A 55477-nucleotide genomic window follows, 5' to 3' on the forward strand; every position below is an offset into this window, starting at 1 on the left:
CTGGGCGTGGACGGCGCGACCAGAACGATTGCGGGCGGCTGCACCGGCTGCGGCTTCCCCACGACGGCGTTCGTGATCGCGGCGACGCACAGGGCTGCCGCAACGGACGTGACGACCTGGCCGGACGCCGTGCGAACAAAGGATGCGGTGGCGGCGAGCAGGTGCTTGGAATCGATCATCGGGGCGGCCTCATTCAGCGACTGCCTGAATAAGACGTTGCGTTGCGGCGCAAGCTGGACCGGATCCCGGCCGCAAAAAGGCGACCGGATCGGGAAGCTGGCCTGCTCAGGCCAAGCTGGCCTGCTCAGGCCAGGCAGGTTTGCTCCAGCAGGATAAAGGCCCGCGCCCGGTGCGACAGGCCCAACCCGTGCGGCGGCAGGCCATGCTTCTCCTCGGCCGACATCTCGCCGAAGGTGCGGTTATGGCCGTCGGGCAGAAACATCGGATCGTAGCCGAACCCGGCCGTACCGCGCGGCGGCCAGACCAGCGTGCCGTCCACCCGGCCCTCGAACTCTTCCACATGGCCGTCCGGCCAGGCGATGCAGAGCGCAGAAATGAACCAGGCGTGGCGCTGGTCCGGCTCGAACGCGTCGCGCTCGCGCAAACCCGCCTCGACCTTCTGCATGGCGGCGCCGAAATCCTTCTCGGGTCCGCCCCACCGCGCCGAGTAGATTCCTGGCGCGCCCTCCAGGGCCGCGACGCAGATGCCGCTGTCGTCCGCCACGGCCGGCAAATTGGAGGCCCTGGCGGCCGCCTGGGCCTTGATCCTGGCGTTCTCCGCAAAGGTCGAGCCAGTTTCGTCAGGCTCGGGCAGGTTCATCTCCCCGGCCGACACGGCCGTCAGGCCATGCGGCGCCAGAAGCTCCTGCATTTCCTTCAGCTTGCCCCTGTTATGGGTGGCGATCACCACCGTGCCGGACAGCATACGGGCCATGGCGGCCTCCCTACATCACGGCGAGCTTCTGGAGCTCGACCAGCTGCGCGACGCCCTGCTTGGCGAGCCGCATGAGCGTCAGAAATTCTTCCTCCGAGAACGGCTTGCCCTCGGCCGTTCCCTGGATCTCGACGAGGCCGCCGGTTCCGGTCATCACGAAATTGGCGTCCGTCTCGGCGCCGTTGTCCTCGGCGTAATCGAGGTCGAGCACCGGCGCGCCCTTGGTGATGCCGCACGACACCGCCGCGACGTGATCCTTCAGCGGGTTGCCGGTCAGCATGGAGCGGCCCCGCATCCATTGTATGCAGTCGTGCAGCGCCACCCAGCCGCCCGTGATCGCGGCCGTGCGGGTGCCCCCGTCGGCCTGGATCACGTCGCAATCAATCACGATCTGCTTTTCGCCGATCGACGTCAGGTCGACGACGGAGCGAAGCGAACGCCCGATCAGGCGCTGGATTTCCTGCGTGCGGCCGGAAGGCTTGCCGGACGTCACCTCACGGCGGGTGCGCTCATGCGTGGCGCGCGGCAGCATCGAGTACTCGGCCGTCACCCAGCCCTTGCCGGTGTTGCGCAGCCATGGCGGCGCGCGCTCTTCCAGCGAGGCCGTGCACAGCACGTGCGTTTCGCCGAATTTCACCAGGCAGGATCCTTCGGCGTAGCGGGCCACGCCGCGCTCCAGGCTCACTTTGCGCAGCTCGTCGGGCGCGCGGCGGGAGGGTCGCATGAGGGCATCCTGTTTGTTGAAACAAAGGTTGCGGCGTTCTAGGCCCCGGCGGGCGGGAGGGCAAGGCGGCGTCTTGAGGCGTCTTTCCCGCACAAAGCGCCGCTCTGGCTCTGCCAAGACGTCGCGGAGCCTTGATCGCGCCTTGCCGAACGCCCAACAATAAGGGGAACCGCGGCCCGATCGGGCCACGGGCGGAACCGGAGCAACAAGCACAGTGGCGCAACCGACCAGCCGGGCGCTCTTGGACCTGAACGAACGCTCGCGGGAGATCTTCCGGCGCATCGTGGAGAGCTACCTGGCCACCGGCGAACCGGTGGGCTCGCGAAACCTGTCGCGCATCCTTCCCATGGCGCTGTCGCCGGCCTCGATCCGCAACGTCATGTCCGACCTCGAGATGGCGGGCCTCCTGTTCGCGCCGCACACCAGCGCCGGGCGGCTGCCCACCGAGGCGGGGCTGCGCTTCTTCGTGGACGCGCTGCTGCAGGTCGGCGACGTCACCACCGAGGACCGCTCGCGCATCGAGGCGGAGGTGCGCGCCTCCGGCCAGCAAAAGAACACCGACGCCATCCTGGCCGAAGCCTCGTCGCTCCTGTCCGGCCTGTCGCGCGGCGCCGGCGTCGTGGCGACCAGCAAGGCGGCCGCGCGGCTGAAGCATCTCGAATTCGTGCGCCTCGATCCGGCCCGCGCCCTGGTGGTGCTGGTCAGCGACGACGGCGCGGTGGAGAACCGCATCGTCGACCTGCCGCCCGGCCTGCCGGCCAGCGCGCTCGTGGAGGCCTCCAACTACCTGTCCGCCCGCATCCGCGACCGCACGCTCGGCGAGCTCGTCAGCGAAGTCGAGAGCGAGCGCACGCGCGCCGAATCGGAGCTCGATTCGCTCACCGCCCGCCTGGTGGAAAGCGGCCTCGCCAGCTGGGGCGGGCGCGGCGACGACCGCCAGCTGATCGTGCGCGGCCAGGCCAACCTGCTGGAAGACCTCCGCGCCATGGAGGACCTCGAGCGCATCCGCCTCCTGTTCGAGGACCTCGAGACCAAAAAGGACGTGATCGAGCTCCTGGCCCGCGCCGAACAGGGGGAGGGCGTGCGCATCTTCATCGGCTCGGAGAACAAGCTCTTCTCGCTCTCCGGCTCGTCCCTGATCGCCGCCCCTTTCCGCGACGCCTCGCAGAAAATCGTCGGCGTCGTCGGCGTGATCGGTCCGACGCGGCTGAATTACGGGCGGATCGTCCCGATGGTGGACTACACGGCCCGGGTGGTGAGCAGGCTGCTGGAGGGCCGGTAGCCCCGTGGAGATCGTTGCGGTCTCGGCAAGCCTTAACAGCGCTACCCCAGCCGGATCACCGCCACGCCGGCCAGCGCCACCATGGCGGCGGTCCAGCGCAGCCAGCCGACCGGCTCCCTGAGACCGACGGCGGCGATCAGCACGCCAAAGAAAATCGACAGCTCCCGCAGCGCCGCCACGGCCCCGACCGGGCCGTGCGTGAAGCCATAGAGCACCAGCAGGTAGGAGCCGTTCGACATCAGGCACAGCAGCATGCTGAAGCCCAGATTGCCCTTGAAGGCGCGCCGCACGCCCGGCCCCTCCACGGTGAGCAGCAGCGCCATCGTGATCGCGTTGGCGACCGACACCGCGCAGCCATACTGGATGGGGTCGCCGGCGATCCGCACCCCCTGCGCGTCCGTGACCACGAACAGCGCGTTGGCGAGACCGGCCAGCATCGCGAGCCCGATCCCGACCTTGTCGAGCCGCTCGCCGCGCCGGGCCGACAGGGCCAGCAGCAGCACGCCCAGCGAGATCGAGACGATGCCCAGGAAGGTCACGGCCGTGACCCGCTCGCCGAACGCGGCCCAGCCAATCAGCGTGACGCCGAGCGGCGCGACGCCGCGCACCAGCGGGTAGCCGAGCGCAAAGGGGAGGCGCCGGAATGTCGCCATCATGGCCCGCATGGTGACGAGGTTGAACGCCGTGCCGAGCCCGAGCCACAGCAAGGCGCGCGGCGGCGGCAGGCCGAGCCAGAGCACGCCCGGCAGCAGCGCGACCCCGGCCGTGATCACCACGGCGGCGAGCGCCAGCCCGGGCTCGGGCCGGCTCCGCGCCGCCGCGTTCCAGGCCGCATGCAGAAAAGCGCTCAGGAGGGCTGCGGCGAAGACGATGGGGGTCAAGGCGGAGGTTCCGCGCGGGGAGGCGGCGGACGCCGCCGACCCGCACCTTGCCCAAGCCGCCAAGCCCGCGCCAGACCCGCCGGCGCATGGCAGCCGAGACCCGTGGCTCAGTCCAGCATCTTCTGCAGCAGCACGAGGTCGAGCCAGCGGTCGAATTTCCAGCCGACCTCCCGCATGCGCCCGGCCTCCACGAAGCCGAAACGCTGGTGGAACTGCAGCGAGGACGTGTTGGCGGCGTCCACGCCGGCCACCATCACGTGCTTGCCGAGCGCCCGCGCGGCCGCGATCAGCGGCGGCATCATGGCCTTTCCGACGCCTTTGCCGTGATGGTGCTGGTGCACGTAGATCGAGTGCTCCACCGTGTGCCCATAGCCGTCCCACGGCCGGAAGTCGCCGAAGCTCGCATAGCCGAGCAGCATGTCGCCCAGCGTGGCGACCAGCACCGGGTAGCCCTTGGCCTTGCGCTCGCGCATCAGCGCGCGGCGGTTCTCGAGGTCGGCCGTGTGGATGGTCCACACCGCCGTCGTGTTCAGCACGGCGTCGTTGTAGATCTCCAGCATGGCCGGCAGGTCGTCTTCAGTCGCGTCGCGGATCGTGACCTGCATGTGCCCCTCACAGGCGCTTGAAGAAAACCGTCGTGGAGCACAGGCCCCCGTCCGGCCATAGCGCGTAGTCCGGAATGTCGCCCACGGCCGTCCAGCCGGCCTTCGCGTACAAGGAAGAGGCGGCCGAGCCCGTCACGGTGTCAAGGGTGAGCAGGGTCAGCGCCCGCCGCCTCGCCTCCGCGTCGATCGCCGCCATCAGGGCCTCGGCGACCCCGCGCCGCCGCGCATCCGGGTGCACCAGCACCTTGGCGACGTCGCCCCGGTGCGGCTGGTTCGGCTTGGCGCAGGGATGCAGCTGCGCGGTTCCGACAACTTTGCCGTCTGTCTCGGCCGCCACGAGCGCGAGGCGCCCCGCCGCGAGATCCTCGACCACGCCGCCCCACCAGGCGCGCGCATCCTCGGGCCCGAACGGGTTCATGAAGCCCACCGAGGCGCCGCCGTTCACGCAGCGGACCAGGATGTCGGCCAGCGCCGGCAGGGCGTCGCGGGCGGCGGCGGGATCGAGAACGCGGGTCGTGACCGTCATGATGGCTCCGGGAGGCGGGACCCGCGCAGGTTCGCCGATACCGGCAGCCGGAATCAAGGACCCCGCGCCGCCGTGTCGCTTGGAAATCCAACGCCCGGCTGCTATTCCGGCGCGATGAGCGAGCACCCCATCTCCAACATCCGCAACTTCTCGATCGTGGCCCACATCGACCACGGCAAGTCGACCCTGGCCGACCGGCTGATCCAGTCCACGGGCGGGTTGCAGGAACGCGAGATGGTCGAGCAGGTGCTCGACAGCATGGACATCGAGCGCGAGCGCGGCATCACCATCAAGGCCCAGACGGTGCGGCTCGACTACAAGGCCAAGGATGGCAAGACCTACATCCTGAACCTTATGGACACGCCCGGCCACGTCGACTTCGCGTACGAGGTCAGCCGCTCGCTCGCGGCCTGCGAGGGCTCTCTCCTGGTGGTGGACGCCTCCCAGGGCGTCGAGGCGCAGACGCTCGCCAACGTCTACCATGCGCTGGACGCCAACCACGAGATCGTGCCCGTCCTCAACAAGATCGACCTGCCCGCCGCCGAGCCCGACCGCATCAAGGCGCAGATCGAGGAGGTGATCGGCCTCGACGCCTCCGACGCGGTGCCGATCTCGGCCAAGACCGGCCTTGGCATCGACCTCGTGCTCGAGGCCATCGTCACCAAGCTGCCGCCCCCCAAGGGCGACGAGACGGCGCCCCTGAAGGCCCTGCTGGTCGACAGCTGGTACGACGCCTATTTGGGCGTGGTCGTGCTCGTGCGCGTCATCGACGGCGTGCTCAAGAAGGGCGCGGACATCACCATGATGGGCGCGGCCGCCCGTTACTCGGTGGACCGCATCGGCGTGTTCAAGCCCAAGATGACCGACCAGGCCGAGCTCGGACCCGGCGAGATCGGCTTCATCACGGCGCAGATCAAGCAGGTGGCCGACACCCGCGTGGGCGACACCATCACGGAAACGCGCCGACAGACCGCCTCGGCCCTGCCGGGCTTCAAGCCCGCCCAGCCGGTGGTGTTCTGCGGCCTGTTCCCGGTGGACGCGGCCGACTTCGAGGATCTGCGCGCCGCCATGGGCCGCCTGCGGCTCAACGACGCCAGCTTCTCCTATGAAATGGAGAGCTCGGCCGCGCTCGGCTTCGGCTTCCGCTGCGGCTTCCTCGGCCTCCTGCATCTGGAGATCATCCAGGAGCGGCTGGAGCGCGAGTTCAACCTCGACCTGATCGCGACCGCCCCCTCGGTGATCTACAAGCTCGCCCTGCGCGACGGCGAGCACATCGAGCTGCACAACCCGGCCGACATGCCGGACATCATGAAGATCGAGGAGATCCAGGAGCCCTGGATCCGCGCCACCATCCTGACGCCGGACGAGTATCTCGGCAGCATTCTCAAGCTGTGCCAGGATCGCCGCGGCACCCAGGTCGATCTCAACTATGTCGGCAAGCGCGCCATGGTGGTCTACGACCTGCCGCTCAACGAGGTGGTGTTCGACTTCTACGACCGGCTGAAGTCGATTTCGAAGGGCTATGCGTCCTTCGACTACAACATCACCGACTACAAGGCCGGCGACCTCGTGAAGATGTCGATCCTCGTCAACGCCGAGCCGGTGGACGCCCTTTCCATGCTGGTGCACCGCACCCGCGCCGAAATGCGCGGCCGGGCTATGTGCGAGAAGCTCAAGGAGCTGATCCCGCAGCACCTGTTCCAGATCCCGATCCAGGCCGCCATTGGCGGCAAGATCATCGCCCGCGAGACCATCTCGGCCCTGCGCAAGGATGTCACCGCCAAGTGCTATGGCGGCGACGTCTCCCGCAAGCGCAAGCTCCTCGACAAGCAGAAGGAGGGCAAGAAGCGCATGCGCCAGTTCGGCCGCGTCGAGATCCCGCAGGAAGCCTTCATCGCCGCCCTGAAGATGGATAGCTGAGGCTAGACGGTCCGACATCGCGGCGACCGGCTCGTTTCCGGACGTCGCCGCTCGGGGGAGGGCGCTGGCAACGCCGACGCGTTCTCCGACGCCTCGCGGGCGTGACGCTCCTGCGCCAGTAGGATGCCGGTACGCAGGCTGTCCATGAACGCCGCCATGCTGTCGGCCGTCACGCGCCTGCGCGGCGCCCGGCAGGCCAATGCGCGCCTGCAGCGACGCGGTCGGCGGCAGGCGCCGCGCCCACAGCCCCGCCACGCGCCGTCGCACGTGTTGAGTTCGCCCAGGCGCTGCTCGAACTCCGCCCGGCCGTCATCCGGATCGTCGTCGGCGAAGAGCACAGAGCTGAGGCCGCCTTCTGGCGCGAGGCGGGAGCGCGGTCGTTCGGCGGGCATGGTCGTGTCTCCCGATGAGCGAAAAAATCTCGCGGCGACAGGCGCGCCTCCGCGTTCTCCGCTTCCGCGGAGTTGGGGCAAGCTGGGTGGAGGGGCGCCGCGAGGCGCCGGCCCATCTAGGGTTTTACGCGTAGGGTTCGGACGGGCCGACGCCTCGCGACCGGCGATTTTGAACCTTTCCGACCCGCGCTCCGTCCTCGTGGCCGCGCCTTTCGGGCCGCGACCGCGAGGGTGTTAAGGTGGCCGCGTCCACGGCCCCACCGTAGTGTGGGGCGGGCGGGCTGACTGCCGGACGTTGGGTCGGCCGAGGCTGTTACCCCTCGAACCCGCCGTCCGGCCGCTCTGGAAAGGCCTCCCGGGAGGGTGGGTCCGGTATCCCCACCCGCGCAGGCGCCGCGCTCCGACCCCGCAACGGACCGCTCCGGAAGCGCCCCCTCCCTGGGTCGAGAGTGGCGCAAGAGTGCGCGAAATCCTACCGATTGTCAAGGACTATTTTCTTATAGTGAGATCAGCCGCCGATTACTCGGACGCCGGTCGGCGTCGAGCAGGCGCTGCGCGGCGGGGATCACCGCAGCGTCGCGCCGGTCTTTTTCTGCGCCTCGGCGACGATCTTGTTGGCCACGGCCTCGATCTCGACGTCCGTGAGCGTCTTTTCGGTCGGCTGCAGCGTTACCGCGATCGCGACCGACTTCTTGCCGTCCGGCACGCCCGGCCCTTCATAGACGTCGAACACGTCCACGGCCGAGACCAGCTGCCGCTCGGCCGCCTGCGCGGCCTTCACGAGGTCGCCGGCCGCGACCGAGCGATCCACCACGAAGGCGAAGTCGCGCGCGATCGGCTGGAAGTCCGACAGCGTCAGCTTCGGCTTTACCTTGGTGGGCTTCGCCTTGGGCGGCGGCAGCATGTCGAGGATCAACTCGAAGCCGACCGCCGGGCCCTTGACGTCCAGCGCCTCCAGGGCGCGCGGGTGCAGCTCGCCGAACCAGCCGACCACCATCTTGGGGCCGAACTGCAGCGTGCCGGAACGGCCGGGGTGGAACCACGCGGGGCCGCCCGCCACGACCTGCAGCCCGCCGGTGGGCACGCCCAGCGTCTCCAGCACCGCCATGGCGTCCGCCTTGGCGTCGAACAGGTCGGCCGCCTTGGCGCCCGTCCAGTGCCGCCCGACCGCCTCGGCCCGGGCCAAGCCTCTGCGCACGCCGGACGCCGCGATCTTCTGGTCCTCGGGCTTGTCGCCCCGGAACACCTGTCCGACCTCGAACAGCGCCGTATCCGTGAAGCCCCGGTCGGCGTTGCGCTGGCTGGCCTTGAGCAGGCCCGGCAGCAGGCTCGGGCGCATGTCGGAGAGTTCGGCCGCGATCGGGTTGGCGAGCGCCAGCTCGGGCTGGCCGCCGCCGAAGCGCTCGGCCTCGGCCTTGCCGATGAACGACCAGGTCACGGCCTCCACCATGCCGCGCGCCGCAAGCGCGCGCTTGGCCGTGCGCGTGCGCTTCTGGATCAGCGTCAGCACCGGCTTGGCGACGATCGCCTCCTCGCGTGGGAACGGCGTCGACAAAACGCGGTCAAGCCCGGCGATGCGGACGATCTCCTCGACGATGTCGGCCTTGCCCTCCACGTCCGGCCGCCAGGACGGCACCGCCACCTTGACGTAGCGATCCGAGCCCGAGACCCAGAAGCCGAGCTCGCGCAGGATCACCTTCATCTCGGGAACCGGCAGGTCGAGCCCGGTGAGGCGTTCCACTTCCGCGTACGGGAAGTCGATCAACTTATCCGAAGCCGGGATCTCGCCCGCGAGCTCGATCCCGGAGGCTTCGCCGCCGCACAGGTCCAGCACCATCCGGGTCGCCATCTCGAGGCCCGGCAGGCAGAACGCGGGATCGACGCCGCGCTCGAAGCGGTAGCGCGCATCCGTGTTGACGCCGAGCTTGCGGCCCGTGGTGGCGATGTTGAGCGGGTCCCACAGCGCCGACTCGATCAGCACGTCCGTGGTGTTTTCGTCGCAGCCGGAGTGCTCGCCGCCCATCACGCCCGCGATGCTCTCGACGCCGTTGTCGTCCGTGATCACCACCATGCCGGCGTCGAGCCGATAGGTGCGGCCGTCAAGCGCCAGCACCTCCTCGCCGTCACGGGCGCGGCGCACAACGAGGTCGCCCTTCACCTTGGCGAGGTCGAACACGTGCAGCGGCCGGTTCTGGTCGAAGGTCATGTAGTTGGTGATGTCGACCAGCGCGTTGATGGGCCGCAGCCCGATCGCCTTCAGGCGGCGCTGCATCCACTCCGGGCTGGGCCCGTTCTTCACCCCGCGCACGAGGCGCAGCGCGAAGGCCGGGCAGAGCCTGGCGTCATCCGCCGCGAAGTCGAGCCGCACGCGCGTCGGGCACGGGAAGGCGCCCGGCACGGCCGCGACCGGCTTGTCGATGAAGCGGCCGAGATTGGCCGCCGCGAGGTCGCGCGCCACGCCGTGCACGCCGAGCGCATCCGGACGGTTCGGCGTCACCGCGAAGTCGATCACCGGGTCGTCGAGATGGGCCCATTCGGCGTAAGCGACGCCCACCGGCGCATCGGCCGGCAGGTCGATGATGCCGTCATGGTCCTCGCCGAGCCCGAGCTCCATGGCCGAGCACAGCATGCCGCGGCTCTCGACGCCCCGGATAGTGCCGACGCCGAGCGTGATGCCCTTGCCGGGAATGAACGTGCCGGGCGGCGAGAACACCGACTTCATGCCCGTGCGGGCGTTCGGCGCGCCGCACACTACCTGCACGGGCTCGCCCGCGCCGGTGTCCACCATGCACACCCGCAGCCGGTCGGCGTTGGGGTGCTGCTCGGCCGAGACCACGTACGCGATCGTGTAGGGGGCCAGCACCTTGGCCTGGTCCTCCACGGCCTCGACCTCGAGCCCCACCTTGGTGAGCGTCTCGGCCACCGTCTCGACGCTCGCGCCCGTGTCGAGGTGCTCCTTGAGCCAGGAGAGTGTGAGCTTCATCGATCTCTCCTCAAACGCTCAGGCCGGCCGTCAGCGACGGCATGTCGAGCGGGCGGAAGCCGTAGTGGCTGAGCCAGCGCACGTCGGCGTCGAAAAAGGCGCGCAGGTCCGGCATGCCATATTTCAGCATCGCGATGCGGTCGATGCCCATGCCCCAGGCGAAGCCCTGGTACTCGTCCGGGTCCAGCCCGCAATTGCGGATGACGTTGGGGTGCACCATGCCGCAGCCCAGGATCTCGAGCCAGTCGTCGCCCTCGCCGAAGCGGATCTCGCCGCCCTTGCGGGAGCACTGAATATCGACCTCGGCGGAGGGCTCCGTGAACGGGAAGAACGACGGCCGGAACCGCATCTTGACGTTGTCGACCTCGAAGAAGCTCCGGCAGAACTCCTCCAGGATCCACTTGAGGTGGCCCATGTGCGAGCCCTTGTCGATCACCAGGCCCTCGACCTGGTGGAACATGGGCGTATGCGTCTGGTCGCTGTCGCACCGGTAGGTGCGCCCCGGGATGATCACCCGGATCGGCGGCTTCTGCGACATCATGGTGCGCACCTGCACGGGGCTGGTGTGGGTGCGCAGCAGCTTGCGCTCGCCATTCGCGTCCGGGTTGAAGAAGAACGTGTCGTGCATCTCCCGGGCCGGGTGGCCGACCGGGAAGTTCAACGCCGTGAAGTTCAGGAAGTCGGCCTCGATGTCCGGCCCCTCGGCGACCGCGAAGCCCATGTCGCCGAAGATGGTGGTGAGCTCGTCGATGACCTGGCTGATCGGGTGCACCCGGCCGCGGCCGAGCGCGCTTTCGGGCGACGGCAGCGTCACGTCCACGCGCTCGGCCGCCAGGCGCGCATCCAGCGCCGCATCCTTCAGCGCCGTGCGGCGCTCGGCCAGGAGCCCGGTGACGCGGTCGCGAAGCCCATTGATGAGCGGCCCCTTTTCCTTGCGTTCGTCGGAGCTCATGGAGCCCAGCGTCTTCAGGAGATCGGACACCGAGCCCTTCTTGCCGAGCGCGCCGACGCGAACGACCTCCAGCGCGGCTTCGTCGCCGGCCTGGGCCACGGCGGCCGCGATCTCGGATTCAAGGGCGGAAAGATCGGACATGGGCAAACACCTCGGGCGCCGGAGAGGGCCCCGGCGCGGACGCGGGTGTTTGCCACGGGAGGGCGCGCGTTGTCGAGAGAGGGCGGGGGTTTCAGGCCGAAGGACGCAATCGCGCGAATTGCACCCTCGGGTCGGTGGACGACCTTCAGGCCGGGTGTTTGGCTGGCGTCATGTCGCTGCTGAAAATCTTTATGCTGCTCAATGCTGTTTTGGTGGCGATCATCCCATACGGCGCGTATCGCCGTGGGCTGTCGCCGTTCCGTTGGTTCCTGATCTCGGTGCTCTTCACGCCCATGATCGCGCTTCCGGTTCTGGCGTGGCGCGACTTCAAACGGCAACGTGCGATGGTGGTGGCGGCCCCGAATGAGCTGATCCCGCCTCGCTCTTGAACCGCCCGCCTATCCCCCACATATTCCGGATGCGGCCTCGGCCGCCCGGGTGCTGCATGAGCGGGCCCGGAACCGGAGCGCCTTCGCTAAAGGGCTTCATGTCACGCGTACCGTCCTTGTCTTCTCCGTTCCTGCTCGGCTTCGACGAGGTGGAACGGGCTCTCAGCAGGGTGGCCAAGGCCGCCTCGGAGGGATACCCGCCCTACAACATCGAGCGCATCCACCGCGACGGCGACATGCCCGAGCGGCTGCGGATCACGCTCGCGGTGGCGGGGTTCACCCGGGACGATCTGGAGATCACCTTGGAGGAGAACCAGCTGGTCATCCGTGGCCGGCAGGCCGACGACAAGGACAGGATGTTCCTGCACCGCGGCATCGCGGCGCGGCAGTTCCAGCGGGCCTTTCTGCTGGCCGACGGATTGGAAGTTCGCGGCGCCGACCTCGCCAACGGCTTGCTCTCCATCGATCTGGTTCGCCCCGAATGCGAGCGCATCGTCCGGCGGATCGACATCCTCAGCCGCGACTGACGGCCAAGTCCGCGAACAACGCTTCTCCCCCACTCGCTCCGCTCAAAGGAGGGTGCGATGCCTGACGCCAACAAGACTTTCGACCTCACCGTGACCCCGCAGATCCTGGCCGCCATGGGCGGTGGAGAGATCGCGTATGTGCGGGCCATCAAGTCGGATGATCTCAACCGCCTGTTTCCGCAGGCGCCCGAGATTCAGCCCGGCCTCGACCTCTTCGCGCTGCTCGGCGCGGACGGCACCCCCATCATGGTGACGGACAGCCGCAACACCGCCATCGCGAATGCGTGGGAAAACAACCTCACGCCCGTGAGCGTGCACTAGGGCGGAGCTCCGCTTCAGGCGGAAAGGCCGCAGCCCGAACCCTCTCCCGCGACGCGGGGGAGGGCAGGGAGGGGGCGGTGAAGCGCCTCACACCCATACGCGGTCGCGCGCCACGACCTCCTCTGTCGGCCGTCGCCGAACTCTCCCCCGCTGGGCGGGAGAGAGTTGCGCGTCCTTGTCAAAGCCTGGTCACGCGATCCCCTCGATGGCGCTCACCAGCCTGGCCAGGTCCTCGGGCCGGGACAGGCGGTGGTCGCCGTCCTTGATCAGCGTCGTCACAACGTCGTCGCCCGGCATGTGCTCCACGAGCCGCATGGCGTGCTTCCACGGCACGTCGGGGTCGCGCATGCCCTGCAGGATGTGCACCGGGCAGCCGGTCACGATGGGCGGGCCGTCCAGCATGAGATGCCGCCGTCCGTCCTCGATCAGCGCCCGCGTGATCGGGTAGGGCTCGGGCGCGTAGTCCGACTGGCGCATCCAGACGCCCTTGTCGGTGATCTCGCGCTTCACCTTGGCGGGGAAACGGTCCCACATCAGCGTCTGGGTGAAGTCCACGGCGGGCGCGATCAACACGAGCCCGGACAGGCCGAGGCTGTCCGCCTTCAGCGCGCGGGCGGCCAGAAGCGCCAGCCAGCCGCCCATGGAGGAGCCGACCAGCACGGGCCTGGGCCCTGCTTTCTGGCGGATCACCGCGAGGCTCTCGTTGAGCCATCGCGAGATGGTGGCGTCCTCGAAGCGGCCGTCGGATTCGCCGTGGCCCGAATAGTCGAAGCGCAGGAAGCTGCGGGCTTTCTTGGCCGCCCATGCGTCCAGCGTGGCCGCCTTGGTGGCCAGCATGTCGGACCGGAAGCCGCCCATCCACACCACGGTTGGTCCTGCGCCGGGCCGCAGCCGATACGCGATCCGGCGGGGGCCGTCGTCCACGTCCAACTGCAGGAATTCCGGAGGGGCAAATTGCGTGTTGACTGCGCTCACCGTAAACCTCTTGGCATGCAACGCGTCGCGGCGAATCGCCTGAGCTTTTCGACATCTGGCCGGTTTGCCGGCGCCCGCGATCATTACCGGAGGCGCGTCTGATGCGACAGGGTCCCACCACGGCCTTTGTGGGCCGCGGCCTGTCCGACCTGGCCGGACGCACCATCCTGCAGGTCGTTCCGGACCTGGAAGCCGGCGGCGTGGAGCGCACCACCGTGGATGTCGCCGAGGGGTTGGCCGCCGCGGGCGCGCGCGCGCTGGTGGCGACCGAGGGCGGCCGCCTGGTGGCCGAGCTGCAGGCCAAGGGCGGGATCTGGATCCCGTTTCCGGCCAAGACCAAGAACCCGCTGGCGATGCTCGCCAATGTTCGACGTCTCAGGGCCATCTGCCTCGACGAGGGCGTCGACATCGTCCATGCCCGCTCGCGGGCCCCGGCCTGGAGCGCGATGGCGGCCAGCCGGGCGCTGCGCCTGCCGTTTGTGACCACCTATGCGGGCAGCTACTCGGGCAAGTCGGCCGTGAAGGTGCTCTACAATTCCGTGATGGCGCGCGGCGACGCCGTGATCGCGAACTCGCACTACACCGCCGACCTGATCGGGCGCATGCACCCCTTCGCGCGCGAGAAGGTGCGGGTGATCCACCGCGGCACGGACCTCCGGGCCTTCGCGCCCCATGCGGTGGAGCCCGAGCGCGTGGAGGCGCTGCGCAAGCAGTGGGGCGTGGAGCCGCACCAGCGCGTGGTGCTGCTGGCCGCCCGCCTGACCGGCTGGAAAGGCCAGAAGGTGCTGATCGAGGCCGCCAAGATGCTGGTGGACCGCGGCGTGCGCGATCTCGCGATTGTGCTGGCGGGCGATCCGCAAGGGCGGGATGGCTACGTCAAGGAGCTCGACGGACTCACGGCGAAACTCGGCCTCAAGGACGTCGTCTACCGGGCCGGGCATTGCGCCGACATGCCGGCCGCCTTCATGGCCGCCTCGGTGGTGACGGTGCCGTCCACCGAGCCGGAGGCGTTCGGGCGCTCGGCCGTGGAGGCGCAGGCCATGGGCGCGCCCGTGGTCGTGTCGGACCTGGGCGCGGTGCCCGAAACCGTGCTCGCGCCCCCGCAGGCGCCGCCTTCGGCCCGCACGGGCTGGCGCGTGCCGGCCGGCGACGCCGCCGCGCTCGCGGATGCGGTCGGGCAGGCGCTGCACTTGGGAGCGAGCGCACGGGACGCGCTGGCGTCGCGCGCCAGGGCGCATGTGGAGGCCCACTTCTCCCTCAGTCGCATGGTCAAGGAGACGCTGGATCTTTATTCAGCGCTGCTGGCCAAGGATCGATAAACGAATTCGCCAGCCGTGAGTTGACTTCGCGGAGCTTTCTGCGAATTTCCCACGTTGCCGTCAACAACGCCCGCCGCCGACCCCTATGGCCGATCGGTTCTGCCCGGAAGGGGCGGGCCCAGAGGAGACTAAAGCCATTCGCAGACCTATGAGAGCCGCTCCGGTCCCGCAGAAGGATGGGCCCCGCGCCAATCGCGACATCCGCGGCGTTCGCGAAGTGCAGCTGATCGACGAGACCGGCGCCAACCAGGGCATCGTCCAGTTTCTGGACGCCCTGAAGATGGCCGAAGACGCAGGCCTGGACCTCGTCGAGATCGCGCCGAACTCGGCCCCGCCCGTCTGCAAGATCCTCGACCACGGCAAATACAAGTTCAACGAGCAGAAAAAAGCCGCCGAGGCCCGCAAGAAGCAGAAGACCGTCGAGGTCAAGGAGATCAAGCTCCGCCCCGGCATCGACGACCACGACTACGGGGTCAAGATGAAGGCCGTGCGCCGCTTCTTCGAGGAAGGCGACAAGGTCAAGGTCACGCTGCGCTTCCGCGGCCGCGAAATGGCCCACCAGGACCTCGGCATCAAGCTGCTCGAGCGCGTCAAGGCCGAGATGCTGGACGTCTCCAAGGTCGAGTCCGAGCCGATGCTCGAAGGCCGCCAGATGGTGATGATCATGGCGCCGCGCTAAGCGCAGCCCCACTCTTTCAGCAAAAAGCCGCCGCGAACCCCGCGGCGGCTTTTTTGTTTTTGGACGCTTTCGATGCGCCGGGAATGCAGGCTAAACATCCCGGAGCCTCGCCGTCATTGCGAGCGACAGCGAAGCAATCCAGTCTAACGCTTGGCCTTTTAGACTGGATTGCTTCGCCTCCGGCTCGCAATGACGGGAGGTTGGCGAGCGTCCTACACGGCCCGCAGCCGGTCCCGCGCTTCGTCGCGGCTGTCCTTCAGGGCGCTGGCCTGCAGGGACACGAGCTGCTCGATCTGCGCCTGGAGCCGGTCGACCTTGTCGTGCAGCTCCGCGATGGCGGTCTCGGACTTGACGTTGACCTCGTAGTCGAGCGCCGCCGCCAGCCGGTCCTTCGCGGCCTGCCGGTTCTGCGACATCATGATCACGGGCGCCTGAAGGGCCGCCACCATGGAGAGCAGCAGGTTCAGGAACACGAACGGGTAGGGATCGAAGGCGTTCTTCGCCAGGATGGCGGCGTTCACGACGGCCCAGACGCCCAGAAAGGCGACGCAGCCGATAATGAAGCCCCAGGAGCCGCCCACCGCCGCGACCTTGTCGGCGATGCGCTCGCTCCAGGTCAGGCGGTCGTCGAAGACCTGGTTGACGTCGCGGGCGACGTGCATGCGGCGGGCGACGCGCGCGATGACGCGCCGGTCACGCTCGCACAGGGGGGATACGCCTGCGTGAAGCAGGTGCTGGGCGAGATAACGGATCTCGTTGCTCATGGCTCACTCTCTTTCCGACCGGCCGCTGGCGGCGGATCGGGAGCGAGCGGATCCTCAGGATCAGCGTACCCGAACGGCCGTCAACGGCGCGGTCAATCGACTGGGACTGTCGCTGGGCATTGTGGTTCGGTGTCCTGATGGGGCCGGACGGGCAGAACTCGCGCGGCTGGTTCGGAAAATGCGTCAGCGAGCGGATTTGTCAACCCCGTGAGCCGCTTGCCGGCCGCCGAAAAGCCGCGCTGTCGCGTCCCGGGCTGATGCGCCGCGGCCACGCCCGGCGGCTTCTTGCGAATCCAGTTCTCTTGCGCGCCCTGACCGTCTAAACACCGTGCTGAGAACTGCGGCATGCTCGGCATGGCCGCGAGAGTGATTCGCGAGGCGCGACCGCGCCGCGGCTTCGGCGGAACCATGGCCCAGGACGGAAGCAGGAAGGTCTACGTCAAATCCTACGGCTGCCAGATGAACGTCTATGACGCCCAGCGGATGGCGGATGTTCTGGCCCCGGAAGGCTTTTCCGAGACGACCGAGATGGCGGACGCCGATCTCGTGGTCCTGAACACCTGCCATATCCGCGAGAAAGCGGCCGAGAAGGTTTATTCGGAGCTGGGCCGCGTCCGCGAGATGCGGCGCGACCGCGAAGCCGCCGGCGGCGCCATGCAGGTCGTCGTGGCCGGCTGCGTCGCGCAGGCCGAGGGCGGCGAGATCCTGCGTCGGGCCAAGGGCGTCGACCTCGTGGTCGGCCCGCAGAGCTACCATCGCCTGCCCGCCTTGCTGGACGCCGCCCGCGTGCGCCCTGTCGTCGACACCGACTTTCCGGCCGACAGCAAGTTCGACGCGCTGCCGCAGCCGCGCCCGGAGCGCACGCGCCAGCGCGGCGTGTCGGCCTTCGTCACCGTGCAGGAAGGCTGCGACAAGTTCTGCACCTTCTGCGTGGTGCCTTACACGCGCGGAGCCGAAGTGTCGCGTCCGGTCACCGCCATCCTGGCGGAGGTCGAGCGTCTCGTCGCCGCCGGCGTGCGCGAGGTGTCGCTGCTGGGCCAGAACGTCAACGCCTACCATGGCGAAGGGCCGGACGGCGCCGCCTGGACGCTGCCGCGCCTGATGCGGCGTCTCGCCGAGACGCCCGGCCTCGCCCGCATCCGCTACACCACGAGCCACCCGGGCGACATGGACGACGACCTGATCGCGCTGCATGGCGATCTGCCGGCCGCGATGCCGTATCTCCACCTGCCCGTGCAGTCCGGCTCGGACGCCATTCTGGCGGCCATGAACCGCCGGCATGGACGCGATGAATACCTGCGCATCATCGAGCGCGTGCGCGCCGTGCGGCCCGACATCGCGCTGTCGTCCGACTTCATCGTCGGCTTTCCGGGCGAAACCGACGCCGATTTCCGCGACACCATGGCGCTGATCGCCGAGGTCGGCTTCGCGGCCGCCTATTCGTTCAAGTACAGCCCGCGACCCGGCACGCCCGCCGCCGACAACGTCGCGCAGATCCCCGAGGACGTGAAGACCGCGCGCCTGCATGAGTTGCAGGCCCTGCTGGATCGCCAGCTGCGGGCCTTCAACGCCGCCACGGTTGGCCGCACCGTGGACGTGCTGGTCGAGAAGCCCGGCAAGCATCCGGGCCAGATGGTCGGCAAGTCGCCCTACCTGCAGGCCGTCGCCTTCGAGGGACGCGGAGCCCAGGCGGGCGACATCGTTCCGGTGCGCATCGGCGGCCTTGGCAATTTCAGCCTGCTCGGCGAGCGGGCCGACATCGAACCGGATCGGGAATCCGCGTGAAAGAGCAGGATGCTCGGCAGCGCAAAGCCGGTCTCGCGCGTTCAACGGACGACCATGAGAGAAAAGAGGCTTCCTTGAGATCAGCCGAGGGCGTCAATCGTTTCACCGTCAAGCCGCGCGGCGGCATCGCCGAGGCCGCCGAGATCAAGCTGACATTCGAGGACAACCGGCTGGCCAGCCTGGTGTTCGGCCAATACGACCAGAACCTCGCTCATCTGGAGCGCCGGCTCGGCGTGGTCGCCAACGCCAACGGCAACAACGTGATCCTGAAAGGGACGCCGGACAACACCGAGCAGGCCCGGGTGGTGCTGGAGCGGCTCTACGCCCGCGTGCAGCTGAACGAGGCGCTGAGCCCCGGGGACGTGGACGGCGTGATCCAGGAAACCGCCATGCAGGGCGTGCTGTTTCCCGCGGTCGCCGAAGCCGGATCTTCCTCCTTCGAAGAGATCGGAACGCGCCGCCGGCGCGTACGGGCCCGCAACGCCGCCCAGCATTCCTATCTGCGGCTGCTGAAGCGCCAGGAGCTCGTGTTCGCCGAAGGTCCGGCCGGCACCGGCAAGACCTGGCTGGCGGTGGGCTACGCGGTGCAACTTCTCGAGCAGGGCGTGGTCGAAAAGCTGATCCTGTCGCGGCCGGCCGTGGAGGCGGGCGAGCGGCTCGGCTTCCTGCCGGGCGACATGAAGGAGAAGGTCGACCCCTATCTCCGCCCGATCTACGACGCGCTCTATGACTTCATGGAGGCCCGCCATGTCGAGCGCGGCATGCAGACCGGCATGATCGAGATCGCGCCGCTCGCCTTCATGCGCGGCCGCACGCTCACCAACGCGATCGTGCTGCTGGACGAGGCCCAGAACACCACCACGATGCAGATGAAGATGTTCCTCACCCGCCTGGGCGAGGGCTCGCGCATGATCATCACGGGCGACCCGAGCCAGATCGACCTCCCGCCGGGCCAGAAGTCCGGCCTCGTGGAGGCGGTTCGCATCCTGGACGGCGTCGAGGGCATCGGCCGCGTGACCTTCAAGGAAGGCGACGTGGTGCGCCACGATCTCGTGCGCCGCATCGTCGGGGCATACGAGGCGGACTTCCGCGGCGAGACGCCCCAGCGCACGCCATGAGGGCCGTCTGACATGACGGGACCGACCGTCGACACCCAGGAGGAAAGCCCGCTCTGGCGGGCGCTGCCGCAAGCCGAGGCGCTGGCTAAAAAAGCCGTCGCGGCCGCGGCGGCGGGCGCGGGCGTGCGGCTCCTGCCGGGCGCGGAAGTCAGCCTGCTGCTCACCGACGACGCCCACATGCGTGAGATCAACCAGCAGTGGCGCGACAAGGACAAGCCCACCAACGTGCTGTCGTTTCCGGCCGTCGAGGGCCCGAAAGTGTCGAAGTCGCCGTTCCTGGGCGACATCGCTGTCGCGTTCGAAACGCTCCAGCGCGAGGCCGAGGACGACGGCAAGAGCGTCGCCGACCATTTCACGCATCTGGTGGTGCACGGCTTCCTGCATCTGCTCGGCCATGATCACATCGTGGCCGAGGACGCCGAGCGCATGGAAGCGCTCGAGGTCGCCATTCTGGCCACGCTTGGGGTCGCCGACCCTTACGCGGACCGCCCCCTTGACGAGGAGACGCCGTCCGTCAGGATGGCTTGAGCACCATGACGTCCGAAGACACATCCAGCGGCTCGACCAACGGCTCCACACGCGGATCCGGTCAGGCTGAAGCGCGCGACACGCCCGGCGAAAGTTTTATCGACCGGTTCCTGTCGCGCCTTGGGATCAGGCACGCCCAGAGCTTCCGCGACGATCTCGAGGAGGCGCTCGCCGAAAGCGGCGCGGATTTCGCCCCGCTCGAGCGCGCGATGCTGAAGAATGTGCTCGGCCTGCGCACCCACCGGGTCGACGACGTGATGGTGCCGCGCGCCGACATCGTCGCGGTTCCGATCGAGATCACGCTGGGCGAGCTTCTGCGCGTGTTCCGCACGGCCGGCCATTCGCGCCTGCCGGTCTACGCCGAGACGCTGGATGACCCCCGCGGCATGGTGCACATCCGCGACTTCCTGGACTACATGGCCACCCGCGCCGAAACCGCCAAGGCGCCGGGCCGGCGTCGCGCCCTGCCGGCGGGCGCGCCCGACCTCGGCAAGGTGGATCTCTCGATCCCGCTCTCGGCCGCCAAGATCCTGCGGCCGGTTCTGTTCGTGCCGCCGTCGATGCCGGCCATGGACCTCTTGGTGAAGATGCAGGCCTCGCGCACCCACATGGCGCTCGTGATCGACGAATACGGCGGCACGGACGGGCTGGTGTCGATCGAGGACCTGGTGGAGATCATCGTCGGCGACATCGAGGACGAGCACGACCTCCAGGACGCCCCCATGATCACCAAGGCGCCGGACGGGTCCTATCTGGCGGACGCCCGCACGAGCCTGGAGGAGGCCTCGGCCGAACTCACCGTGGATCTCGCCCATGGCGAGATGGCCGAGGACGTCGACACGCTGGGCGGCCTCATCGCCGCCCTGGTGGGCCGCGTGCCGGTGCGGGGCGAGGTGATCGCCCATCCGGCCGGCGTGGAGTTCGAAATCCTGGACGCCGACCCCCGCCGCATCAAGCGGCTGCGCATTCACACCAGCGCGCTCGAGGCGCTGCCCCCGCCGGACGCCCCCCTCAGTCTGCCCCCGCCCCGGGCCGCGATCACGGATCAATCCTTCCCCGCCGCGCCCGACGCCAAGCAAGGCTGAACAGGCCGCATGAACAATCTCGCCCACCGCATCATCCTCGCCTGGGGATGGCGACGCCTCGCGCTGGCCTTCGGGGCCGGCGCGCTGGGCGCGCTCGCGATGCCGCCTTTCGGCATCCTGCCCGCCCTGATGGTCTCGCTGACGCTCGCGGTCTGGCTGCTGGACGGCTCGGCGGCCGATGTCGGCCGCATGTCGCGCGCCACGCTTGGCCATGCGGCCCTGGCGGGCTGGTTTTTCGGCTTCGGCTATTTCGTCGCCGGGCTGTGGTGGCTGGGCTCGGCCTTTCTGGTGGAGGCCGACCAGTTCGCCTGGCTGATGCCGCTCGGCGTGGTCGGGCTGCCGGCCGTGCTGGCCGTCTATACGGCGCTCGCCTTTGTGCTCGCCCGCATCATCTGGACGCCCGGGCCGATGCGGATCGTCTCGCTGGCGCTGGCCCTGACGGCGACCGAGTGGCTGCGCTCGGTGCTGTTCACCGGCTTTCCCTGGAACGAGTTCGGAATGGCGCTGGGCGGCCATCTGTGGCTCGCGCAGGCGGCGTCCTGGATGGGCCTGCACGGGCTGACGCTGCTGGCGACGCTGATCTGCGCCGCCCCCGCGACGATCGCAACCGGCGCCAGCGGGCGCGAACGCTGGGCCGCGCCGGCGGCCGCTCTCGCCGCGCTCGTGCTGCTGGCGGGCTTCGGCGGCCTGCGGCTCGCCACGGGCGCGACCGCGATGGCCCCGAACGTGTCTCTCCGGATCGTGCAGCCGAACGTGCCGCAGGACGACAAGTTCAGGCCGGAAAACCGGGACGCCATCATGTCCCGCTACCTTTCGCTCAGCGACCGCGCCACGTCGCCGGACCACCCCGGAATGGCCAAGGTGACGCACCTCATCTGGCCGGAAAGCGCCTTCCCGTTCATTCTGGCGCGCGACCCCACCGCACTGGCGCAGATCGCCCAGATGCTCCCCAAGGGGGCCGTGCTGGTGACCGGCGCTGTGCGCTCGGCGGAGCCGTTGCCGGGCGAGCGCGGGCGACGCTATTTCAACGCCGTCCAGGTGGTGGCCGACGACGGAACCATCGTGGACAGCTCCGACAAGGCGCATCTCGTCCCGTTCGGCGAATACCTGCCCTTCAACGACGCCCTCACGGCCCTGGGGCTGCGCCAGTTCGTGAATGCGCCGGGCGGGTTCGAGGCGGGCGTCCGGCGCAAGATGCTGGCTGTCCCCGGCCTGCCGCCCGTTGCGCCGCTGATCTGCTACGAGGCGATCTTCCCCGGCGAGGCGAAGCCCGAGCAGGGCGATCCGGGCGTGCTGCTGAACCTCACCAACGACGCCTGGTTCGGGCTGACGCCTGGCCCATACCAGCATTTCGCGCAGGCCCGGCTACGGGCGATCGAGGAAGGCCTGCCGCTGATCCGCGCCGCGAATGACGGGATCTCGGCCGTTGTAGACCCGTATGGCCGCATTATCGGGGCCCTGCCGCTCGGCGTCGACGGCGTCCTTGATTCGCGCCTGCCCGCACGCTTGGCGGGCACACCGTTCAGCTCCTATGGCAACCTGCTGGCGCTGCTGATGTTTTCGTTTTCATCAATCCTGTTGACCATTCGTTTGCAACGTAATTGACAATAATCATCGGGTTGCGCTACGGTCGATTCAACCGTTGGTCGCCTCGGCAGGTTGCAAAACGCTATCCGGGCTTCCTGCCGGCGAAACGCACAAGCGCAACGGCGGCGGTTCTGGGGGCAGGGCCGCGGGACCGCATCGCGGAGGCAACATGATGTTAAAGAAGGCTCCTAACCCGATCGACAAGCATGTCGGGAGCAGGGTTCGCATGCGTCGGGTTCTGGTTGGCATGAGCCAGGAAAAACTCGGCGAGGCGCTCGGCCTGACGTTCCAGCAGGTCCAGAAATACGAGAAGGGAACCAACCGCATCGGCGCGAGCCGCTTGCAGCAGATCTCCAAGATTCTCGGCATGCCGGTGGAGTTCTTCTTTGAAGGCTCGCCGCAGCCCGAGATGGAGACCGCCGGTTTCCGCGACGGCGCCGACACGACCTATGTGGCCGACTTCCTGGCCACCAACGAGGGCGTGCAACTCAACCGCGCCTTCCTGAAGATCAAGGACGCCAAGATCCGCCGCCGCATCGTCGACCTCGTGTCGTCCTTGGCCGGCACGGACGGGACTGCGATCCTGGCCGAGACCGGCTTTGCGGAGCCCGTGGCCGACCTGGTCCAGCCGCTCGTCGCCGAGTAATCGGCGGACGCACGCGGTATCGACGCAAGCGCCCGCTCGCCCATCCGGCGGCGGGCTCTTTCGTTCGGAGTAACGAACGCGTCCGGCAATACGGCTTGACCAGAAGAACGCTCCCTGTCACGACACTCCGCTCAGTGGCGGCCTTTGCCGCTGAAAGGACAGGCGAGGGTCATCGTGGCGCGTTCGAGCTATCTGTTCACCAGCGAGTCCGTTTCGGAAGGTCACCCCGACAAGGTCTGCGACCGCATCTCCGACGAGATCGTGGACGCCTTCTACCGCATCGGTCCCGAGCAGGGCTGGGACCCCAAGGACATCCGCGTCGCCTGCGAGACGCTCGCCACCACCAACCGCCTGGTGATCGCCGGCGAAACGCGCGGCCCCGCCGTGCTGACGCGCGACTATCTCACCCATCTGGCCCGTCTCGCCGTGAAGGACATCGGCTACGAGCAGGAGGGCTTCCACTGGGAGAACGCCCAGGTCGAGGTGCTGCTGCACGCGCAGTCGGCCGACATCGCCCAGGGCGTCGATTCGGCCGGCAACAAGGACGAAGGCGCGGGCGACCAGGGCATCATGTTCGGCTACGCCTGCCGCGAGACGCCCGAGCTGATGCCGGCCCCGATCTACTACGCGCACGCGATCCTGGCGCGCATGTCCAAGGCGCGCCGCTCGGGCGAAAGCACCGTGCTGGGCCCAGACGCCAAGAGCCAGGTCACGGTGCGCTACGAGAACGGCAAGCCGGTCGGCGTGACCCAGATCGTGGTTTCGACCCAGCATCTCGACGCCGACCTGTCGTCGCACGACGTCCGCGCCATCGTGGAGCCCTATGCGCGCGAGGCGCTTCCGGAAGGCTGGATCTCGGCCGAAACCGTGTGGCATGTGAACCCGACCGGCAAGTTCGTGATCGGCGGCCCGGACGGCGATTGCGGCCTCACGGGCCGCAAGATCATCGTCGACACCTATGGCGGCGCGGCCCCGCATGGCGGCGGCGCCTTTTCGGGCAAGGATTCCACCAAGGTGGACCGCTCGGCCGCCTACGCGGCCCGCTACCTCGCCAAGAACGTCGTGGCGGCCGGGCTGGCTGAGCGCTGCTCTCTGCAGCTCTCCTACGCCATCGGCGTCGCCAAGCCGCTCTCCATCTACGCCGATCTCTACGGCACGGGCCGGATCGACGAGGGCAAGCTCGAGCAGGCCCTGATGGACATCATGGACCTGACGCCGCGCGGCATCCGCACGCATCTGGGCCTGAACCGTCCGATCTACGCCCGCACGGCGGCCTACGGCCATTTTGGCCGCGCGGCCGAACAGGATGGCGGGTTCAGCTGGGAGAAGACGGACCTCGCCGACCAGCTCAAGTCGCTGGCCTGAGGATCGCGGCATGACGGGCGCCGCGGGCGAAGGCGGCGCGTTCTACGGCCGTCGCAAGGGCAAGAAACTCCGGGCCGGGCAGGCTGATCTCTTCGAGACGCTCCTGCCCCGCCTGCGCGTCCACCCGAAGACGGATCTCGGACAGCCCGAAAGGCTGTTCGGCCGGCCGGTGCGCGAGGTCTGGCTCGAGATCGGGTTCGGGGGCGGCGAGCATCTCTTGTCGCGCGCCCGCAAGAATCAGGATGTCGGCTTCATCGGTTGCGAGCCCTTCGTGAACGGCATGGCCAAGCTGCTGGCCGCGATCGAGGCCGAGAAGCTCGACAATGTCCGCCTGTTTGACGGCGACGCCCTGCAGGTGATCGAGGCCCTTCCGGACGCGTCCATCGCCCGCGTTGTGTTGCTCTATCCCGACCCCTGGCCCAAGCGGCGCCATCACAAGCGGCGTTTCGTGTCGGACGCCATGCTCGCGCGGCTCGCGCGCATTCTCCGGCCCGGCGGCTCGTTCTGGTTTGCGAGCGACATCGACCATTATGTCGGCTGGGTTCTGGCGCGCGTCCTGCGCTCGCCCGATTTCGCGTGGGAGGCCGAGCGCGCGGCCGACTGGCGCGAGCCCTATCCGGGCTGGCCGAGCACCCGCTACGAGGCGAAGGCCTTGCGCGAGGGCCGCACCCCCTCCTACCTGCGCATCCGCAGGCGCTGACGGCGGCGCGACTCCGTGGAGCCGCGCCCGTCCGTCAGTTCATGCGCTCGGCGCGCGGCTCCCGCGCATGCAGGAAGCGGATCACCCGCTTGGCGGTCGCCGGGTTCAGCCTGTCGAAGCTGTCGCGCAGCCGCGTCGCGTCGTAAGGACGATGGCTGGCCGGAACGCGAAAGCGCTGCAGGGAGTCCACGGTTTCCCAGTGGAGGCCTATCGCCTTGCAGACGATCAGCAGCAGGTCCTCGTCCGGATCCACGAACACCCGGTCGGCGATGCTGCGCGGCAGGCTCGCCAACAGCGCAAGGGCGGCGAGCGCCTGGGCGCGGCGTCCCTCGCGCGCGAAGGTGGCCACGTCGGCTTCGCTGAGCTCGCCGCGTCCAAAGCGCAGCGTCAGCTCTTCGATCTCCCGCTCCTCGAGCCGCCTCGCCGTGGCGCCGCCCTCCTCCAGGCGCGCCGCGCCGCGGTCCACCGCGGCCGCCACCAGCCCAGCCATGCGGCTGTCCGCGATGGCGGCGAGCCTCGCCCGCACCACCTCCTTGGCCATGCCGAGCAGCGACTGCAGGTGCTCGTGCGGCAGGTCGGCGCGCTCGCCCAGGGCCAGCTGCAGGTCCTGGTCGCGCGCCGCCAGCGCCATCATGCGGCCGAAACCCGAGGTTGAGATCTTGGCCGTGAGATTGCGCGACAATGAATGCGCGACCGCCCCGTCGCCATGGATCGTGAGCGCGTCCGTGACGCTCTCGCCAATGTTCGGACGCGCGCCGATCGCCACCATGTGGTCGCGGCCGAGCGTCAGCGCGATTGAAACGAGGTCGCCATCGGAGAGGCGCGGGGAGCGCTCCAGAACCGGGCGCGCGACGTCGATCTCGTCGGAGGCGAGCTTGAGAATCGTTTCGGGCGGGGCGTTCGGGACGTCGGCGAGCCGTTCGGCGAGCTCCGAGCGCGCATAGCGCTCGATGCGCTCCGCCAGAAAGCCCAAGACCTGGTCGAAAACCGCGACCTGGTCTTCCACGAGCAATGGCGCCTGGCGCAGAAACAGGTCCGTGACGCTCCGCAGCGTCTGCAGACGCTTCTCGGGTCCGGCGCTCGCCAGCGTGGAGGTGATGTCGCTGGGGATGGGGACGGCCATAGTGTTGCTCCTTTGGAGAACAACCTAGGCGATAGGTATGGGTAGAAAACGAAGGACGTCGCTCGATTGCGGCGCGCTTCGGTAAGCGCGCCTTAACCGTTGCCGACGCGCTGGCGGGCCGAGACGAAGCGCATCACCCGCTGGGCGGTCGGCACGGACAGGCTTTCGTAGCTCGCAAAGGCGCTCTTCAGCAGCGCCTGATGGGGGTTGCTGCCGGTTTTCACGAGCAGGAACGCCTTGAAGGTCGGCCAGCTGTATTTCACGCCGCGCACGATAAAGAGCAGCGGATCGAAATGCGGCGCGCTGAACGCATTCGCGACCGTCTCGGCCGGCATGCCGGCCACATGCGCGAGGCCCACGATGGCGTCGGCCAGCCGATCGGCCTTCAGCATGCGGTTGATCTCGGCTTCGTCGAGGCCGCCCCGCATCTCGATCGCGGTGACGCGCGGCTCGGCCGCCTCGAGATCGGCGACGAGGATCATCGGGCCGGTGTCCGTCATCACCGACACCGCGCCCGCGTCCAGGGCCGCCGCGACGAGGTCGTCGCGATCCGCCATGGAGCTGAGGATCTCGGCCCGGGCGCGCTCCTTGGCGGCCGCGATCAGCGCGACGCCGTGCTGGCTGGGAAGGTCGGGACGCGCGTGCAGGATGTCCTGCAACTCGACGTCCTCGGCGGCGCGTTTCACCATCGTGGTGAAGCCGCGTTCGGAGAACTTGGCCGTTTCGTTTGTGGCGACGCGGCGAACCACTTTCTCGTCGCCACGCACCACGAGCACGTCCGTGACGACCTCCGGCAGGTCGCGACGGGCCGAGATCGCCATCAGGTGCTCCTGGCCGCGCTCCTGCGCGATCTGCACGAGATCGTCGGCCGCGATGCGGGTGGACCGCTCCAGCACGGGAGCCGCAATGGCGACGTTTTCGTCAAAGGCCAGGTCGCGCACGGTCTTGAGCGGCGCATTCGAGACGTCGGCGAGGCGTTCGGCAAGGTCCACGCGGGCCCGGAACTCGATCTCATGCGCGAGCCGCACGATCACTTCGTCGAAAAGCGCCACGTGATTGTCGTTGAGCTTGGGGGACTGCTCCACGAACAGATTGGTGATCCGACGCAGGGTATCGACGCGACGGCCGTCCTGGCCGCTCGCGATCGCGTCCTCGACCTCGGCGACAACCGACTTTAAAGGTTGCATAACTTTCCCCTGCAACGACTGCGGGATAATGCAGGAAAATCGTCACTAAAACGTATCTTCGGCCGCAGAGACCGGCTTGATGCCTTCCGTAAGGTTACGGATCGAGGCGCCCCGAAAAGGCCTCCGGGCGGCGCCCGAAACCCCGCGGGCGCGCGGAAGTCCTTGCATCCGCAGGGTGGATGCGTATAGTGCGCGCCATCCAGAACATCTCATCACGGTCGTCCTGATCGTCATGTGAGAGTGGGGCCTCCGGGACCCGCTCCTTTTCGCTTAGCGTTGCACGAGGACTTTGGTGTCGGAGCTCGACGAACCCAGACTGATCCATGAAACCGGCGTCGCCGCGCGGGTCGGGACCATCGTGGCCCCGGTGCTGGGGGATCTCGGCTTCCGGTTGGTGCGGGTGAAGATCTCGGCCCAGAACGGCTGCACGCTGCAGATCATGGCCGAGCGGCCGGACGGCACGTTCTCGGTGGAGGATTGCGAGGCGGCAAGCCGCGCCATTTCGCCCGCGCTGGACGTCGACGATCCGCTGGACCGGGCTTATCATCTCGAGATCTCGTCCCCGGGCATCGATCGGCCGCTCGTGCGCGCCTCTGATTTCGACCGCTGGGCCGGCCACATCGTCAAGATCGACATGCAGGTCCCGGCCGACGGCCGCAAGCGCTTCCGGGGCGTCGTGGTTGGATCGGACGACGGGCATGCGGTGATCGAGAAGACCGAGATCAAGGAGGGCGAGGAGCCCCGCGCCCGGTTGCGGCTGGCCGACATCGCCGAGGCCCGGCTGGTGCTCACCGACGAACTGATCCGCGAGAGCCTGCGGCGCGGCAAGGCCGAACTCCGCGGCGAAACGCCGGACGAGGACGCCGAGGCCCCCGAGGGCGAAGACGCCGAGGCCGCTCCCGCGCCGGCCCGTCGCGGTCCCGCGCATCAGGCCGCCAAGCCCAAGGGTCCGGCCCGCCAGATGTCCTCCAAGGCCATCCAGAAGGCCAAGGCCAACAATCCGAAATCGGCAGCCGCCAAGGCCGCCGGCGTGAAATATTCCAAAGCCAATCCCAAGCCCAGGCCGAGCAACGGCCGGCCTCCGAAGGAGTGATCACGATGGCCGTTAGCGCCAACAGGCTCGAGCTCTTGCAGATCGCCGACGCGGTCGCGCGCGAAAAGGTCATCGACCGGCAGATCGTCCTCGCCGCCATGGAGGACGCCATCGCGAAGGCGGCCCGCTCGCGCTACGGCACCGAGACCGAGGTCCACGCCGACATCAACAACAAGACCGGCGAGCTGCGCCTGTCGCGCTACCTCCACGTAGTCGACCAGGTCGACAACCCGGCGGTCGAGATCGCCCTGCAGGACGCCCAGCGCTTCAACCCGGCCGCCCAGGTGGGCGACACCATCGCGGACACGCTGCCGCCCTTCGACTTCGGCCGCATCGCCGCGCAGTCGGCCAAGCAGGTGATCGTCCAGAAGGTGCGCGAGGCCGAGCGCGACCGCCAATACGAAGAGTTCAAGGATCGCATCGGCGAGATCGTCAACGGCGTCGTGAAGCGCGCCGAATACGGCAACGTCATCGTGGACCTCGGCCGCGGCGAGGGCATCGTGCGCCGCGACGAGCTGATCCCGCGCGAGGTGTTCCGCCCCGGCGACCGGATTCGCGCCTATGTGTACGACGTGCGCCGCGAGCAGCGCGGCCCGCAGATCTTCCTGTCGCGCACGCATCCGCAGTTCACCGCCAAGCTCTTCGCCCAGGAAGTGCCGGAGATCTACGACGGCATCATCGAGGTGAAGGCCGTCGCCCGCGACCCGGGCTCGCGCGCCAAGATCGCGGTGATCTCGCGCGACTCGTCCATTGATCCGGTCGGCGCCTGCGTGGGCATGCGCGGCTCGCGCGTGCAGGCCGTGGTCGGCGAGCTGCAGGGCGAGAAGATCGACATCATTCCGTGGTCGTCGGATGTCGCGACCTTCATCGTGAACGCGCTCCAGCCGGCCGAAGTCGCCAAGGTCGTTCTCGACGAAGACGCCGAGCGTATTGAAGTTGTGGTCCCGGATGACCAGTTATCCCTTGCGATCGGACGCCGTGGACAGAACGTGCGCCTTGCCTCGCAGCTCACCGGCTGGGACATCGACATCCTGACCGAGGCCGAGGAATCCGAGCGTCGCCAGAAGGAATTCCTCAGCCGCACCACCGTCTTCATGGAGGCGCTGGACGTGGACGAGGTGGTGGGCCAGCTGCTCGCGTCGGAAGGCTTCCGCACCGTCGAGGAACTCGCCTACGTGGACCTCGCCGAGCTCGCGTCCATCGAGGGCTTCGACGAGGACACCGCCGAGGAAATCCAGAATCGCGCGCGCGAATATTTGGCGCGCATCGAAGCCGAATTCGACGCTCGCCGCGTTGAGCTGGGCGTTGCGGACGAGTTGCGCGACGTCGAGGGCGTGACCACCGAGATCATGGTGAAGCTCGGCGAGAACGACGTGAAGACCGTCGAGGACCTCGCGGGGTGCGCCACGGACGACCTGGTGGGCTGGACCGAGCGCAAGGGTGGCGAGACCACCCGCCACGCCGGCTTCCTGGACGGCATGGAAATCTCCCGCGAGGAGGCCGAAGCCATGATCATGGCGGCGCGCGTCAAGGCGGGTTGGATCGAAGCGCCCGTGGCGGAAGCCGAGGGCGAGCAGGACGAGACGGCGGAGGCCTGAGCCCCGCCGTTCCGCAACGGATACGGAGAGGCGCGCAGGCGTGAGGACGAACAGGCGGCAAGAGGCGGAGCATGACGGTCCGGAGCGGACCTGCGTCGCCACCCGTGTGGTTCGTTCGCCCGAGGAGCTGATCCGCTTCGTGGTCGGCCCGGATGACACGCTCGTTCCGGACCTGAAGCGAAAGCTTCCGGGCCGGGGCGTCTGGGTGACGGCGTGCCGGCGGGACGTCGAGGAAGCCGTGAAGCGCAAGGCGTTCGCGCGCAGCCTCAAGGCTTCCGTGCGGGTGTCGCCGACCCTGGCCGACGACATCGAGGAGTTGTTGCGGCGCGACGCGCAGGCGTCGCTCAGCATGGCGAACAAGGCCGGCCAGGTGGTCGGAGGATTTTCGAAGGTGGAAGCCGCCATCCAGCAAGGTGTGGCCGGCGTCCTCCAGGCGACGGACGCCGCCCAGGATGGCGTCCGGAAGATCGGGCAGGCGTTGCGACGCCGCTATGGCGAGAACGCTTCGGCGATTCCTGTCGTGGCGGCTCTCGATTCTTCTGAATTGGGTTTGGCATTGGGACGGTCACATGTGATACATGCAGCGCTCCTCCTAGGGCCCGCAGCCCGCGCATGCCTTGCGCGCTGCCGGGCCTTGGAGCGTTACCGCGCCGGTTACCCCGAAAGGGACGCCCCCGCGGGCCTCACGCACATGACGTTGGCGGAAGCCGGCACGACGACCCCAGAACCGCAGGAACAAGAGCGGAATGACTGATACGAAGAATAGCGGCGACAAGACGCTCCACGTCACCGGCAAGACGTTGAGCTTGAAGCGCCCGGTCGAGCAGGGTGTCGTACGGCAGAGCTTCTCGCACGGACGGTCCAAGGCCGTGGTCGTCGAGAAGGTGAAGAGGCGCATCATCGGTCCAGGCGAAGCCGCCAAGCCGGAGGTCGCGCCGGCGGCGTCCGCGGCGCCCGCCCCGGCTCCGCGCCCCGTCGCGCCTCCCGCCCCGGCCGTGACGGCCGCTCCCGCGCCGGCTCCCGTGGCGGCGGCTCCGGCCCCCGCGCCGGCTCCGGCTCCGGCTCCCGTGGCGGCCGCCGCGCCGGCTCCTGCGCCCGCCGCTCCCGCACCTGCGCCCGTCGCTGCGGCTCCCCGTCCGGCAGTCGCGGCGCCGCCGCGTGCCGCCGTCGCGCCGCCGCGTCCAGCCGCTCCCGCTCCCGCCAGCCGCGGTCCCGCGCCGCAGCAGGGTCGCCCCGGCGCGCCCTCGCGTCCGCAGGCGCCCAGCCGCTCCGGCAGCGGCGTGGTGCTGCGCACCCTCACGGAGGATGAGCGCGACGCCCGCGCGGTGGCTCTCGTCGAGGCGCGCAAGCGCGAAGAGGAAGAGCGCAAGCAGGCCATCATCGACGCCCAGCTGCGCGTCGAGCGCGAGGCCCGCGAAAAGATCGAGCGCGAAGCCGCCGAGGCGCGCAAGCGCGAGGAAGACGCCCGGCACCGCCGCGACGAGGAGGTCCGCCGCAAGGCCGAGGATGAAGCTCGACGCCGCCTTGGCGACGCGGCTCCCGCCGCCGCGCCCGCCGGCGGCGCTCCGGCCTCGGCCGGCGCTCCCGCGGTTCGTCGCCCGCTCGGCCCGACCCCGTCGGCTCCCGGCGCCGCGCGCCGCGTGCAGTCCGAGGAGGAAGAGACCAAGCGGATCATCCGCCGCCCGGGCATGCCCACCAAGATCATCGTTCCGCCGAAGCCCGACCGGGCCAAGACCGCGGACGAGAAGCGCCGTGGCCGCCTGACCGTGTCGGGCGCCACCAGCGGCGAGGACGAGCGCACCCGCTCGGTGGCGGCGTTCCGCCGTCGCGTGCAGCGCCTGAAGGGCGGCCAGTCCAACGAGCCGAAGGAAAAGATCGCCCGCGAGGTGACGATCCCGGAGACGATCACGATCCAGGAACTCGCGAACCGCATGACGGAACGCGGCGTGGACGTGATCCGCTACCTGATGAAGCAGGGCCAGCTCCACAAGATCACGGACGTGATCGACGCGGACACCGCCCAGCTAATCGCCGAGGAGTTCGGCCACACGGTGAAGCGCGTCGCCGAGTCCGACGTCGAGGAGGGCCTGTTCGATGCGCCCGACGCCGACGAGACGCTGGAGACCCGTCCGCCGGTCGTGACCATCATGGGCCACGTCGACCACGGCAAGACCTCGCTGCTCGACAGCATTCGCCACGCCAACGTGGTGAGCGGGGAAGCCGGCGGCATCACGCAGCACATCGGCGCCTACCAGGTGGTGTCGCCGCTGGGCAGCAAGATCACGTTCATCGACACGCCCGGCCACGCCGCCTTCACGGCGATGCGCGCCCGCGGCGCCAAGGTGACCGACATTGTCGTGCTGGTGGTGGCGGCGGATGACGGCGTCATGCCGCAGACGATCGAGGCCATCAACCACGCCAAGGCCGCCAAGGTCCCGATGATCGTGGCGATCAACAAGATCGACAAGCCGGACGCCAAGCCCGAGCGCGTGCGCTCCGAGCTGCTCCAGTACGAGGTGCAGGTCGAGTCCATGGGCGGCGACACCCTCGAGGTCGAGGTGTCGGCGACCAAGAAGATCAATCTCGACAAGTTGCTCGAGGCGATCGCGCTGCAGTCCGAAGTGCTCGACGTCCGCGCCAACGCGGATCGTCCCGCCGAGGGCTCGGTGATCGAGGCCAAGCTCGACCGCGGTCGTGGTCCCGTCGCGACCGTGCTGGTGCAGCGCGGCACGCTGAAGACCGGCGACATCGTGGTGGCGGGTTCGGAATGGGGCCGCGTCCGCGCCCTCGTGTCGGACCAGGGCGCGCAGGTCAGCACGGCCGGCCCGTCCGTCCCGGTCGAGATCCTGGGCTTCAACGGCGCTCCCGAGGCCGGCGACCGCGTTGCGGTGGTCGACAGCGAGGCCCGCGCCCGCGAAATCACCGAGTATCGTCAGCGTCAGCGTCGTGAGCGCGCGGCGGCCCGGGCCGGCAACGCCCGTGGTTCGCTCGCCGACATGATGAGCAACCTGAAGACCGCGGCCGGCCGCAAGGAATTCCCGCTCATCATCAAGGGTGACGTGCAGGGTTCCGTGGAGGCCATCGCCGGAGCGCTGGAGAAGGTCGGCAACGACGAGGTCGCGGCGCGCCTGATCCATCTTGGCGCCGGCGGCATCAACGAGAGCGACATCACGCTGGCGGAAGCGTCCGGCGCGGTGGTGCTCGGCTTCAACGTCCGCGCCAACAAGGAGGCCCGCGAGGCCGCCGAGCGTTCGGGCGTCGAGATCCGCTACTACAACATCATCTACGACCTCGTGGACGACATCAAAAAGGCCATGTCGGGCCTGCTGCCGCCGACGCTCCGCGAGGAGCGTCTCGGCGAGGCCCGCATCCTGCAGGTGTTCGCGGTGTCGAAGATCGGCAAAGTGGCGGGCTGCCTCGTGCAGGACGGCCGCGTGGAGCGCGGCGCCAGCGTGCGCCTCATCCGCGACAACGTCGTCATCCACGAGGGCAAGCTCTCGACGCTCAAGCGCTTCAAGGACGAGGTCAAGGAAGTCCCCTCGGGCCAGGAATGCGGCATGGCCTTCGAGAACTACCAGGACATGCGCACCGGCGACGTGATCGAGTGCTACCGGGTCGAAGAGGTCCGGCGCTCGCTGTAAACGGAGCCAAGCCTTCCCTTCTCCCCGGCACGGGGAGAAGGTGGCGCGAAGCGCCGGATGAGGGGCGACCTGTCGGGCTTTCGCTCGATTATGCCCCCTCACCCCAGCCCTCTCCGCGTTCCGGGGAGAGGGGGATTTCAACCTCGCGCCGGTCCGATCCCGGGCGGGAGACCCATGATGAAACGCGATTCCGATTCCAAGCCGGCAGGCCCGTCCCAGCGCATGCTGCGCGTGGGCGAGCTCATTCGCCACGCCGTCACCGAGATCCTGTCCCGGGGCGAACTGCCCGAGCAGGTCTTTACCCAGGCCTTCGTGACGATCCCGGAAGTCCGCATGAGCCCGGACCTCAAGCTCGCGACCGTGTACGTGACGCTGCACAACGAGAAGCTCGGCAAGGCCGTGCTGAAGGCCTTCGAGAACAACCGCAAGATCATCCGCACCGACGTGGCCCGCAAGGTGAACCTGAAATTCGCCCCGGACGTGCGCTTCCGGCTCGATGACCGCCTCGACGAGGCGGCCAAGATCGACGCCCTGCTGCGCTCCCCCGAGGTTCAGCGCGATCTCGCCCGCCCCTCCGACGACCAGGACGACGAGTAAGCGCATGAACGCGCCCCGCAGGAACCGTGTCGACGTGCACGGCTGGATCGTGCTCGACAAGCCGGTCGGCATGACGTCGACGCACGCCGTGGCGGCCATGCGCCGCTTGCTGAACGCCAAGAAGGCCGGTCACGCCGGCACGCTGGACCCGCTGGCCTCGGGCATTCTGCCGCTCGCCTTCGGGGAGGCGACCAAGACCGTTCCCTACGTGGTGGATGGCGAGAAGGCCTACACGTTCACGGTGGCGTGGGGCGTCGAAACCGATACGGACGACACGGAGGGCCGCGCGGTCGCGACCTCCGACAAGCGTCCCGCCCTGGCCGAGATCGAGGCCGTGCTGCCGCGCTTCATCGGCATCGTGTCGCAGGTGCCGCCGCGCTACTCGGCGATCAAGATCGACGGCGAACGGGCCTACGACCTCGCGCGCGACGGCGAGCAGGTCGAGATGGTCGCCCGCGACGTGCACATCCATGCCTTGCGGATCGTCGCCGCGGATGAGAATTCGGCCACTTTCGAGGCTGAATGCGGCAAGGGCACCTATGTACGCGCGATTGCGCGCGACATGGGCCGCGCCCTGGGGTGCCTGGGCCACGTCACCGCCCTTCGCCGGACGCGGGTCGGACCGTTCACGCTCGCGGACGCGACCCCTTGGGCCGACATGGCCGACGACCCCAAGGCCGCAAGTGAAGCCTTGCTTCCTGTTGAAGGTGGTCTTACCGAGTTGGATTGCGTGGTGCTGTCGCGCGATGGCGCAGCTCGCCTCAAGCGGGGGCAATCGGTGATCCTGCGGGGGCGCGACGCCCCGGCCGAGGGCGGCCCGCTCTATGCGGCTTGCGGCGGCGTCGTGATCGCGGTCGGCATGGTGGAGAAAGGCGAATTCATTCCGAGCAGGGTCTTCAACCTGCCGTTCTGAGCAGGGTTAGCCTGCAGCTCCGAGCAACTTGCCCGCATATTTGAGGCGGGTGATGAAAGCGGGCCGGCGCGTTCCCGGCACAGTTTTTTGACCCAAAAGGCATTGCGATGAAGACGATTGTGTTGATCGACGGCGGACACTTGCGCGTTCTCGCGCGGCAGGCCGGCCTGATCTATGACGCCGACCTGATCGAGGCCGTCGGCCTGGGCTGCGTCGACCGCGCTGAAGCGCTCATCCGGATCCAGTATTACGACTGCGTGCCTTTCAACGGCGTCGTGCGGTTGCCGGTGACCGGCGTCGAGCGGGATTTCGCCGGCACCGACCGCTGGCTCTACGACCTGTCCGAGCGCGACTACATGATGGTGCGGCTCGGCACCCTCAAGTTTCGCGGCTTCAAGCCCCGCGCCCTGCCGCTGGCCCCCGGCCTCACGGACGACGATTTCCGCCCGGATTTCGAGCAGCGCGGGCTCGACCTGCGCATCGGGCTCGACATCGCCGACATCGTGAGCCAGCGCTCGGCCGAGCGCTTGATCTGGGTGACGGGCGATCCCGGCCTCGCGCCGGCCTTTGAGCATGCGCGCCAGCGCGGCCTCCAGGTCATCGTCGTCACGTTCCCGGGCCAGCGCGTGCCGCCGGAGCTGTTGTGGGCGGCCGATGTCAACCGGCGCATGGAGTGGCCTGCCAACTGAGGAGCCGCCGGGCGCCGCAAACGCCTGCGCTGGCCAGAGGCGGCCAGGCGCGCTAGCACTGCGCGCTCAAGCGCCAGCAACGCCGGAGCCGCCATGCCCCCCTTCAAGCTTCTCGTGATCCCGGTCACGCCGTTTCAGCAGAACTGTTCCGTGCTGGTGTGCGCCAGCACCAACAGGGCCGCCGTGGTGGATCCTGGCGGCGACCTCGACCAGATCCGCGCCGCGGTGGCGCAAACGGGCGCGACGGTCGAGAAGATCCTGCTGACGCATGGCCACATCGACCATGCGGGCGGTGCGGCCGACCTCGCGGACCAGCTCGGCGTCGCGATCGAGGGCCCGCACCGGGCCGAGGAGCAGATCCTCGCGAACCTGCCCCAAAGCGGGCTGCGCTTTGGCATCACGGGCGCGAGGGCCGTGACGCCTGGTCGCTGGCTGGACGACGGCGACGTCGTCACCGTCGGGGCGCTCGCTTTCGACGTGCTGCATTGCCCCGGCCATTCGCCCGGCAGCGTCGTGTTCGTGTGGCGGCGCGCCGCCGAGGGGGCCGAGCGCGAAGCGCAGGGCTTCTGCCTGATGGGCGACGTGCTGTTCCGCGGTTCTGTCGGCCGCACCGACCTGCCGGGCGGCAGCCACGAGCAGCTGCTCGCGTCGATCCGCGCCAAGATCCTGCCGCTGGGAGACGAGGTCGCGTTTCTTCCCGGCCACGGACCGATGAGCACGATCGGGCAGGAGCGCGTGTCGAACCCCTACCTCGTCTAGAAGGCTCGCGGTCAGACAGCCCGGCGGCCAGCGGCGCGCCGGCAACTATCGCTGGATTTCACGCTCTGTTCGTGTCATGAGACCGCCATCGCGCTGGCCATTCCGGCGCGAGCCGCCTTGGCGCGACCGTGCTGGACGACATCCCGGCCCGGCCGACATGCGGAGCGAAACGGCCCTTTGCGCGCAAGCGACATGGCCCGTTCGCCGTCCCTGCGGGGACGAAACCCCTCACCAGAAAGGACTGACGATGTCGATCACTGCGGAGCGCAAGCAGGCGCTCATCACCGAACACGCCACCAAGGCCGGCGACACCGGCTCGCCCGAGGTCCAGGTCGCGATCCTGACGGAGCGCATCACCAACCTCACCGAGCACTTCAAGACCCACAAGAAGGACAACCACTCCCGTCGTGGTCTCCTGAAGCTGGTGTCGCAGCGCCGCTCGCTGCTCGACTACCTGAAGAGCCGCAGCGAGGATCGCTACCGCTCCCTGATCGAGCGCCTCGGCATCCGCCGCTAAGCCGTCTCCCGCCGGTTCGCCGGCGGGCGCCCTTCGTCGTGGCGGCCTAGCCGCCGCGACGTTTTCCGGGACCGGGGCGCAGTTCGCCCGTTCCCGTATCCGTAAGGCGGCGCCACCGCGCCGCACTGTCCGTGTAGGCGTCGCGACAGATCCCGCGACGTAGCCGGCAGGCGAAGGCAGGACGCCGGCGCCGCCGCAACCCGGCCCGTTCTGACGTTCATGGCAGGATCGCCGGATGCTTTTCCGCCCGGGCGCCGCGCAAGCGCCGTTCCGAGGGGCGACGGGAAAGCCTCTCGCCGTCTTGCTCATGGCGTCGGTCCCGGCCGTCAGGCTGAAAGAGACCGACCGATGTTCGATGTTCAACGTGTTGAATTGACCTGGGCCGGGCGCAAGCTCGTGCTCGAGACCGGCCATATCGCCCGCCAGGCCGATGGCGCCGTGCTGGCCACCTATGGCGAGACCACCGTGCTGGCCACCGTCGTCTCCGCCAAGGAGCCGAAGCCGGGCGTGGACTTCTTCCCGCTCACAGTGAACTACCAGGAAAAGGCCTTCGCGGCCGGCCGCATCCCGGGCGGCTACTTCAAGCGCGAAGGCCGGCCGACCGAGAAGGAGACGCTGGTCTCCCGCCTGATCGACCGCCCGATCCGCCCGCTGTTCGTGCAGGGCTACAAGCACGACACCCAGGTCATCGTCACCGTGCTGGCGCATGACCTCGAGAACGATCCCGACATCGTCGCCATGGTGGCGGCCTCCGCCGCCCTGACGCTCTCGGGCGTGCCCTTTATGGGCCCGGTGGGCGGCGCCCGCGTCGGCTACATCAACGGCCAGTACCGCCTCAACCCGACCGTCGCCGAGCTCAAGGATTCGGTGCTCGACCTCGTGGTCGCGGGCACGGCCGACGCCGTCCTGATGGTGGAGTCGGAAGCCAAGGAGCTCGCCGAGGACGTGATGCTCGGCGCCGTGATGCACGGCCACAAGGGCTTCCAGCCCGTGATCGACGCCATCATCAAGCTCGCCGAGCGCGCCGCCAAGGAGCCGCGCGACTTCTCGACCCCGGACAACTCGGCGATCGAGAAGCGCATCCTCGACCTGATCGAGACCGACCTGCGCGACGCCTTCACGACCCCGGTGAAGCAGGAGCGCCAGGACAAGGTCGCGGCCGCCAAGGCCAAGGCCGCCGCCGCGCTGTGCGGCGAGGGCGTCGAGAACGCCATCGACAAGCAGCTCTTCAACACGGTGTTCAAGGACGCCGAGGCGAAGATCGTGCGCTTCAACATCCTCGACACGGGCGTGCGCATCGACGGCCGCGACGTGAAGACCGTGCGTCCGATCGAGGCCGCAGCCGGCCTGCTGCCCCGCGCCCACGGTTCCGCGCTGTTCACGCGCGGCGAGACCCAGGCGCTCGTGGTGGCGACGCTCGGCACCTCGGACGACGAGCAGTACATCGACTCGCTGGAAGGCACCTACAAGGAGACCTTCCTCCTTCACTACAACTTCCCGCCCTACAGCGTCGGCGAGACCGGCCGCATGGGTTCGCCCGGCCGTCGCGAGATCGGCCACGGCAAGCTCGCCTGGCGCGCCGTGCATCCGATGCTGCCGCCGCACCACGAGTTCCCGTACACCATCCGGCTCGTGTCGGAGATCACCGAGTCCAACGGCTCGTCCTCCATGGCGACGGTGTGCGGCTCCTCGCTGGCCCTGATGGACGCTGGCGTGCCGCTGCGCTCCCCGGTGGCCGGCATCGCGATGGGCCTGATCCTGGAAGGCGAGCGCTACGCGGTGCTCTCCGACATCCTGGGCGACGAGGACCATCTCGGCGACATGGACTTCAAGGTGGCCGGCACCGACAACGGCATTACGTCGCTGCAGATGGACATCAAGATCGCGGGCATCACCGAGGAGATCATGCGGGTCGCCCTCGACCAGGCCAAGGGTGGGCGCCTGCACATCCTCGGCGAGATGGCCAAGGGCCTCGCCGGCGCTCGCCAGGAGCTCGGCCAGTACGCGCCGCGCATCGAGACCATCAAGATCCCGACCGACAAGATCCGTGAAGTGATCGGCTCGGGCGGCAAGGTGATCCGCGAGATCGTCGAGAAGACCGGCGCCAAGGTCAACATCGAGGACGACGGCACCGTGAAGGTCGCCTCCTCGGACGCCGCCTCCATTACGGCCGCGCTGAACTGGATCAAGTCCATCGCCAGCGAGCCCGAGATCGGCGTGATCTATGACGGCACTGTGGTGAAGACCACCGACTTCGGCGCCTTTGTGAACTTCTTCGGCGCCAAGGACGGCCTGGTCCACATCAGCCAGCTCGCCGCCAACCGCGTCAACAAGGTCACGGACGTGATCAAGGAAGGCGACAAGGTCAAGGTCAAGCTGCTCGGCTTCGACGAGCGCGGCAAGGTGCGGCTCTCCATGAAGGTCGTCGACCAGGCGACCGGCGAGGACCTCGAGAAGAAGCAGAAGGACCAGCCCGAGGCGGCCGCCGGGGAGTGATTTCTCCTCTGCTCGCTAGTCGGCTCGGTTGAGCTCAGCCCCGCGTTCGCAAGAACGCGGGGTTTTTAGTTGCGCCCGTCGATGGGCCTGCCGCGACCGGCCTGGGCGCCGGCTTGGCAACCTTGCGCGAACCTGCGAGCCTGCTCCCATTAACCGAAACACGGAGGCCCCGATGGCCAGAACATCCAAGGATATGCTCGCTGACGCCAACGCCAGCGTTCAAAAGCTCGCGCCGGCCGAGGCGGCCGCCCGCATCGGGCAGGGCGACGTGCTGGTGGTCGACATCCGCGACAGCGCCGAGTTGCAGGCGACCGGCAAGCTCGAGGGTTCGCTGCACGTGCCGCGCGGCAGCCTGGAGTTCAAGGCCGATCCCGAGAACCCGATGTATGACCCGGCCTTCCAGTTCGACCGCCCGATCCTGATTCACTGCGCGGCCGGCGGCCGGGCGGCGCTCGCCGGCAAGACCCTGCAGGACATGGGCTACACCAACGTGATCAATGTCGGCGGCTTCAAGGACCTGGTGGAAGCCGGCGTGCCGGTCGAGAAGAAGTAGGAAGGCTGGCCGCCCGGGAAGGCTCAGCCTCGCCGAGCCTCGCCGAAGCTGCCGGCCAGCGCGAAGCCTTCGCCGAGCGGGTCGTCGGGCTCGATCAGAAAGGTCCCGCGGCCGGCGTAATAACCCTGCCCGCCGACCTCCACCCGCACGGCGCCCTCGATTTCGGGCGCCGGGCGGGTGACCCGGCCCGTGAAGGGGCCGCCCGAGATCCCCCGGAACACGCGGGTCTGGCCGGGCTCGAGCAGTCCCCTGGCGCAATCCAGCGCCATGCGGGCTGTGACGCCCGAGCCCGTCGGGCTGCGATCCACCTGCCGCTCCGCGAACACGCACAGGTTCCAGCTCTCCTGGGCGGCCCCGGCGTCGTCGGTCAGGATGGTCCCGTACAGGAAGCCAAGGTCCGGCTCCGTCGGATGCGCGATGCGCATCTCCCGCCGGATCACGTCCGTGAGCGCGCCGCCCGCCGCCACGAGGTCGTCCAGCGGCGTCGCGAAGAAATCCAGGCCGAAGCGCGAGGACGGCAGAATGGCGTAGAACGCGCCGCCATAGCCGATGTCGGTGACGACCTTGCCGAAGCCCGGCACGTCGATGCTCAGGTCCAGCGCGTGCGCGTAGGCGGGCACGCTCTCGAACCGCACCTGCGTGACCTCGCCATCCCGCACCGTGCAGGCGAGCGCCAGCGGCCCGCACGGGGCCTCGATCACGAAGCGCGTCTCGGGCTCGGTCTTGGGGACGAGCCCCTGGTCCACCACCCAGCGGCCGAGCGCCACGGTGGCGTGGCCGCACATGGTGGAATAGCCCTCGTTGTGGGTGAACAGCACGCCCAGCACGGCGCCCGGGTGCGACGGCCGCACCGGGATCACCCCATACATGCCCGCATGGCCGCGCGGCTCCAGCATGGTGGCGCGGCGCAGATGGTCGTGGTTGTCCCGAGCGTCGCGCCGTTTCGCCAGTACGCTGTCGCCCTGGAGGCTCGGGTACCCGCCCGTGAGGATTCGAACCGGTTCGCCGGCCGTGTGCATGTCCGTGTAGGCGAGTTCAAGAGCTGGACGCATGGGAGCCTCGGGCGCGGTCGCGAACCACTGTCGTAGATGCCGCCAAACGGCCGCGCAATCACGCCGCCGGGGAGCGCTCCACCGAGGCGAGGGGGACTGCCTCCGGCAGGAACAGCCCGCGCGCCGCCTTCACCTCGCGAACGAGGAAGTCCACCATGGCGCGCACCCGCGCGACGTCTTTCAACTCGGCGTGCACGATGAGCCAGAAGGTGCGGGTGAGCTGGATGTGCGGCAAGACCGGCGCGAGCTCGGCCCGGCGCGCCGTCATGAAGTGGGGCAGCACGCAGACCCCCGCGCCCGCCAGCGTCGCCTCCATCTGGGCGACCAGGCTGGAGGATTGCAGCCGTGGCCGCAGCCCTTTGGCGATCTCGTCGAGATAGTCGAGCTCCGGCATGAAGATGAGGTCGTCGATATAGCCGACCAGCGGGTGCGAAAAGAGATCGTCCGGCGCCCTGATAGGCTCGGCGGCTTCGAGGTAGGCGCGGCTCGCATACAGCCCGAGCCGATAGTCGGTCAGCTTGCGGGCGACGATCTTGCCTTCCTTGGGGGGCGACAGCGAGATCGCGATGTCGGCCTCGCGCTTCGACAACGACAGGAGCCGCGGCATGGCGACGAGCTGGAATTCGAGTTCCGGGTAGGTTTCGGCCAGCTTCACGGTGCGGGGCGCGAGGAAACTGGTGCCAAATCCGTCGGGCGCGCCCACCCGGACGGTGCCCGACAGCGCGAGGTCGGCGCCGCCGATGTCGCTGGAGGCCGCCAGCGCGGCGCTCTCGATCGCCTCGGCGGCGATCACAAGGCGCTCGCCGTGGCCCGTCAGCGTGTAGCCCTGCGGCCGCCGCTCGAACAGCGTGGCCTTCAGGGCCGTTTCGAGGGAGGTGATCCGCCGGCTGACCGTGGCGTGGTCGGCCCCGAGCCGTCGCGCCGCGACCGTGAGGCGCCCGGCCCTTGCAACCGCGAGGAAAAAGCGCAAGTCATCCCAATCGAAACGGCTCATGCGTGTTTCCTCGACCTTGGTCCAGCGCCGGTCCTGCATGTGGATACGCGCACGGATTAGACGTGAAAACTCCCATAGCCGTGCGCAGATCGCAATGATACTCGTGTCGCAACAGCAGCGGGCCACGCGGCCCATTTCACGATCCCCAAAGGATCGCCCAAAGAATGCCCAGGGAGGACGCCATGGTCGCCGAACTCACCCACTTCGTCGGGGGCAAGCACGTAAAGGGGACTTCGGGCCGCTTCACCGACGCCTTCTGGCCCATGACGGGCGAAATCGCCTCCCGGGTGCCGCTGGCCACCAAGGCCGAGGTCCGGGCCGTGGTGGAAAACGCCAAGACGGCGCAGCCGGCATGGGGCGCGACCAACCCGCAGCGCCGCGCCCGCGTGCTGATGAAATTTCTCGAGCTGGTGCACGCCGAATATGACTCGCTCGCCGAACTGCTCGCGCGCGAGCACGGCAAGACGGTCGCGGACGCCAAGGGCGACATCCAGCGCGGCCTCGAAGTGGTCGAGTTCTGCATCGGCGCGCCGCACCTCATGAAGGGCGAGTACACCGAGGGCGCGGGCCCGGGCATCGACATCTACTCGATGCGCCAGCCGCTCGGCGTCGTCGCCGGCATCACGCCGTTCAACTTCCCGGCCATGATCCCGCTCTGGAAGGCCGGTCCCGCCATCGCGGCCGGCAACGCCTTCATCCTGAAGCCGTCCGAGCGTGACCCGGGCGTGCCGCTGCGCCTCGCCGAGCTGTTCCTGCAGGCGGGCCTGCCTGCCGGCATCTTTAACGTCGTGAATGGCGACAAGGAAGCCGTGGACGCCATCCTGGATGACCCGGACATCAAGGCGGTGGGCTTCGTCGGCTCCACGTCGATCGCCGAATACGTCTACACGCGCGGCTGCGCGGCGGGTAAGCGGGTGCAGTGCTTCGGCGGCGCCAAGAACCACATGATCATCATGCCGGACGCCGACATGGACCAGGCCGTGGACGCCCTGATCGGCGCCGGCTACGGCTCGGCCGGCGAGCGCTGCATGGCGATCTCGGTGGCGGTGCCGGTCGGCAAGGAAACCGCCGACCGTCTCGTCGACAAGCTGATCCCTCGCATCGAGAGCCTGAAGGTCGGCCCGTCCACGGACTCGTCGGCCGATTTCGGCCCCCTGGTCACGCAGGCGCACCTCGACAAGGTGAAGTCCTATGTGGAGCTCGGCGTCCAGGAAGGCGCGCAGCTGAAGGTGGACGGCCGAAACTTCAAGCTCCAGGGCTACGAGAACGGCTTCTACATGGGCGGCTGCCTGTTCGACAACGTCACCAAGGACATGCGGATCTACAAGGAAGAGATCTTCGGCCCGGTGCTGTCGGTGGTGCGCGCCAAGGACTATGCCGAGAGCCTCGCGCTCGCCAACGAGCATGAATACGGCAACGGCGTCGCGATCTTCACGCGCGACGGCGACGCGGCCCGCGACTTCGCCGCCAAGGTGCAGGTCGGCATGGTGGGCATCAACGTGCCGATCCCGGTTCCGATCGCCTACTACACCTTCGGCGGCTGGAAGCGCTCGGGCTTCGGCGACCTGAACCAGCACGGCTCGGACGCCTTCCGCTTCTACACCAAGACCAAGACGGTCACGTCGCGTTGGCCGTCCGGCATCAAGGACGGCGCCGAGTTCGTGATCCCGACGATGCGCTGATCATCCGGGCGCGCCCTCAGGGGCGCGCCCGCTTCGTTTTTGGCATCCCGAACTTCGGTCCAAGCCCATGTCGCTTTTTGCCCTCTCCGAGGACCACGTCGCCATTCGCGACATGGCTCGCGCCTTCGCGGCCGAGAAGCTGGCCCCCAAGGCCGTGGAGTGGGACGAGCGCAAACACTTCCCCGTGGAGGAAATGCGCGAGGCCGCGGCGCTCGGCATGGGCGCCATCTATGTGCGCGAGGATGTCGGCGGGTCCGGCCTCAGCCGCCTCGACGCCACGCTGATCTTCGAGGCGCTGGCGACCGGCTGCCCGACCGTGGCGGCCTTCATCTCGATTCACAACATGGCGTCGTGGATGATCGACGCCTATGGGTCGGACGAGCAGCGCCGGCGCTTCCTGCCGAAGCTCGCCACGATGGAGCACATCGCGAGCTATGCGCTGACGGAACCGGGCGCGGGCTCGGACGCCGCCGCGCTGAAGACGAGGGCGCGGCGCGACGGCGACCATTACGTGCTCGACGGCGCCAAGCAGTTCATCTCGGGGGCCGGAGCGTCGGACCTCTACGTCACCATGGTGCGCACCGGCGAGGACGGTGCGGGCGGGATCTCCACGCTGGTGATCCCCAAGGATGCGCCCGGCCTCAGCTTCGGGGCCAACGAGCGCAAGATGGGCTGGAACGCCCAGCCCACCCGGCAGGTGATTTTCGACGGCTGCCGCGTGCCGGTGGAGAACAGGCTGGGCCCCGAGGGCATCGGCTTCAAGATCGCAATGGCGGGGCTGGACGGCGGCCGCCTCAACATTGCGGCCTGCTCGCTGGGCGGCGCCCAGGCGGCCCTGGAGAAGAGCCTCGCCTACATGAGCGATCGCAAGGCGTTCGGAAAGCGCCTGCAGGACTTTCAGGCGCTGCAGTTCCGCCTCGCCGACATGGCCACCGAGCTGGAGGCCGCCCGCACCTTCCTGTGGCGCGCCGCATCCGAGCTCGACGCCAAGACGCCGGACGCGACGCGCCTGTGCGCCATGGCCAAGCGCTTCGGCACCGACGTCGGCTTCGAGGTCGCCAACCAGGCGCTCCAGCTGCATGGCGGCTATGGCTACCTGGCCGACTACGGCATCGAGAAGATCGTCCGCGACCTGCGCGTGCACCAGATTCTCGAAGGCGCCAACGAGATCATGCGCGTCATCATCGCCCGCAGCCTGATCGGCCGCGGTCAGGGAAGCGGGCTGTGAGCCGCGCAACGTTCGGAGTGATCACATGAGCACCATCGGCTTCATCGGCCTCGGCAACATGGGCGCGCCCATGGCGGCGAATCTCGTCAAGGCTGGCCATCGCGTGATCGGCTACGATCTGCTGCCCGCAAACGCTGCCGCCGCAGAGGCCGAGGGCGTCGCGATCGCGTCGACCGCGGCGGATGCGGTGCGCGACGCCGATGTGGTGGTGACCATGTTGCCGGCCGGCCGCCACGTTCTGGCGGTGTGGGCCGACGTGCTCACGCATGCGCGGCGCGGCGCGCTGTTCATCGATTCCTCAACCATCGACGTCGACAGCGCCCGGCAGGCGCATGATCTGGCCGCACAGGCAGGCATGGCTTCGGTGGACGCGCCCGTGTCGGGCGGCACCGGGGGCGCCAAGGCCGGCACGCTGACGTTCATGTGCGGCGGCGCGGCCGAGGCTTTTGCGACTGCGCGGCCGTTGTTGGAGGCGATGGGCAAGAAGATTGTCCATTGCGGCGACGCCGGCGCCGGGCAGGCGGCCAAGATCTGCAACAACATGATCCTCGGCATCTCGATGATCGGCGTCTGCGAGGCCTTCGCGCTGGGCGAGAAGCTTGGCTTGTCGCATCAGGCCCTATTCGACGTCGCGTCCACGTCGTCCGGCCAGTGCTGGTCGCTCACGACATATTGCCCCGTGCCCGGGCCGGTGCCGACGAGCCCGGCCAACAACGGCTACAATCCCGGATTCGCGGCCGCCCTGATGCTGAAGGACCTGCGGCTCTCGCAGGACGCCGCGCAGTCGGCCGGAGCGTCAACGCCGCTGGGCCAGCACGCAGCGCAGATCTACGAGGCTTTCGAAGCCGCGGGATTCGGCGGCAAGGATTTTTCGGGGATCATCGAGCATCTGCGCCAGAAGAGCGCCTGACTCACCAGACAAGCGCGAACGCCCCCGCGAGGGCGGCGTAGCGGGCGAGCTTGGCGACGCCCACGACCAGCACGAACAGCCAGAACGGCGTGCGCGCGATCCCGGCCATCACGGTGAGCGGGTCGCCGATGATCGGCGTCCACGACAGCAGCAGCGACCAAACCCCGTAGCGGGCGTACCAGCGCTCGTATCGGTCGAACGTCGCGGGTTTCACCGGAAAGCGCGGGTGATCGCGGTAATGCGCCGCCCAGCGGCCGATCGCCCAGTTGGCGCAGGAGCCGAGCGTATTGCCCAGCGTGGCGAAGGCGAGCGCAGGTGGAAGCGCGCCGCCATGCGCCAGAACCGCCAGGAATGCGGCTTCGGACGAGCCTGGCAGCAAGGTGGCGCTCAGAAAGGCGGCCGCGAACAGTCCGGCGGATTCGATCATGCGCGTCCCGGCGGGATCGACGCGCCGCTGCGGCTTGGCCTTGCCCCCGGCGTCACCCCATAGCTAAATCGGCGCGAAACACAAAGCCGCAAGGCCCACATAGGCCGGGGAGTATTTCCATGCCGTTCATTCTCGCGATCGATCAGGGCACGACGTCGTCGCGGGCCATCCTGTTTCGCGAGGACACCACCATCGCGGCGGTTGGACAGCAGGAATTCCCGCAACATTTTCCGGCGTCCGGCTGGGTTGAGCACGAGGCGGAAGACCTCTGGTCCTCGACGGTCGCGGTCTGCCGGGAGGCGCTCGACAAAGGCGGCGCGACGGCCCGGGACGTCGCCGCCATCGGCATCACCAACCAGCGCGAAACCACGCTGGTGTGGGACCGTCAGAGCGGCAAGGCCATTCACCGCGCCATCGTGTGGCAGGATCGCCGTACCGCCGAGATGTGCGGCCGGCTCAAGGCCGACGGGCACGAGCCGCTGTTTGCGGCGCGCACCGGGCTGATCCTCGATCCCTATTTCTCCGGCACCAAGGTGGCCTGGATCCTCGACAACGTGCCGGGCGCGCGCGCCCGCGCGGAGCGGGGCGAGCTGGCGTTCGGAACCGTCGACAGCTTCCTGCTTTGGCGGCTGACCGGCGGCGCCGTGCACGCCACGGACGCCACCAACGCGTCGCGAACGCTGATCTACGACATCCATCGCGGCGATTGGGACGACGATCTTTTGGCCATCCTGCGGATCCCGCGCTCCATGCTGCCCGAGGTGCGCGACTGTTCCGGACGGTTCGGCGAAACAGTTCCGGAGCTCTTCGGCGGCGTCATCCCGATTTGCGGCATCGCGGGCGACCAGCAGGCCGCCACGGTGGGGCAGGCGTGCTTCACGCCCGGCATGATGAAATCGACCTACGGGACGGGCTGTTTTGCGCTGCTCAACACCGGCGGGCAGGCGGTGGCGTCGCAGAACAAGCTCCTCACCACGGTCGCCTATCAGCTCGGGGGCAAAACGACCTATGCGCTCGAAGGCTCGATTTTCGTAGCCGGGGCGGCTGTGCAATGGCTGCGGGACGGGCTCGGGATCGTGAAATCGGCCGCCGAAACGGGGCCGCTCGCCGAGCAGGCCGACCCCGCGCAGGCGGTGTACCTGGTGCCCGCCTTTGTGGGCCTCGGCGCGCCCTATTGGGACGCCGAATGCCGCGGCGCGCTTTACGGCCTGACGCGCGGGACCGGCCCGAAGGAGATCGCCCGGGCGGCGCTGGAGAGCGTCTGCTACCAGACCTACGACCTGCTGGAGGCGATGCGGGCCGACTGGCCGGGCGCGGCCGGCGCCGAGACGGTGCTGCGGGTCGACGGCGGCATGACGGCCTCCGACTGGACCATGCAGCGCCTCGCCGACATTCTCGGCGCGCCCGTGGACAGGCCTGTCGTCAAGGAAACCACGGCGCTCGGCGCCGCCTACCTGGCCGGCCTGGCCGCCGGGGTCTATCCGGACCCCGACCGCTTCGCCGATCTCTGGCGCCTCGACCGGCGTTTCACGCCGAATTTCGACGGCGACATGCGCGAAACCATGATCGCCGGCTGGAAGGACGCCGTCGGCCGGACGCTGACGCGCCGCTGACGCCCTAGGCCGCGGCGCGGCTGCGGGCGCGCTGCCCGGTCACGCCTTCGCCCGAGAACACGAGATCGGCCGGGCGCTCGACCCGGATCGGGCGTGGGCCGTCCCGCAGCGTGGCGCGGATCTCTTCCGCGAGTGCGGCGGCTTCCGGCGAGCGGCCCTGGCTGACCAGGAGGCCGATGCGGTTCGTCGGCAGAGCCGGCAGCCCGGCGCTCTCGTCCAGAAGCCGCATGCCGGGACCAACCGCGCATTCCGGAAACACCGTCACGGCGAGCCCGGCCCGCACCACCGGCGCGAGGGCCGCCTGGCTCGACGACGCGAGCAACTGGCGCCAGCCGATGCCGGCTTCTTCGAGCGCCTCGATGGCGGCGCGACGCCACGCGCAGGTCGGGCCTGAAAGGGCGAGCGGCAGCGGCCGCGCCTCATGCGCGCAGGACGCGACGCCGACGATCCAGCGCAACGGCTCCTCGCGGAGCGCCTCGGCGCCCTTCAGCGAGCCGCAATCCGTGATGATCGCCATGTCGACGTCGCGCACCGCCACGCGTTCGCCAAGGGACTGCGAACCCTCACAAACCACCGAGATCTCGACCAGCGGATGCCGGCGCATGAAGCGCGTCACGATCTCGGGCAGGAAAGTGTCCGCATAGTCGTCCGGAATCCCGAGCCGCACCCGGCCGGCAAGCGCCTTGTGGGACACGGACGCAAACGCGGCCGCCTCGAGCTGCAGCATCTGGCGCGCGTAGTCGACGAGCTTCTCGCCGTCCTCGGACAGGCGAACGCCGCGGCCCTGCTTGGCGAAGAGGGGGCGGCCGAGCACGTCTTCGAGGCGGCGGATCTGCATCGACACCGCCGACTGCGTCTTGTTCACGCGCTCGGCCGCGCGGGTGAAGCTGCCTGTGTCGATGATGGCCACGAATGAACGCAATTGATCGGTGTCGAGCATCGGGGGGCTCCTCGGACCTGCAACGGCGAACTTTTCAACTGGAACCGCGGAACAAAACCTCTGAGGGCGCCAGCAATCTCGTTTCGCGATGAGAGACATTAAAACCATTCGTTAGACCGATCAATAGGCCTGCTCCATGTTTATCCAATCGGAAACAACGATGGATGGATCACCCATCGCTCCAGGACACACCTCAAGGAGAAGATCCATGGCCCTGATCATGACGAGACCCGCAAGCCGCCGCATCGGCCCTACTCCCGATCGGAGCCGCTGGCTCGAGCCGACCCGCCGCACCGCGCTCTGGTTGTTCGGCTGGCCTGTGCGCTATGTGCGCGCCCGCCGCAATCTCGCGGTGCTGGCCGCCATGTCGGACATGCAGCTGAAGGACATCGGCCTTTACCGCGCCGACGTGGTGAGCGCGACCGCGCTGCCGCGCGACGAGGACCCGACGCCCCAGCTCGCCGCGCTGGTGCGCGAGCGCCGGCAGTATCGTGGCGCTCGGCGCGGTTGAGCGGGGCCGGCTCGACAGGAAACGCCCCGCATGGCTTCCTGTATGAAACGGAGGTGCAGGGATGACGATTGAAAGCTGGCTGGCCTTCACGGCTGCGTCCGCGGTGCTGCTCGTCATCCCTGGCCCAACAATCCTGCTGGTGATCTCCTACGCGCTGGGCCAGGGCTGGCGCACCGCCCTCCCGATGGCCGTCGGCGTCGCGCTGGGCGACTTCACCGCCATGACGGTGTCGATGCTCGGCCTCGGCGCGGTGCTGGCCGCGAGCGCCGCCGTGTTCACGGCGCTGAAATGGGTCGGCGCCGCCTATCTCGTGTATCTCGGCGTCAAGCTCTGGCGCGCCGGCGGCAGGCTGGATGTCTCGGCCCGCACGGACGCCGCGCCGGTCTGGCGCATGCTCGCGCATGCGTGGCTGGTCACCGCGCTCAATCCAAAGGGCATCACCTTCTTCGTCGCGTTCCTGCCCCAGTTCCTAGACCCCAAGGCCGACTTCCTGACCCAGATGGCGATCTTCGAGGCGACGTTCCTGACGCTGGCCTTCGCGAATGCGTTCGGCTACGCGCTGATCGCCTCGCGGGCGCGCGCGGTCGTGAGCAACCCGAAGGCAATCATGGCGGTGAACCGGATCGGCGGCGGACTGCTGATCGGCGCAGGCGTCGCGGTGGCGGCCCGGACCGCGTGATGCTCAGGCTTCGCTGCGCTTGAGCAGGTAATCGAGCCCGCCGACGCGGTACCAGCGATACGCATAGGCGTCGAGCAGCAGGCAGTGTTCGCCCTTGTCGTTCGGCTGGCTGTGGTCGTCCGACAGGACGTTGATCAACGCCGGCGCGGTGTCATCCAACCCGAGCCCGAACGTCACCTCGTGCGGCTTGCCGTCGAGATTGTGGATCACCACCACCGAGTTGTTGCGCCAGTCGTAGCGCAGAGCCAGCACGGCGGGATCGCCGGTGTCCAGCACCGTGAAATCGCCCCAGCCGATCTCCGGCATTTCCTTGCGCATGCGGATCACACGCTCGGTCCAGTTCAGCATCGACTCCGGGTCGCGCCGCTGTTCGGCTGCGTTGACGCGTTCGAAGCCATAAGCGCCGCCGCTGATCACCGGGCTCACCGGCTTGGAGCTTTTCGTGAAGCCGCCATGCGGCTCGGTCGACCACTGCATCGGCGTCCGCGCGCAGTTGCGCTCCGGCAGATTGAGGTCGTCCCCCATGCCGAGCTCGTCGCCGTAGCGCAGCACCGGCGTGCCCGGCAGCGTGAACATCAGGCTGTAGGCGAGCTCCAGCCGCCGCTTGTCGCCGTCCAGCATGGGGGCGAGCCGCCGGCGGATGCCGCGGTCGTAAAGCTGCATGCTCTTGTCGGGGCCGAATTCCGCGAACACCTTCTCACGCTGCTGCGGCTTCAGGCGCCCGAGGTCGAGCTCGTCGTGGTTGCGCAGGAAAAGCCCCCATTGCGCCGTGGCGGGCCGCGGCTTGGTGGCTTCCATGGCCTCGACCAGCGGGCCCGTATCGGCGGCCGCCAGCGCGTAGAACAGGTGCTGGTTGACCTGGAAGTTGAACATCATCTGCATGCGGTCGCCGTCATGGCCGAAATAGTCCATGTCGGTCTCGGGCAGCACGTTGGCCTCGGCCAGGATCACCGAGTCGCCCTGCCGCCACTGGAGGAACTCCCGGAAGGTTCGCAGCATGTCGTATTGCTCGACCGGCTTCTTCACATCCGCGCCCTTCGTGCCGATCACGAACGGCAGCGCGTCCATGCGGAAGCCCGACACGCCGAGCTGGATCCAGAATCCCATGATCTTCAGGATCTCGGCCTGCACGCGCGGATTGGCGGTATTTAGGTCCGGCTGGAACTCGTAGAAGCGGTGGAAATAATACTCGCCAGCCGCCTCGTCGCGCGTCCAGGTGGTCTTCTGCACGCCCGGAAACACCATGCCCTCGTTGGCGTTGGTGGGCTTCTTCTTGGACCACACGTACCAGTCGCGATAGGGCGAATCCGGGCTCTTGCGGGCGTCCTGGAACCACGGATGCTGGTCCGACGTGTGGTTCACGACGAGGTCGATCAATACCCGGATGCCGCGCTGCTTGGCGCCGTGCGTGAATTCCACGAAGTCGCCCAGCGTGCCGAAGCGCGGATCGACGCCGTAGTAGTCGGCGACGTCGTAGCCGTCGTCCTTGCCCGGCGAGGGCTGGAACGGCATGAGCCAGATCGCCGTGACGCCGAGGCCGTGCAGGTAGTCGAGGCGCCGAAGCAGGCCCTGGAAGTCGCCCACTCCGTCGCCGTTGGCGTCCATGAAGGTTTCGACCGACAGGCAATAGATGACGGCGTTCTTGTACCAGAGGTCGTTGATCACGCCCCGTCTCCTCGAACCAAGTTGAACGGACGGCGCCGTTGGGGCGCGGTTCAGCGGCAAATCACGAGGGTGCGGGATGGTTCCTCGCCGGATCGCCCGCGAGGGCCGCCGAAAAAACGTCATCGCGACACGTCGCGGTCTGCGGCCTCGCGACGCATGCGGCTCTTAGACTACGAGGGTCAGGACAGCCGCCCGAACTTTTGCTAGCGTCTTCAGTTGTGGGAAGACGCCGCGAAAGGCGCCGCCCCCTTTTGGAGGAGCTGTCTATGGCTTGGACGACCCCGGAACTCACCGAAATCTGCGTCGGCATGGAAGTAACGAGCTACGAATCCGCCGAGATCGAGCCCGTCGAGTTTTAAGCTGCCGTCGCGAATGCGACGTTTCTGATCAACGCCGCCGCCCACGAGCGGCGGCGTTTTTGTGACGGGGGCGACGATCGCCGATGCGGATCATCGTGCTGGGGTCGGCCGCCGGGGGCGGCTTTCCGCAATGGAATTGTGGCTGCCCGAATTGTCGCCGCGCCTGGGCGGGCGATCCCGCCTTGCGTCCGCGCACACAGTCCAGCCTGGCCGTGACGGCAGATGGCGAGCGGTGGCTACTCCTGAACGCTTCTCCCGACATTCGCCAGCAGATCCTGGCGACGCCTGCCCTTCAACCGCGCCATGACGGGCGAGACAGCCCGATCGCATCCGTGCTCCTGACGAACGGCGACGTCGACCACGTCGCCGGCCTCCTGACCTTGCGCGAGAAGCAGCCCTTCGACCTCCACGCGACGCGCGCGACCTTCGATATCCTCCGCCACGACCGCATCTTCGGCGTTCTCGACCGAGCCGTGGTGCGTGAGCGCGAGCTCGTGCTCGATCGAGCCACCGCGATAGGTGGCGGGCTGACGGTGCGGGCCTTTGCGATCTCCGGCAAGACGCCCCTCTACATGGAAACCGGAGAGGTCGAGGTCGGGGCCGAAACGGAGAGCGTCATCGGCCTGGAGGTCGACGACGGCCGCAGCCGCTTTGTTTACGCGCCCGGCTGCGCGGCGATCACCCCCGCCCTGCGGGACCGTCTCGCCGGCGCGCCGCTCGTCTTCTTCGATGGCACGACCTTTACGGACGACGAGATGCCGCGCCTCGGCCTGTCGCCGAAAACCGCAAGGCGCATGGGTCACACGCCCATGTCGGGACCGGACGGCTCCATGGCGCTGCTCGCCGATGTGCCGATCGGCAGGCGCGTTTATGTTCACATCAACAACACCAACCCGGTTCTGGTGGAAACATCGCCGGAACGCGCCACGGTTGAAGCCGCCGGTTGGGTTGTCGCCCATGACGGCATGGAGTTCGAGCTATGAACCAGAGCCAAGCCTCCGAGGCGGTGTTGTCGCCCCACGAGCTGGAAGCCGCCCTTCGCGACATCGGGGCCAGGCGCTACCACAATCTCCATCCCTTCCATCGGCGTCTCCACGGCGGCGAATGCACGCGCGACGAGGTCCGCGCCTGGGCGCTGAACCGTTATTGCTACCAGGCCGCGATCCCGATCAAGGACGCCACCGTGCTCACCCGCATGCCGACCGCCGACCTGCGGCGGGAATGGCGCCGCCGCATCGTCGACCACGACGGCTCCGCTCCGGGCGACGGCGGCATCGCGCGCTGGCTTCGCCTCACCGAAGGCCTTGGCCTGGATCGCGACTACGTCGAGTCGATGCGCGGCGCCCTTCCGGCGACGCGCTTCGCCGTGGACGCTTATGTGAGGTTCTGCGCCGAAAAGACGTTGCTGGAGGCCATCGCGTCATCGCTGACCGAGCTGTTTTCACCGCAGATCATCGGCGAGCGCCTGTCCGGCATGCTGGCGCACTACGATTTCGTCAGCGCCGACACGATGGCGTATTTCACCGCCCGCCCGCCCCAGGCCGCGCAGGATTCCGCCTTTGCGCTCGCCTATGTTTTGGAGCACGCCCGCACGGCCGAACGGCAGCAGGCCTGCTTGGCGGCCCTCACGTTCAAGACCGACGTGCTCTGGGTGCAGCTCGACGCGCTCTGGCACGCCTATGTGGAAGGACACCTGCCGCCCGGCGCCTGGCGACCGGACGAACGCGAGGGGCTGCGATGACGGCGGAACCCGCTGGTCTTGCGGATGACGCGCGGCCCAAGCTGGCCCGTGGCGTCAAGCTCAAGCGTGACGGCGTCCGCGGCGCCTGGGTGCTGCTCGCGCCCGAGCGTGTGATCCAGCCCAATCCGGTTGCGGCCGAGATCCTGCAGCGGCTCGACGGCGTGCGCACCGTGGTGGAGATCGTGGACGACCTCGCCCAAGCCTTCCAGGCGCCGCGCGAGCGAATCGACGCGGACGTGCGCGCGCTGTTGTCGGACCTCCTCGCCAAGCGCATGGTCGTGACATGAACCAGGTGACGCCTCCGCCCGCCGCGCCGCTCGGCCTGCTGGCCGAACTGACGCACCGCTGCGCGCTCGGGTGCCCCTATTGCTCCAACCCGCTGGAGCTGGAGGCGCGATCGCGCGAGCTCTCGACCGACGAGTGGAAGCGCGTGTTTTCCGAAGCCGCCGCGTTGGGCGTCCTTCAGGTCCACCTGTCGGGCGGCGAGCCGGCCCTGCGGCGCGACATCGTCGAACTGGTCGCGCACTGCGCCCGCGAAGGGCTTTACACCAACCTGATCACCTCCGGCGTCGGTTACCGGCCCGAGCTGATCGCTCAGCTCGCCGAGGCGGGCCTCGACCACGTCCAGCTCTCGGTGCAGGACTCCGAGCCCGGCTCGGCCGACCACATCGGCGGCTACAACGGCGCGTTCGAGCGCAAGCGCGAGATCGCGCGCCGCACGGTCGAGACCGGCGTGCCGCTCACGATCAACGCCGTCATCCACCGCGCCAACGTGGCGCGTGCGCCCGACATGGTCATGCTGGCGCTGGACTGGGGCGCGGGACGCGTCGAGATCGCCCACACGCAGTATTATGGCTGGGCGCTCCCCAACCGCGCGCTGCTGATGCCGCCGCGAAACGCCGCGCTGGCCGCCATCGCGGCCGTGGAGGCGCTCAAGATCGAATTGCACGGGCGCATCGCGATCGACCACGTGCTGCCCGACTACCACGCCAACGTGCCCAAGGCCTGCATGGGCGGGTGGGGCCGCCGCACGCTCAACGTTACTCCGGCCGGCAAGGTGCTGCCCTGCCATGCGTCCGAGAGCATCCCGGGCCTGGAATTCTGGTCCGTCCGCGAGCACGCGCTGGGCGATGTCTGGCGCGCCAATCCGGCTTTCCAGGCCTATCGCGGAACCGGCTGGATGAAGGAGCCCTGCCTGTCCTGCGCTCGCCGCGAGGTGGATTTCGGCGGTTGCCGCTGCCAGGCGTTGATGCTGACGGGCGACGCCGCAAATACGGACCCGGTTTGCCATCTCTCGCCGCACCACGATCGCATTCTGTCTGCGGTCGAAGCGGATGGCGTGGGCGAGGGAGCGCCGGCCGCCGCTTACGAATATCGCCGGT

Annotated in this window: 53 protein-coding genes and 1 pseudogene (2 of these 54 running past the window's edge); 36 read left to right on the forward strand and 18 right to left on the reverse strand. The window is 68.6% G+C overall.

Annotation, left to right across the window (positions count from 1 at the left end; genetic code table 11):
• From IEV99_RS23310 to rph, 3 genes are all read right to left on the reverse strand, one after another.
• Nucleotides 1-179, reverse strand: partial view of a hypothetical protein gene (locus IEV99_RS23310; protein WP_188520225.1) — the 5' end (the start) only. Its footprint begins 460 nt before the window's first position; only the first 179 of its 639 coding nucleotides appear in the window; the start codon lies at nt 177-179; the stop codon falls past the left edge of the window.
• A gap of 125 nt (nt 180-304) precedes the next feature.
• The gene (gene rdgB / locus IEV99_RS23315) at nt 305-934 is read right to left on the reverse strand and encodes an RdgB/HAM1 family non-canonical purine NTP pyrophosphatase (RefSeq protein ID WP_188520226.1); all 630 of its coding nucleotides are present in this window, start codon (nt 932-934) and stop codon (nt 305-307) included.
• 10 nt (nt 935-944) lie between these two features.
• Nucleotides 945-1658 (reverse strand): ribonuclease PH, encoded by a 714-nt coding sequence (gene rph / locus IEV99_RS23320; RefSeq protein ID WP_188520227.1) that lies wholly within the window; start codon nt 1656-1658, stop codon nt 945-947.
• Nucleotides 1659-1872: 214 nt separating this feature from the next.
• Here rph and hrcA point away from each other — a divergent pair, with 214 nt between their 5' ends.
• Complete coding sequence (gene hrcA / locus IEV99_RS23325) at nt 1873-2940, forward strand: heat-inducible transcriptional repressor HrcA (protein ID WP_188520228.1); 1068 nt, start codon at nt 1873-1875, stop codon at nt 2938-2940.
• 41 nt (nt 2941-2981) lie between these two features.
• Here the strand turns inward: hrcA and IEV99_RS23330 are convergent, their stop codons facing one another.
• The 3 genes from IEV99_RS23330 to IEV99_RS23340 form a co-directional block, all read right to left on the reverse strand.
• A complete protein-coding gene (locus IEV99_RS23330) occupies nt 2982-3821 on the reverse strand; it encodes an EamA family transporter (RefSeq protein ID WP_188520229.1) in 840 nt (279 codons plus the stop codon).
• A gap of 107 nt (nt 3822-3928) precedes the next feature.
• Nucleotides 3929-4426: a GNAT family N-acetyltransferase gene (locus IEV99_RS23335; protein WP_188520230.1), complete on the reverse strand. Its 498-nt coding sequence runs from the start codon at nt 4424-4426 to the stop codon at nt 3929-3931.
• A 7-nt stretch (nt 4427-4433) separates the two neighbouring features.
• Nucleotides 4434-4952, reverse strand: coding sequence for a GNAT family N-acetyltransferase (locus tag IEV99_RS23340; RefSeq protein ID WP_188520231.1), 519 nt, complete (start codon nt 4950-4952; stop codon nt 4434-4436).
• A 114-nt stretch (nt 4953-5066) separates the two neighbouring features.
• On the opposite strand from IEV99_RS23340, the gene lepA reads away from it, so the two are divergent.
• The gene (lepA, locus tag IEV99_RS23345; protein WP_188520320.1) at nt 5067-6872 is read left to right on the forward strand and encodes a translation elongation factor 4; all 1806 of its coding nucleotides are present in this window, start codon (nt 5067-5069) and stop codon (nt 6870-6872) included.
• A 2-nt stretch (nt 6873-6874) separates the two neighbouring features.
• Here lepA and IEV99_RS23350 read toward each other — a convergent pair whose 3' ends face one another.
• From IEV99_RS23350 to pheS, 3 genes are all read right to left on the reverse strand, one after another.
• Nucleotides 6875-7264, reverse strand: coding sequence for a hypothetical protein (locus IEV99_RS23350; protein ID WP_188520232.1), 390 nt, complete (start codon nt 7262-7264; stop codon nt 6875-6877).
• Between the two features lie 565 nt (nt 7265-7829).
• Nucleotides 7830-10247, reverse strand: coding sequence for a phenylalanine--tRNA ligase subunit beta (pheT, locus tag IEV99_RS23355; RefSeq protein ID WP_188520233.1), 2418 nt, complete (start codon nt 10245-10247; stop codon nt 7830-7832).
• A gap of 10 nt (nt 10248-10257) precedes the next feature.
• Nucleotides 10258-11340: a phenylalanine--tRNA ligase subunit alpha gene (gene pheS / locus IEV99_RS23360; RefSeq protein ID WP_188520234.1), complete on the reverse strand. Its 1083-nt coding sequence runs from the start codon at nt 11338-11340 to the stop codon at nt 10258-10260.
• Nucleotides 11341-11510: 170 nt separating this feature from the next.
• Here pheS and IEV99_RS23365 point away from each other — a divergent pair, with 170 nt between their 5' ends.
• The 3 genes from IEV99_RS23365 to IEV99_RS23375 all read left to right on the forward strand — a co-directional run bounded on the left by IEV99_RS23365 (nt 11511) and on the right by IEV99_RS23375 (nt 12577).
• Nucleotides 11511-11729 carry a hypothetical protein gene (locus tag IEV99_RS23365; RefSeq protein WP_188520235.1) on the forward strand — a complete coding sequence of 73 codons (219 nt, stop codon included), beginning with the start codon at nt 11511-11513 and terminating at the stop codon, nt 11727-11729.
• 98 nt (nt 11730-11827) lie between these two features.
• Complete coding sequence (locus IEV99_RS23370) at nt 11828-12256, forward strand: Hsp20 family protein (protein ID WP_188520236.1); 429 nt, start codon at nt 11828-11830, stop codon at nt 12254-12256.
• A 57-nt stretch (nt 12257-12313) separates the two neighbouring features.
• Nucleotides 12314-12577 carry a BQ00720 family protein gene (locus IEV99_RS23375; protein WP_188520237.1) on the forward strand — a complete coding sequence of 88 codons (264 nt, stop codon included), beginning with the start codon at nt 12314-12316 and terminating at the stop codon, nt 12575-12577.
• Between the two features lie 189 nt (nt 12578-12766).
• Here IEV99_RS23375 and IEV99_RS23380 read toward each other — a convergent pair whose 3' ends face one another.
• A complete protein-coding gene (locus IEV99_RS23380) occupies nt 12767-13552 on the reverse strand; it encodes an alpha/beta hydrolase (protein ID WP_244644030.1) in 786 nt (261 codons plus the stop codon).
• A 101-nt stretch (nt 13553-13653) separates the two neighbouring features.
• Here IEV99_RS23380 and IEV99_RS23385 point away from each other — a divergent pair, with 101 nt between their 5' ends.
• Entirely contained in the window at nt 13654-14871 is a 1218-nt protein-coding gene (locus tag IEV99_RS23385) for a glycosyltransferase family 4 protein (RefSeq protein WP_188520239.1), read from the forward strand.
• 148 nt (nt 14872-15019) lie between these two features.
• A complete protein-coding gene (gene infC, locus IEV99_RS23390) occupies nt 15020-15550 on the forward strand; it encodes a translation initiation factor IF-3 (protein ID WP_188520240.1) in 531 nt (176 codons plus the stop codon).
• A 212-nt stretch (nt 15551-15762) separates the two neighbouring features.
• On the opposite strand, the gene IEV99_RS23395 is transcribed toward infC, so the two are convergent.
• Nucleotides 15763-16314 carry a DUF1003 domain-containing protein gene (locus tag IEV99_RS23395; RefSeq protein WP_188520241.1) on the reverse strand — a complete coding sequence of 184 codons (552 nt, stop codon included), beginning with the start codon at nt 16312-16314 and terminating at the stop codon, nt 15763-15765.
• Nucleotides 16315-16722: 408 nt separating this feature from the next.
• On the opposite strand from IEV99_RS23395, the gene miaB reads away from it, so the two are divergent.
• The 8 genes from miaB (at nt 16723) to trmB (ending at nt 25128) form a co-directional block, all read left to right on the forward strand.
• Nucleotides 16723-18099, forward strand: coding sequence for a tRNA (N6-isopentenyl adenosine(37)-C2)-methylthiotransferase MiaB (miaB, locus tag IEV99_RS23400; RefSeq protein ID WP_188520242.1), 1377 nt, complete (start codon nt 16723-16725; stop codon nt 18097-18099).
• Nucleotides 18100-18173: 74 nt separating this feature from the next.
• Nucleotides 18174-19217, forward strand: a complete 1044-nt coding sequence (locus IEV99_RS23405; protein WP_188520243.1) for a PhoH family protein — start codon at nt 18174-18176, stop codon at nt 19215-19217.
• 12 nt (nt 19218-19229) lie between these two features.
• Nucleotides 19230-19745, forward strand: a complete 516-nt coding sequence (gene ybeY, locus IEV99_RS23410) for an rRNA maturation RNase YbeY (protein WP_188520244.1) — start codon at nt 19230-19232, stop codon at nt 19743-19745.
• 5 nt (nt 19746-19750) lie between these two features.
• Nucleotides 19751-20830 carry a hemolysin family protein gene (locus IEV99_RS23415; protein WP_188520245.1) on the forward strand — a complete coding sequence of 360 codons (1080 nt, stop codon included), beginning with the start codon at nt 19751-19753 and terminating at the stop codon, nt 20828-20830.
• Nucleotides 20831-20839: 9 nt separating this feature from the next.
• Nucleotides 20840-22435: an apolipoprotein N-acyltransferase gene (gene lnt / locus IEV99_RS23420; protein ID WP_188520246.1), complete on the forward strand. Its 1596-nt coding sequence runs from the start codon at nt 20840-20842 to the stop codon at nt 22433-22435.
• Between the two features lie 154 nt (nt 22436-22589).
• A complete protein-coding gene (locus IEV99_RS23425; RefSeq protein WP_188520247.1) occupies nt 22590-23063 on the forward strand; it encodes a helix-turn-helix domain-containing protein in 474 nt (157 codons plus the stop codon).
• A gap of 174 nt (nt 23064-23237) precedes the next feature.
• On the forward strand, nt 23238-24428 hold the full coding sequence (gene metK, locus IEV99_RS23430) for a methionine adenosyltransferase (protein WP_188520248.1): 1191 nt from the start codon (nt 23238-23240) through the stop codon (nt 24426-24428).
• Between the two features lie 10 nt (nt 24429-24438).
• A complete protein-coding gene (gene trmB, locus IEV99_RS23435) occupies nt 24439-25128 on the forward strand; it encodes a tRNA (guanine(46)-N(7))-methyltransferase TrmB (RefSeq protein WP_188520249.1) in 690 nt (229 codons plus the stop codon).
• Between the two features lie 34 nt (nt 25129-25162).
• On the opposite strand, the gene IEV99_RS23440 is transcribed toward trmB, so the two are convergent.
• Complete coding sequence (locus IEV99_RS23440; protein WP_188520250.1) at nt 25163-26251, reverse strand: DUF2336 domain-containing protein; 1089 nt, start codon at nt 26249-26251, stop codon at nt 25163-25165.
• A gap of 92 nt (nt 26252-26343) precedes the next feature.
• Complete coding sequence (locus tag IEV99_RS23445; RefSeq protein ID WP_188520251.1) at nt 26344-27438, reverse strand: DUF2336 domain-containing protein; 1095 nt, start codon at nt 27436-27438, stop codon at nt 26344-26346.
• 292 nt (nt 27439-27730) lie between these two features.
• Between IEV99_RS23445 and rimP the strand changes: the two genes are divergently transcribed.
• The 11 genes from rimP to IEV99_RS23500 all read left to right on the forward strand — a co-directional run bounded on the left by rimP (nt 27731) and on the right by IEV99_RS23500 (nt 40294).
• Complete coding sequence (rimP, locus tag IEV99_RS23450) at nt 27731-28531, forward strand: ribosome maturation factor RimP (RefSeq protein ID WP_188520252.1); 801 nt, start codon at nt 27731-27733, stop codon at nt 28529-28531.
• 5 nt (nt 28532-28536) lie between these two features.
• Nucleotides 28537-30129 (forward strand): transcription termination factor NusA, encoded by a 1593-nt coding sequence (nusA, locus tag IEV99_RS23455; RefSeq protein WP_188520253.1) that lies wholly within the window; start codon nt 28537-28539, stop codon nt 30127-30129.
• A gap of 40 nt (nt 30130-30169) precedes the next feature.
• Nucleotides 30170-30883, forward strand: coding sequence for an RNA-binding protein (locus IEV99_RS23460; RefSeq protein ID WP_188520254.1), 714 nt, complete (start codon nt 30170-30172; stop codon nt 30881-30883).
• Nucleotides 30876-33770 carry a translation initiation factor IF-2 gene (gene infB, locus IEV99_RS23465; RefSeq protein ID WP_188520255.1) on the forward strand — a complete coding sequence of 965 codons (2895 nt, stop codon included), beginning with the start codon at nt 30876-30878 and terminating at the stop codon, nt 33768-33770. Before IEV99_RS23460 ends, infB begins: the two co-directional genes overlap by 8 nt.
• A gap of 174 nt (nt 33771-33944) precedes the next feature.
• On the forward strand, nt 33945-34367 hold the full coding sequence (rbfA, locus tag IEV99_RS23470) for a 30S ribosome-binding factor RbfA (protein ID WP_371875824.1): 423 nt from the start codon (nt 33945-33947) through the stop codon (nt 34365-34367).
• 4 nt (nt 34368-34371) lie between these two features.
• Nucleotides 34372-35280, forward strand: a complete 909-nt coding sequence (gene truB, locus IEV99_RS23475) for a tRNA pseudouridine(55) synthase TruB (protein WP_188520257.1) — start codon at nt 34372-34374, stop codon at nt 35278-35280.
• Between the two features lie 107 nt (nt 35281-35387).
• Nucleotides 35388-35969, forward strand: a complete 582-nt coding sequence (locus IEV99_RS23480) for an NYN domain-containing protein (RefSeq protein ID WP_188520258.1) — start codon at nt 35388-35390, stop codon at nt 35967-35969.
• Nucleotides 35970-36062: 93 nt separating this feature from the next.
• The gene (locus IEV99_RS23485; RefSeq protein WP_188520259.1) at nt 36063-36728 is read left to right on the forward strand and encodes an MBL fold metallo-hydrolase; all 666 of its coding nucleotides are present in this window, start codon (nt 36063-36065) and stop codon (nt 36726-36728) included.
• A 247-nt stretch (nt 36729-36975) separates the two neighbouring features.
• Complete coding sequence (gene rpsO / locus IEV99_RS23490; protein WP_188520260.1) at nt 36976-37245, forward strand: 30S ribosomal protein S15; 270 nt, start codon at nt 36976-36978, stop codon at nt 37243-37245.
• A gap of 348 nt (nt 37246-37593) precedes the next feature.
• Entirely contained in the window at nt 37594-39741 is a 2148-nt protein-coding gene (gene pnp, locus IEV99_RS23495; RefSeq protein WP_188520261.1) for a polyribonucleotide nucleotidyltransferase, read from the forward strand.
• Nucleotides 39742-39913: 172 nt separating this feature from the next.
• Nucleotides 39914-40294 carry a rhodanese-like domain-containing protein gene (locus tag IEV99_RS23500; protein WP_188520262.1) on the forward strand — a complete coding sequence of 127 codons (381 nt, stop codon included), beginning with the start codon at nt 39914-39916 and terminating at the stop codon, nt 40292-40294.
• A 23-nt stretch (nt 40295-40317) separates the two neighbouring features.
• On the opposite strand, the gene IEV99_RS23505 is transcribed toward IEV99_RS23500, so the two are convergent.
• Together IEV99_RS23505 and IEV99_RS23510 are read right to left on the reverse strand one after the other, a co-directional pair.
• A complete protein-coding gene (locus IEV99_RS23505) occupies nt 40318-41346 on the reverse strand; it encodes a proline racemase family protein (protein ID WP_210318701.1) in 1029 nt (342 codons plus the stop codon).
• 58 nt (nt 41347-41404) lie between these two features.
• Nucleotides 41405-42340: a LysR family transcriptional regulator gene (locus tag IEV99_RS23510; protein WP_188520263.1), complete on the reverse strand. Its 936-nt coding sequence runs from the start codon at nt 42338-42340 to the stop codon at nt 41405-41407.
• Between the two features lie 182 nt (nt 42341-42522).
• On the opposite strand from IEV99_RS23510, the gene IEV99_RS23515 reads away from it, so the two are divergent.
• From IEV99_RS23515 to mmsB, 3 genes are all read left to right on the forward strand, one after another.
• Nucleotides 42523-44022: a CoA-acylating methylmalonate-semialdehyde dehydrogenase gene (locus tag IEV99_RS23515; RefSeq protein ID WP_188520322.1), complete on the forward strand. Its 1500-nt coding sequence runs from the start codon at nt 42523-42525 to the stop codon at nt 44020-44022.
• A gap of 67 nt (nt 44023-44089) precedes the next feature.
• A complete protein-coding gene (locus IEV99_RS23520; protein WP_188520264.1) occupies nt 44090-45250 on the forward strand; it encodes an isobutyryl-CoA dehydrogenase in 1161 nt (386 codons plus the stop codon).
• A gap of 25 nt (nt 45251-45275) precedes the next feature.
• Nucleotides 45276-46160 carry a 3-hydroxyisobutyrate dehydrogenase gene (gene mmsB / locus IEV99_RS23525; RefSeq protein WP_188520265.1) on the forward strand — a complete coding sequence of 295 codons (885 nt, stop codon included), beginning with the start codon at nt 45276-45278 and terminating at the stop codon, nt 46158-46160.
• A 1-nt stretch (nt 46161) separates the two neighbouring features.
• On the opposite strand, the gene IEV99_RS23530 is transcribed toward mmsB, so the two are convergent.
• A complete protein-coding gene (locus IEV99_RS23530; RefSeq protein ID WP_188520266.1) occupies nt 46162-46587 on the reverse strand; it encodes a YqaA family protein in 426 nt (141 codons plus the stop codon).
• A gap of 119 nt (nt 46588-46706) precedes the next feature.
• On the opposite strand from IEV99_RS23530, the gene glpK reads away from it, so the two are divergent.
• The gene (glpK, locus tag IEV99_RS23535) at nt 46707-48200 is read left to right on the forward strand and encodes a glycerol kinase GlpK (RefSeq protein WP_188520267.1); all 1494 of its coding nucleotides are present in this window, start codon (nt 46707-46709) and stop codon (nt 48198-48200) included.
• 4 nt (nt 48201-48204) lie between these two features.
• Here the strand turns inward: glpK and IEV99_RS23540 are convergent, their stop codons facing one another.
• Nucleotides 48205-49140, reverse strand: a complete 936-nt coding sequence (locus IEV99_RS23540; protein WP_188520268.1) for a LysR substrate-binding domain-containing protein — start codon at nt 49138-49140, stop codon at nt 48205-48207.
• 208 nt (nt 49141-49348) lie between these two features.
• Here IEV99_RS23540 and IEV99_RS23545 point away from each other — a divergent pair, with 208 nt between their 5' ends.
• Entirely contained in the window at nt 49349-49651 is a 303-nt protein-coding gene (locus IEV99_RS23545; RefSeq protein WP_188520269.1) for a YjiS-like domain-containing protein, read from the forward strand.
• A 61-nt stretch (nt 49652-49712) separates the two neighbouring features.
• Nucleotides 49713-50330, forward strand: coding sequence for a LysE family translocator (locus tag IEV99_RS23550; RefSeq protein WP_188520270.1), 618 nt, complete (start codon nt 49713-49715; stop codon nt 50328-50330).
• A 3-nt stretch (nt 50331-50333) separates the two neighbouring features.
• On the opposite strand, the gene IEV99_RS23555 is transcribed toward IEV99_RS23550, so the two are convergent.
• Nucleotides 50334-51995, reverse strand: a complete 1662-nt coding sequence (locus IEV99_RS23555) for an alpha-amylase family protein (RefSeq protein WP_188520271.1) — start codon at nt 51993-51995, stop codon at nt 50334-50336.
• Between the two features lie 266 nt (nt 51996-52261).
• Between IEV99_RS23555 and pqqA the strand changes: the two genes are divergently transcribed.
• The 4 genes and pseudogenes from pqqA to pqqE all read left to right on the forward strand — a co-directional run.
• Nucleotides 52262-52354: a pyrroloquinoline quinone precursor peptide PqqA gene (pqqA, locus tag IEV99_RS23560; RefSeq protein WP_188520272.1), complete on the forward strand. Its 93-nt coding sequence runs from the start codon at nt 52262-52264 to the stop codon at nt 52352-52354.
• Nucleotides 52355-52437: 83 nt separating this feature from the next.
• Entirely contained in the window at nt 52438-53337 is a 900-nt protein-coding gene (gene pqqB, locus IEV99_RS23565) for a pyrroloquinoline quinone biosynthesis protein PqqB (RefSeq protein ID WP_188520273.1), read from the forward strand.
• Nucleotides 53334-54382: pseudogene (pqqC, locus tag IEV99_RS23570) on the forward strand (pyrroloquinoline-quinone synthase PqqC). Before pqqB ends, pqqC begins: the two are co-directional and overlap by 4 nt.
• Nucleotides 54379-55477 carry the 5' portion of a pyrroloquinoline quinone biosynthesis protein PqqE gene (gene pqqE, locus IEV99_RS23580; protein WP_188520276.1) on the forward strand. Its footprint extends 26 nt past the window's final position, so the window shows 1099 of its 1125 coding nt (coding positions 1-1099); it begins with the start codon at nt 54379-54381; the stop codon falls past the right edge of the window. Before pqqC ends, pqqE begins: the two are co-directional and overlap by 4 nt.

The organism is Alsobacter metallidurans, from assembly GCF_014636935.1.
GTDB lineage: Bacteria > Pseudomonadota > Alphaproteobacteria > Rhizobiales > Beijerinckiaceae > Alsobacter > Alsobacter metallidurans.

Bases quoted from the DNA above. Each gene is read 5' to 3' on its own strand.
- IEV99_RS23540 (WP_188520268.1), bottom strand. From the start codon at position 49,140: ATGCTCGACACCGATCAATTGCGTTCATTCGTGGCCATCATCGACACA.
- rdgB (WP_188520226.1), bottom strand. From the start codon at position 934: ATGGCCCGTATGCTGTCCGGCACGGTGGTGATCGCCACCCATAACAGG.
- IEV99_RS23500 (WP_188520262.1), top strand. From the start codon at position 39,914: ATGGCCAGAACATCCAAGGATATGCTCGCTGACGCCAACGCCAGCGTT.
- IEV99_RS23520 (WP_188520264.1), top strand. From the start codon at position 44,090: ATGTCGCTTTTTGCCCTCTCCGAGGACCACGTCGCCATTCGCGACATG.
- pheT (WP_188520233.1), bottom strand. From the start codon at position 10,247: ATGAAGCTCACACTCTCCTGGCTCAAGGAGCACCTCGACACGGGCGCG.
- IEV99_RS23415 (WP_188520245.1), top strand. From the start codon at position 19,751: ATGACGTCCGAAGACACATCCAGCGGCTCGACCAACGGCTCCACACGC.
- IEV99_RS23385 (WP_188520239.1), top strand. From the start codon at position 13,654: ATGCGACAGGGTCCCACCACGGCCTTTGTGGGCCGCGGCCTGTCCGAC.
- rph (WP_188520227.1), bottom strand. From the start codon at position 1,658: ATGCGACCCTCCCGCCGCGCGCCCGACGAGCTGCGCAAAGTGAGCCTG.
- IEV99_RS23440 (WP_188520250.1), bottom strand. From the start codon at position 26,251: ATGGCCGTCCCCATCCCCAGCGACATCACCTCCACGCTGGCGAGCGCC.
- IEV99_RS23510 (WP_188520263.1), bottom strand. From the start codon at position 42,340: ATGAGCCGTTTCGATTGGGATGACTTGCGCTTTTTCCTCGCGGTTGCA.
- IEV99_RS23365 (WP_188520235.1), top strand. From the start codon at position 11,511: ATGTCGCTGCTGAAAATCTTTATGCTGCTCAATGCTGTTTTGGTGGCG.
- IEV99_RS23395 (WP_188520241.1), bottom strand. From the start codon at position 16,314: ATGAGCAACGAGATCCGTTATCTCGCCCAGCACCTGCTTCACGCAGGC.
- IEV99_RS23335 (WP_188520230.1), bottom strand. From the start codon at position 4,426: ATGCAGGTCACGATCCGCGACGCGACTGAAGACGACCTGCCGGCCATG.
- IEV99_RS23350 (WP_188520232.1), bottom strand. From the start codon at position 7,264: ATGCCCGCCGAACGACCGCGCTCCCGCCTCGCGCCAGAAGGCGGCCTC.
- lepA (WP_188520320.1), top strand. From the start codon at position 5,067: ATGAGCGAGCACCCCATCTCCAACATCCGCAACTTCTCGATCGTGGCC.
- truB (WP_188520257.1), top strand. From the start codon at position 34,372: ATGAACGCGCCCCGCAGGAACCGTGTCGACGTGCACGGCTGGATCGTG.
- IEV99_RS23545 (WP_188520269.1), top strand. From the start codon at position 49,349: ATGGCCCTGATCATGACGAGACCCGCAAGCCGCCGCATCGGCCCTACT.
- miaB (WP_188520242.1), top strand. From the start codon at position 16,723: ATGGCCCAGGACGGAAGCAGGAAGGTCTACGTCAAATCCTACGGCTGC.
- IEV99_RS23425 (WP_188520247.1), top strand. From the start codon at position 22,590: ATGTTAAAGAAGGCTCCTAACCCGATCGACAAGCATGTCGGGAGCAGG.
- mmsB (WP_188520265.1), top strand. From the start codon at position 45,276: ATGAGCACCATCGGCTTCATCGGCCTCGGCAACATGGGCGCGCCCATG.
- IEV99_RS23375 (WP_188520237.1), top strand. From the start codon at position 12,314: ATGCCTGACGCCAACAAGACTTTCGACCTCACCGTGACCCCGCAGATC.
- infC (WP_188520240.1), top strand. From the start codon at position 15,020: ATGAGAGCCGCTCCGGTCCCGCAGAAGGATGGGCCCCGCGCCAATCGC.
- IEV99_RS23340 (WP_188520231.1), bottom strand. From the start codon at position 4,952: ATGACGGTCACGACCCGCGTTCTCGATCCCGCCGCCGCCCGCGACGCC.
- IEV99_RS23370 (WP_188520236.1), top strand. From the start codon at position 11,828: ATGTCACGCGTACCGTCCTTGTCTTCTCCGTTCCTGCTCGGCTTCGAC.
- infB (WP_188520255.1), top strand. From the start codon at position 30,876: ATGACTGATACGAAGAATAGCGGCGACAAGACGCTCCACGTCACCGGC.
- lnt (WP_188520246.1), top strand. From the start codon at position 20,840: ATGAACAATCTCGCCCACCGCATCATCCTCGCCTGGGGATGGCGACGC.
- IEV99_RS23505 (WP_210318701.1), bottom strand. From the start codon at position 41,346: ATGCGTCCAGCTCTTGAACTCGCCTACACGGACATGCACACGGCCGGC.
- IEV99_RS23515 (WP_188520322.1), top strand. From the start codon at position 42,523: ATGGTCGCCGAACTCACCCACTTCGTCGGGGGCAAGCACGTAAAGGGG.
- pqqA (WP_188520272.1), top strand. From the start codon at position 52,262: ATGGCTTGGACGACCCCGGAACTCACCGAAATCTGCGTCGGCATGGAA.
- rpsO (WP_188520260.1), top strand. From the start codon at position 36,976: ATGTCGATCACTGCGGAGCGCAAGCAGGCGCTCATCACCGAACACGCC.
- nusA (WP_188520253.1), top strand. From the start codon at position 28,537: ATGGCCGTTAGCGCCAACAGGCTCGAGCTCTTGCAGATCGCCGACGCG.
- rbfA (WP_371875824.1), top strand. From the start codon at position 33,945: ATGATGAAACGCGATTCCGATTCCAAGCCGGCAGGCCCGTCCCAGCGC.
- pqqB (WP_188520273.1), top strand. From the start codon at position 52,438: ATGCGGATCATCGTGCTGGGGTCGGCCGCCGGGGGCGGCTTTCCGCAA.
- IEV99_RS23445 (WP_188520251.1), bottom strand. From the start codon at position 27,438: ATGCAACCTTTAAAGTCGGTTGTCGCCGAGGTCGAGGACGCGATCGCG.
- IEV99_RS23485 (WP_188520259.1), top strand. From the start codon at position 36,063: ATGCCCCCCTTCAAGCTTCTCGTGATCCCGGTCACGCCGTTTCAGCAG.
- pheS (WP_188520234.1), bottom strand. From the start codon at position 11,340: ATGTCCGATCTTTCCGCCCTTGAATCCGAGATCGCGGCCGCCGTGGCC.
- IEV99_RS23530 (WP_188520266.1), bottom strand. From the start codon at position 46,587: ATGATCGAATCCGCCGGACTGTTCGCGGCCGCCTTTCTGAGCGCCACC.
- pnp (WP_188520261.1), top strand. From the start codon at position 37,594: ATGTTCGATGTTCAACGTGTTGAATTGACCTGGGCCGGGCGCAAGCTC.
- IEV99_RS23550 (WP_188520270.1), top strand. From the start codon at position 49,713: ATGACGATTGAAAGCTGGCTGGCCTTCACGGCTGCGTCCGCGGTGCTG.
- IEV99_RS23480 (WP_188520258.1), top strand. From the start codon at position 35,388: ATGAAGACGATTGTGTTGATCGACGGCGGACACTTGCGCGTTCTCGCG.
- ybeY (WP_188520244.1), top strand. From the start codon at position 19,230: ATGACGGGACCGACCGTCGACACCCAGGAGGAAAGCCCGCTCTGGCGG.
- glpK (WP_188520267.1), top strand. From the start codon at position 46,707: ATGCCGTTCATTCTCGCGATCGATCAGGGCACGACGTCGTCGCGGGCC.
- trmB (WP_188520249.1), top strand. From the start codon at position 24,439: ATGACGGGCGCCGCGGGCGAAGGCGGCGCGTTCTACGGCCGTCGCAAG.